At 41.3% G+C, this 57,671-nt stretch carries 49 protein-coding genes (2 of these 49 running past the window's edge); 10 read left to right on the top strand and 39 right to left on the bottom strand.

Features of this window, described 5'->3' with window-relative positions:
* The 11 genes from mtlD to ybaK all read right to left on the bottom strand — a co-directional run.
* Positions 1-1,382: the 5' portion of a bifunctional mannitol-1-phosphate dehydrogenase/phosphatase gene (gene mtlD, locus F957_RS14135; protein WP_016660238.1), read on the bottom strand. The gene continues 742 nt to the left of window position 1, outside the view; only the first 1,382 of its 2,124 coding nucleotides appear in the window; it begins with the start codon at positions 1,380-1,382; its stop codon lies beyond the left edge, outside the window.
* 313 nt (positions 1,383-1,695) lie between these two features.
* The gene (locus F957_RS14140; protein ID WP_016540226.1) at positions 1,696-3,969 is read right to left on the bottom strand and encodes a TonB-dependent receptor; all 2,274 of its coding nucleotides are present in this window, start codon (positions 3,967-3,969) and stop codon (positions 1,696-1,698) included.
* A 281-nt stretch (positions 3,970-4,250) separates the two neighbouring features.
* On the bottom strand, positions 4,251-5,414 hold the full coding sequence (locus F957_RS14145) for an MFS transporter (RefSeq protein WP_235716412.1): 1,164 nt from the start codon (positions 5,412-5,414) through the stop codon (positions 4,251-4,253).
* 112 nt (positions 5,415-5,526) lie between these two features.
* A complete protein-coding gene (locus F957_RS14150; protein ID WP_016540228.1) occupies positions 5,527-7,785 on the bottom strand; it encodes a TonB-dependent receptor in 2,259 nt (752 codons plus the stop codon).
* Positions 7,786-7,794: 9 nt separating this feature from the next.
* Complete coding sequence (locus tag F957_RS14155) at positions 7,795-9,045, bottom strand: MFS transporter (protein ID WP_016540229.1); 1,251 nt, start codon at positions 9,043-9,045, stop codon at positions 7,795-7,797.
* Positions 9,042-9,413: a hypothetical protein gene (locus tag F957_RS14160; RefSeq protein ID WP_016540230.1), complete on the bottom strand. Its 372-nt coding sequence runs from the start codon at positions 9,411-9,413 to the stop codon at positions 9,042-9,044. The genes F957_RS14155 and F957_RS14160 overlap by 4 nt, the downstream gene beginning before the upstream one ends.
* On the bottom strand, positions 9,410-10,048 hold the full coding sequence (gene acbD / locus F957_RS14165; RefSeq protein WP_016540231.1) for an acinetoferrin biosynthesis acetyltransferase AcbD: 639 nt from the start codon (positions 10,046-10,048) through the stop codon (positions 9,410-9,412). The genes F957_RS14160 and acbD overlap by 4 nt, the downstream gene beginning before the upstream one ends.
* A 30-nt stretch (positions 10,049-10,078) precedes the next feature.
* The gene (locus F957_RS14170; RefSeq protein WP_016540232.1) at positions 10,079-11,896 is read right to left on the bottom strand and encodes an IucA/IucC family protein; all 1,818 of its coding nucleotides are present in this window, start codon (positions 11,894-11,896) and stop codon (positions 10,079-10,081) included.
* Positions 11,893-13,374, bottom strand: a complete 1,482-nt coding sequence (locus F957_RS14175) for a lysine N(6)-hydroxylase/L-ornithine N(5)-oxygenase family protein (protein ID WP_016540233.1) — start codon at positions 13,372-13,374, stop codon at positions 11,893-11,895. Before F957_RS14175 ends, F957_RS14170 begins: the two co-directional genes overlap by 4 nt.
* Positions 13,367-15,151 carry an IucA/IucC family protein gene (locus F957_RS14180; protein WP_016540234.1) on the bottom strand — a complete coding sequence of 595 codons (1,785 nt, stop codon included), beginning with the start codon at positions 15,149-15,151 and terminating at the stop codon, positions 13,367-13,369. Before F957_RS14180 ends, F957_RS14175 begins: the two co-directional genes overlap by 8 nt.
* A gap of 335 nt (positions 15,152-15,486) precedes the next feature.
* Positions 15,487-15,954, bottom strand: a complete 468-nt coding sequence (gene ybaK / locus F957_RS14185) for a Cys-tRNA(Pro) deacylase (protein WP_016540235.1) — start codon at positions 15,952-15,954, stop codon at positions 15,487-15,489.
* Positions 15,955-16,119: 165 nt separating this feature from the next.
* On the opposite strand from ybaK, the gene F957_RS14190 reads away from it, so the two are divergent.
* Complete coding sequence (locus tag F957_RS14190) at positions 16,120-16,425, top strand: hypothetical protein (RefSeq protein ID WP_016540236.1); 306 nt, start codon at positions 16,120-16,122, stop codon at positions 16,423-16,425.
* A 195-nt stretch (positions 16,426-16,620) separates the two neighbouring features.
* Complete coding sequence (locus F957_RS14195) at positions 16,621-17,997, top strand: ABC1 kinase family protein (protein WP_016540237.1); 1,377 nt, start codon at positions 16,621-16,623, stop codon at positions 17,995-17,997.
* A 61-nt stretch (positions 17,998-18,058) separates the two neighbouring features.
* Here the strand turns inward: F957_RS14195 and pobA are convergent, their stop codons facing one another.
* Positions 18,059-19,282 carry a 4-hydroxybenzoate 3-monooxygenase gene (gene pobA / locus F957_RS14200; protein ID WP_016540238.1) on the bottom strand — a complete coding sequence of 408 codons (1,224 nt, stop codon included), beginning with the start codon at positions 19,280-19,282 and terminating at the stop codon, positions 18,059-18,061.
* Positions 19,283-19,421: 139 nt separating this feature from the next.
* Here pobA and pobR point away from each other — a divergent pair, with 139 nt between their 5' ends.
* Positions 19,422-20,237 carry an IclR family transcriptional regulator PobR gene (pobR, locus tag F957_RS14205; RefSeq protein WP_016540239.1) on the top strand — a complete coding sequence of 272 codons (816 nt, stop codon included), beginning with the start codon at positions 19,422-19,424 and terminating at the stop codon, positions 20,235-20,237.
* Between the two features lie 54 nt (positions 20,238-20,291).
* Here the strand turns inward: pobR and F957_RS14210 are convergent, their stop codons facing one another.
* From F957_RS14210 to paaA, 13 genes are all read right to left on the bottom strand, one after another.
* Positions 20,292-21,746: a benzaldehyde dehydrogenase gene (locus tag F957_RS14210; RefSeq protein WP_016660236.1), complete on the bottom strand. Its 1,455-nt coding sequence runs from the start codon at positions 21,744-21,746 to the stop codon at positions 20,292-20,294.
* Between the two features lie 214 nt (positions 21,747-21,960).
* Positions 21,961-22,563: a phenylacetic acid degradation protein PaaY gene (locus tag F957_RS14215; protein ID WP_016540241.1), complete on the bottom strand. Its 603-nt coding sequence runs from the start codon at positions 22,561-22,563 to the stop codon at positions 21,961-21,963.
* Positions 22,550-23,509 carry a phenylacetic acid degradation operon negative regulatory protein PaaX gene (paaX, locus tag F957_RS14220; protein ID WP_016540242.1) on the bottom strand — a complete coding sequence of 320 codons (960 nt, stop codon included), beginning with the start codon at positions 23,507-23,509 and terminating at the stop codon, positions 22,550-22,552. Before paaX ends, F957_RS14215 begins: the two co-directional genes overlap by 14 nt.
* A 62-nt stretch (positions 23,510-23,571) precedes the next feature.
* The gene (gene paaK / locus F957_RS14225) at positions 23,572-24,861 is read right to left on the bottom strand and encodes a phenylacetate--CoA ligase PaaK (RefSeq protein WP_016540243.1); all 1,290 of its coding nucleotides are present in this window, start codon (positions 24,859-24,861) and stop codon (positions 23,572-23,574) included.
* Positions 24,862-24,908: 47 nt separating this feature from the next.
* A complete protein-coding gene (pcaF, locus tag F957_RS14230) occupies positions 24,909-26,120 on the bottom strand; it encodes a 3-oxoadipyl-CoA thiolase (protein ID WP_016540244.1) in 1,212 nt (403 codons plus the stop codon).
* Positions 26,121-26,132: 12 nt separating this feature from the next.
* Entirely contained in the window at positions 26,133-27,671 is a 1,539-nt protein-coding gene (locus F957_RS14235) for a 3-hydroxyacyl-CoA dehydrogenase (protein ID WP_016540245.1), read from the bottom strand.
* A 2-nt stretch (positions 27,672-27,673) separates the two neighbouring features.
* Entirely contained in the window at positions 27,674-28,465 is a 792-nt protein-coding gene (gene paaG / locus F957_RS14240) for a 2-(1,2-epoxy-1,2-dihydrophenyl)acetyl-CoA isomerase PaaG (RefSeq protein ID WP_016540246.1), read from the bottom strand.
* Positions 28,465-29,238, bottom strand: a complete 774-nt coding sequence (locus F957_RS14245) for an enoyl-CoA hydratase-related protein (RefSeq protein WP_016540247.1) — start codon at positions 29,236-29,238, stop codon at positions 28,465-28,467. The genes paaG and F957_RS14245 overlap by 1 nt, the downstream gene beginning before the upstream one ends.
* 10 nt (positions 29,239-29,248) lie before the next feature.
* Positions 29,249-30,310, bottom strand: a complete 1,062-nt coding sequence (locus tag F957_RS14250; protein ID WP_016540248.1) for a 2Fe-2S iron-sulfur cluster-binding protein — start codon at positions 30,308-30,310, stop codon at positions 29,249-29,251.
* Positions 30,311-30,333: 23 nt separating this feature from the next.
* Positions 30,334-30,834 carry a 1,2-phenylacetyl-CoA epoxidase subunit PaaD gene (gene paaD, locus F957_RS14255; protein WP_016540249.1) on the bottom strand — a complete coding sequence of 167 codons (501 nt, stop codon included), beginning with the start codon at positions 30,832-30,834 and terminating at the stop codon, positions 30,334-30,336.
* A gap of 16 nt (positions 30,835-30,850) precedes the next feature.
* The gene (paaC, locus tag F957_RS14260; RefSeq protein ID WP_016540250.1) at positions 30,851-31,606 is read right to left on the bottom strand and encodes a 1,2-phenylacetyl-CoA epoxidase subunit PaaC; all 756 of its coding nucleotides are present in this window, start codon (positions 31,604-31,606) and stop codon (positions 30,851-30,853) included.
* A 12-nt stretch (positions 31,607-31,618) separates the two neighbouring features.
* Positions 31,619-31,909, bottom strand: coding sequence for a 1,2-phenylacetyl-CoA epoxidase subunit PaaB (gene paaB / locus F957_RS14265; protein ID WP_004807366.1), 291 nt, complete (start codon positions 31,907-31,909; stop codon positions 31,619-31,621).
* A 33-nt stretch (positions 31,910-31,942) separates the two neighbouring features.
* Positions 31,943-32,881, bottom strand: coding sequence for a 1,2-phenylacetyl-CoA epoxidase subunit PaaA (gene paaA, locus F957_RS14270; protein WP_016540251.1), 939 nt, complete (start codon positions 32,879-32,881; stop codon positions 31,943-31,945).
* Between the two features lie 266 nt (positions 32,882-33,147).
* On the opposite strand from paaA, the gene paaZ reads away from it, so the two are divergent.
* The 4 genes from paaZ to F957_RS14290 all read left to right on the top strand — a co-directional run bounded on the left by paaZ (position 33,148) and on the right by F957_RS14290 (position 38,401).
* Positions 33,148-35,250 (top strand): phenylacetic acid degradation bifunctional protein PaaZ, encoded by a 2,103-nt coding sequence (paaZ, locus tag F957_RS14275; protein ID WP_016540252.1) that lies wholly within the window; start codon positions 33,148-33,150, stop codon positions 35,248-35,250.
* An 88-nt stretch (positions 35,251-35,338) separates the two neighbouring features.
* Entirely contained in the window at positions 35,339-35,629 is a 291-nt protein-coding gene (locus F957_RS14280) for a DUF1330 domain-containing protein (protein WP_016540254.1), read from the top strand.
* A gap of 270 nt (positions 35,630-35,899) precedes the next feature.
* A complete protein-coding gene (locus tag F957_RS14285) occupies positions 35,900-37,186 on the top strand; it encodes an acyl-CoA dehydrogenase family protein (RefSeq protein ID WP_171068270.1) in 1,287 nt (428 codons plus the stop codon).
* A gap of 15 nt (positions 37,187-37,201) precedes the next feature.
* Complete coding sequence (locus F957_RS14290) at positions 37,202-38,401, top strand: acyl-CoA dehydrogenase family protein (protein ID WP_016540256.1); 1,200 nt, start codon at positions 37,202-37,204, stop codon at positions 38,399-38,401.
* Positions 38,402-38,495: 94 nt separating this feature from the next.
* Here the strand turns inward: F957_RS14290 and dsbG are convergent, their stop codons facing one another.
* Genes dsbG through dsbD form a run of 3 tightly spaced genes read right to left on the bottom strand, consistent with a single transcriptional unit; the run spans position 38,496 to position 42,033 of the window.
* Positions 38,496-39,242: a thiol:disulfide interchange protein DsbG gene (gene dsbG / locus F957_RS14295; protein WP_016540257.1), complete on the bottom strand. Its 747-nt coding sequence runs from the start codon at positions 39,240-39,242 to the stop codon at positions 38,496-38,498.
* Positions 39,239-40,087 carry a TlpA disulfide reductase family protein gene (locus F957_RS14300; protein ID WP_016540258.1) on the bottom strand — a complete coding sequence of 283 codons (849 nt, stop codon included), beginning with the start codon at positions 40,085-40,087 and terminating at the stop codon, positions 39,239-39,241. The genes dsbG and F957_RS14300 overlap by 4 nt, the downstream gene beginning before the upstream one ends.
* Positions 40,084-42,033: a protein-disulfide reductase DsbD gene (gene dsbD / locus F957_RS14305; RefSeq protein ID WP_016540259.1), complete on the bottom strand. Its 1,950-nt coding sequence runs from the start codon at positions 42,031-42,033 to the stop codon at positions 40,084-40,086. Before dsbD ends, F957_RS14300 begins: the two co-directional genes overlap by 4 nt.
* 109 nt (positions 42,034-42,142) lie before the next feature.
* Here dsbD and F957_RS14310 point away from each other — a divergent pair, with 109 nt between their 5' ends.
* Together F957_RS14310 and F957_RS14315 are read left to right on the top strand one after the other, a co-directional pair.
* Complete coding sequence (locus F957_RS14310) at positions 42,143-42,814, top strand: response regulator (RefSeq protein ID WP_016540260.1); 672 nt, start codon at positions 42,143-42,145, stop codon at positions 42,812-42,814.
* Positions 42,811-44,160, top strand: coding sequence for an ATP-binding protein (locus F957_RS14315; RefSeq protein WP_016540261.1), 1,350 nt, complete (start codon positions 42,811-42,813; stop codon positions 44,158-44,160). The genes F957_RS14310 and F957_RS14315 overlap by 4 nt, the downstream gene beginning before the upstream one ends.
* A gap of 32 nt (positions 44,161-44,192) precedes the next feature.
* Here the strand turns inward: F957_RS14315 and gorA are convergent, their stop codons facing one another.
* Entirely contained in the window at positions 44,193-45,545 is a 1,353-nt protein-coding gene (gorA, locus tag F957_RS14320) for a glutathione-disulfide reductase (RefSeq protein WP_016660234.1), read from the bottom strand.
* A gap of 159 nt (positions 45,546-45,704) precedes the next feature.
* The gene (locus F957_RS14325) at positions 45,705-46,949 is read right to left on the bottom strand and encodes an alkane 1-monooxygenase (RefSeq protein WP_016540263.1); all 1,245 of its coding nucleotides are present in this window, start codon (positions 46,947-46,949) and stop codon (positions 45,705-45,707) included.
* 189 nt (positions 46,950-47,138) lie between these two features.
* Between F957_RS14325 and F957_RS14330 the strand changes: the two genes are divergently transcribed.
* The gene (locus F957_RS14330) at positions 47,139-48,071 is read left to right on the top strand and encodes an AraC family transcriptional regulator (RefSeq protein WP_032860438.1); all 933 of its coding nucleotides are present in this window, start codon (positions 47,139-47,141) and stop codon (positions 48,069-48,071) included.
* A 49-nt stretch (positions 48,072-48,120) separates the two neighbouring features.
* Here F957_RS14330 and lpxA read toward each other — a convergent pair whose 3' ends face one another.
* The 9 genes in view from lpxA to uppS are tightly spaced (at most 42 nt apart) and all read right to left on the bottom strand, a layout consistent with a single transcriptional unit that may run on beyond the window.
* A complete protein-coding gene (gene lpxA / locus F957_RS14335) occupies positions 48,121-48,909 on the bottom strand; it encodes an acyl-ACP--UDP-N-acetylglucosamine O-acyltransferase (protein WP_016540266.1) in 789 nt (262 codons plus the stop codon).
* The gene (gene fabZ, locus F957_RS14340) at positions 48,906-49,391 is read right to left on the bottom strand and encodes a 3-hydroxyacyl-ACP dehydratase FabZ (RefSeq protein ID WP_004653316.1); all 486 of its coding nucleotides are present in this window, start codon (positions 49,389-49,391) and stop codon (positions 48,906-48,908) included. The genes lpxA and fabZ overlap by 4 nt, the downstream gene beginning before the upstream one ends.
* A 6-nt stretch (positions 49,392-49,397) precedes the next feature.
* Positions 49,398-50,468, bottom strand: a complete 1,071-nt coding sequence (lpxD, locus tag F957_RS14345) for a UDP-3-O-(3-hydroxymyristoyl)glucosamine N-acyltransferase (protein WP_016540268.1) — start codon at positions 50,466-50,468, stop codon at positions 49,398-49,400.
* Between the two features lie 3 nt (positions 50,469-50,471).
* Positions 50,472-50,972 carry an OmpH/Skp family outer membrane protein gene (locus tag F957_RS14350; protein WP_016540269.1) on the bottom strand — a complete coding sequence of 167 codons (501 nt, stop codon included), beginning with the start codon at positions 50,970-50,972 and terminating at the stop codon, positions 50,472-50,474.
* Positions 50,973-51,014: 42 nt separating this feature from the next.
* Positions 51,015-53,531 (bottom strand): outer membrane protein assembly factor BamA, encoded by a 2,517-nt coding sequence (gene bamA, locus F957_RS14355; protein ID WP_016540270.1) that lies wholly within the window; start codon positions 53,529-53,531, stop codon positions 51,015-51,017.
* Between the two features lie 36 nt (positions 53,532-53,567).
* On the bottom strand, positions 53,568-54,923 hold the full coding sequence (gene rseP, locus F957_RS14360) for an RIP metalloprotease RseP (protein ID WP_016540271.1): 1,356 nt from the start codon (positions 54,921-54,923) through the stop codon (positions 53,568-53,570).
* 5 nt (positions 54,924-54,928) lie between these two features.
* Positions 54,929-56,125 (bottom strand): 1-deoxy-D-xylulose-5-phosphate reductoisomerase, encoded by a 1,197-nt coding sequence (gene ispC, locus F957_RS14365; RefSeq protein ID WP_016540272.1) that lies wholly within the window; start codon positions 56,123-56,125, stop codon positions 54,929-54,931.
* On the bottom strand, positions 56,126-56,950 hold the full coding sequence (locus F957_RS14370; protein WP_004653309.1) for a phosphatidate cytidylyltransferase: 825 nt from the start codon (positions 56,948-56,950) through the stop codon (positions 56,126-56,128).
* A gap of 2 nt (positions 56,951-56,952) precedes the next feature.
* Positions 56,953-57,671: the 3' portion of a polyprenyl diphosphate synthase gene (gene uppS / locus F957_RS14375; RefSeq protein ID WP_016540273.1), read on the bottom strand. The gene runs 31 nt beyond the window's last position; 719 of the gene's 750 nt are visible here — the last part of the coding sequence; its start codon lies beyond the right edge, outside the window — the gene reads right to left on this strand; it ends in the stop codon at positions 56,953-56,955.

The following is a 57,671-nucleotide window of genomic DNA, read 5'->3' as shown; positions in this document are numbered from 1 at the left end:
TGTTCCTGCTGTTCAGTCAGCGCAGTTTCATCTGACAACTCAATCGTTTCTGGATTGAGATCATTTTGATATTGTTTGAACAGGTTATGCTTAATATTGAGCTGACGATATAGGGCCTGATCGGTAAGCTTGGATACCATTCGATTGACCACGGTATCGCAAAAATAATGTTCACTTAAAATATGTTCGGCAATATCCTCATCCGTCAATTCCAATAAAGCTTCACGGATATGTTTCAAGACCAAATATTTTGCGCAGACTTTATTTAAAATAATCAAAAAAGTAATCGGCTCATTGTTGTCTGCATCTGCTGACATGAAACGAGCCAATAATCCCTTCGCAATGATTTTTGCCTCAGACTCAATCGCTTGTTCTGGTAAGCACAGTGCGATCAGGCTAGATTGCATATACATTTCTAACATCTGCTGTTCATTGTCAGCATCAATCACTGTGAGATTATCAATACGCTCATCATAAGAAGACTGACCATAGCGAATGCTATAGCTGCCGAAACTATTGACTGACTCTAGATATAGACGATTTCGGGTTGAGGCCAGAATGCGTTTTGGTCGTGTATAACCATCCCAATACGACAAGATTTGTGCAATATAGCCACCACCAATGGCACCAAAACCATGAATCCCAACAGTCAACTGGTTAGAACTTTGTGGAAATAACTCTTGTAACTGTGGCATGCCCATTTCGGGAATAAACTCATCTAAAGCATTCAAACATTCGTACATATCAGAATAATAGAAGTTTGCTTTCGAGAGCATATGATCGTTGGGTTCTTTTATATCTTTAAATAAAATGGTAATTCCGCCTGCATCATAGGCTGAACAAATTCCATTTTCAGAATCTTCGAACATCAGACACTGTTGCGGTTGTAAGTTTAGTTTTTGTGCGGCTTTAAAAAAGATTTCTGGATGCGGTTTGCCTTTTTCAACTTCATCCCCACAGACCAAAAGATCAAAAAATTTATAAACATTCGCGTTAATGAGATATTCTTCTGCAATCGCTCGACGACTCGAAGTCGCGACTGCCATTTTTAAGCCTGATTTTCTTAGACGCTCTAAGACTTGTACCAAGCCTTTTTTAATCGGCACGCCATTGTTACGGACAAACTCTAATTCAACTTCATCTGCACGTTTGCGAATGGCAGTATAAGGAACATTTGCACCGTAAAACTTTTGTGCTAGCTGCTCAGATGCTTTCGCACTCAACCCTAGACACTGCATCAAATATTCATCTGAAAATTCCTGTCCAATCAGCTCTTTTGATGCCTGTTTCAATGTCTGGAAGCGTAAACGCTCGGTATCAAACATTGTTCCATCCATGTCAAAAAGCGCTCCTTGAACAGGATAATCATGAAAAATAAGCATCTTTACTCCTTTATCTATCTTGTTATGACGTTTTATAGGGTACATAAAAAAACCAGCTAAAATCTAAAACGTCAATAAATGAAATAAATTTGGTTAAAAAATAATCGATAAGGCTATTTTTCTCAGCTATATTCGATTGAAATAGTCAGAATACTTGCATTATGAGGAAAATAATGAACGTTTTTTCACCTAAAAATCATAATTTGGTTGACGAAAATCAGAAAGACATTAAAAAACAGCTATTAAAATATACAGATATAAAGTATCAAAAAAATATCCGTAGCGATGACGGATATTTTTTGATATCAATTAGTTAATAGTTAAAAGTATAGCTTAGACCATAGGTACGACCTTCAGCTGGAATCGCAAGTAATGGATTGCCATTTGATACTGCAGCTTGTTGTGCGAATACAGTATTATATTGAAGGCCCCAAACATTATATACACCAAAATCTACGCGGCCTTTCCAGACAGGAACATGTCCTAATACATCCATAGTCGCATAGCCTTTAATTTTTGCTGCACTATTCGCATCTGCTTTAACAGCAGCTTGGAATGCGGTATCTTGGCTTGCATTCGCACGAGCAACAAGTTCACGATCATCATTATAAGCCTTGTTGCTTCCTTTGATTGCTTGCATCTGAACGCGAACACCATAACCTTCATTGTTGTCCCATTCAGCAAATAACGTTCCTTTGATTGGAGAAACTGCAAATGAATTGAGTTCATGCCATTGATTTGCTGCATCTTTATATTGACCACGAGTATATCCCAAAGTACCACCAACCTTGTAGCTGTCCATAAATGGATAACTTAGGGTTGCTTCTGCTCCATATACACGTTGATCAGTGTCTACAATTTTTGCTGCTCGGTTATTAAATTGTACCGTTTTATCAGAGGTATTATAAAAACCAGTTAAAGCAAGGTTGAAACCATCATCCTGATTTAAACGCCAACCTAACTCATAACTATTTACCGTAATCGGCTGAAGGTTTGATGTTGAAACCGTGTAGGTTGATACGTCACGGAGCATACGCTGTACATCTGGAAAGCTAAAACCTTGAGAAAAGTTAGCATAAACTTGCTGAGTATCGTTGAGCTTATAAACCGCACCTAAATTAAATAGCGGTTTATCGTCATGTGTTGAATCTGCAGGGACTGTTACAGACTCACGGCTTGGAATATAAGCATCAGTATCTGCTTGAATATATTGATAGCGAATACCTGCTTGAATATTCAATTGGTCATTCACAGCAAAGTCACCTTGTACAAAGGTGCCAATATTTTGAATTTCGGTGTTAGGACCGTATCCTTTGCGTACACCAGTTGGCGTATAAACTAAATATGGGTATTTCGTCGCCAAGATATCAATATACTGCTCGTCTTTTTCCCAATCATAGTCGAGGCCATAGGTCAGTTTTAGCTCTCTATCTGCAATATTAAAGTCTGACTGCATGGTTGATCGTAAACCCGCAACTTTAACTTCTGATTGAGATTGATTCACTGAAGTTACAGCTTTGGTTGTTAAACCATAAGGGAAAAATCTTGCTTTCTCATTACGGTAGTAAGCTTCAACATTGAGTACTTGGCCTAAAAAATCTTGATTTTGGTACTGCGAATTTACTGCATAGCGTTCAGTAAATAGATGATCACTCAATTTCAAGCCTTTAATTGCTTTATAGCTTGGGGCTCCCATGTCATTACTTGTCCCCGTTGTCGGTAAGTATGAATAATCAGGGCCGTAATCTGTATCTTGTTTGTCTTTATAATATTGTGCGCCAAAGCTTAGGCTTTGTTTATCTGTTAGATTGAAATTCAAACGTCCATTTACATCGAGGGTATCCGTATCCATGGTGCTACCTTGCCAAGGACTTAAAGAAATTCGATCCCCATTCCCATCAAACTGAGAACCACGACTGGTAAAGTTTGCGCCTAAAAAACCATCCACATTGCCTTGACTAAATGAAACCGATTGCCCCACTTCATATGCTAAACCATCACCTCTAAATGTATCCGAAGAAGTAATCCCAACTTTAGATTCAAAGCTCAACGGTTTTGAGGTGTCCGCACGTTTGGTAATAATATTAATAATACCACCCGTTGCGCCAGAGCCATAAATACTGGTCGCCCCTGAGATAATCTCAATACGCTCAATCATGCTTGGACTAATACTATTTAGCTGACGCGAAACATCTCGTGAACCTGTTTGTGAAACACCATCAATCATTACCAAAACATTGCGCCCACGCATGGTTTGACCATAATTACTGGTATTACCGCTGCTTGGTGCGAGTGATGGAACAAGTTGTGCCAGTACATCTGCAACTTTTCGCCCTGCTATGGCTTGCTGTGCAATCTGTGCTTGGTCAATGGTCTGTACTGTCCCTGCAATTTCTGCAATATTCTTCGGTGTACGGGTTGCAGTCACAACAATTTTTTCTAACTGTGCGACAGGTTTCTGTGATGACTCAACTGCAGCAGCATTTTCTGCATTCGCATGTTGTACAAACATTGCCATAACAGCAAGATAACATGGTGTCATTTTAAACAGGGCTGATTTTGCCCTAAACTCATTATTGGCTGTCATTTTCTCTTTTCTCCAAGACCCGAATATCACTCAAAAAACATCCAAAAGGCAGGCTATAATACTAAATAAAAATAATAATGAGAATCATTTTAAAAAAGATGTCTTATCTATATTCATTTTGTTAAGTTGTTAATATCACCACCCTGCTAAATCTATTTAAATGGTTGCATCAATCTTATAAACAACAAACCTTTTGCATCACAATGATCAGCCAAGCATGAATAAAACGTTAAATAGCGGTATTTGCCCGACAAATACGAAAATAGACATTATTGACTCATTTACTCGACTAAAAGATACTTTTGTTGTTGGCGTATAAAAAACCAGCAAAAGTACAATCCAATGAATAACATTAAAAATAAGAGTAAATAAAATGGAAAATGAGTGTTAAAACGGTACAGGAATGTACTCAGTAAGGGACCAACAATTAAACCCAATGCCTGTGTTGCCGTACAAAAACTTGCCATTTTAACTTGTGATTGTTGTGATACGGCCTGAGCAGCGCCTGTGGTAAATGCTGGTAATAAACATGCCACAGAAACCCCATAAAAAATATAACTGGCCTGAAATACAAAAATTGTAGGTGCATAGAGTGAAAGTAATAAGCCAAAACACATGGTGACTAAACCAATAATCACTAAACTATTTAATTTAAGTTGTAAGACTTTCACAATTAAAAGCTGCGTCAGTACCAGACAGACTCCAACCACTAACATACATTGAGAGAAATAAATCGCACTTTGTTGGCTACTGAGATAAAACCGATCCTGAATATAAAAACCAGCCGTCATATTCAAGGTCACAATCGCAACATATGTCGCAAAACCAAGAACTAACCAAATAAAACTTTGTTTGAGAATCGACTCATGCTCGGTGGTACTCTTTTCTTCTTGTTCAAACTTAGAGCTATCAGTTTGGCTTTTTGGGATTTTACTAAACAGGATGCTAAGCGCAATACTCACCAAACCCAGTAAGGCCACTGCAATCCACATCGGAAAAAGTAAACCGCCAAATAATAAAACAGAGGTTGCAAATGGACCTACAATCATGCCAAAACTATTCATTGCGCCAAACATAGCCATCTGTTTGCTACGATCAGCGGCTTCACTCGCATGTGTCATTACATAGCTTTGCAGACCAATTTGTGGCAAAGCCATAAAAATGCCTGTAGAAGCACGACTCAGTACCAGCAAAATAAAAATCAATAGTGTCGGTAAAATGGCCTTTGTTCCAAAATACAGAATCAGGGTAAAAATAGCCCAAGTAAAAGTCATTCCCCAAAAACCATAATTGACGAGTTGCTTAGGAGACTGATTGCTTTTATTTTTCGCAATCCAAATCGATGCTAATGCCATACAGATTGCCCCTGCTGAGACAATCACACCACCTTGGAATTCAGATAAATGTAATTGACGAGTCAGTGGAGCCAATAAAGGGAGAATCATGGAAAAACAAGTTCCATTGATCAAAGCAGCTAAAGCTAAAAATTTTAGATTATTGTTCATCATCAAAATCATCAAAAGAAAAGGCATCTAAACAGATGCCTTTTTGATTGGATTAGTATTTGAGAGTATAGCTCAAACCATAAGTACGACCTTGTGCAGGCAGGCTAGAGATAGGACCATATACTGCTTCAGCTGCTTGACTAAATACAGTTTTATATTCCGTATTCCAAACGTTATAGACACCAAAGCCTAACGTTCCTGGACCAGCTTTCGCATTGGCAATCACATCCATAACAGCATAGCCTTTGATCTTAGTCGCTGCATTTGGGCGAACATTGGTATCATATTTCGCCTTTAGAGAATCTTCATATGCTTTATCCGTTCCCTTCACAGCTAACATCTGCACTCTTAGACCATTGCCTTTGTCATCGTTCCATTCACCAAACAATGTACCTTTGACTGGTGAAACTTGTAAGGCATTCAGTTCACGCCAAGAACCACCCGCATCCTTAAATTGTCCACGCGTATAGGCTATTGTTCCACCAACATTGAATTGATCTAGAATCGGCATACTCGCATTCGCTTCAACGCCGTAAATTCGTTGATCTGTATCTGCAACAGTGACTGAACGATCCGCTTTAAATTGAACCACTTTATCTGATGTATTATAGAACGTGGTTAAACCTAAATTTGCGCCAAGGTCGTTTTGAAATCTCCAACCAAGTTCATAGTTGTTGACCGTAATTGGATCGACATTACCTGAGCGAACGACATAACCTGCTGAGACATCGCGTAATACGCGTTGAATATCAGGTAAACTAAAACCTTGTGAGAAATTGGCAAATACTTGTTGCTGATCATTTAATTTATAAACTGCCCCTAAATTAAACAATGTCTTATCATGTTTTACAGAGCCCGCTGTGACTGTACCGACGGGTTGGCCCGTGATATCCCCTTGAATGGCTGCGACTGTGGGCTTAAATGCTGTGGTATCACTTTCAATACGTTGATAACGCAGACCTGCCTGTACATTTAATGCATCAGTTAAGTCATAATTCCCTTGAATAAATGCACCTAAATTTTTGATGGTCGCATCTGGGCCAAAATCATAGGTACGTCCTGTATTATTATATTTCAGGCCATTGTTAGTAAAACTATATAAGTCAGCTACTTGCTTATCTTTTTCATGGTCATAATCGATACCATAAGTCAACTTTAAATCACGATCTGCAAGATTAAGCTTTGATGTCATTGCGGCACGTATCCCAGCGACATCAATATCAGACTCTGATTGATAGGCTAAGTAGTACCCTGCTGGGATAAAGTTACTGAGTACCGTTGGATAAAAACGCGCTTTCTCATTACGATAATACGCTTCTACATTCAGTTCTTGACCCAATAAGTCAGTATTTTGATACTGAGCATTAACTGCGTAGCGTTTAGTAAATGGTTGATCGTCAATTTCAAAACCTTTTAAAGCTTTTAAGCTAGGAGCATTACCCCTTAAAACTGCAAAATTAGGGCCATAATCAGGACCGTAATCAGAGTCTTGTTTATCGTCATAATATTGTGCACCAACACTTAACTTCTGTTTATCTGTAAATTGCCAGCTTAAACGTCCATTGACATCAACAGTTTCTGTATCTTGGCGGTCGGTCTGTGCGATTTCTGGTCCAATTCGATTGCCATGACTGTCTTGAATTTCACCACGCTTGGTATAACCAGCTCCAAGGAAACCATTCCAATCCCCTTGGTTAAAAGCAACTGATTGATATGCTTCATAGGCTAAGGCATCATTTTTAAAATTATCACCAGAGGTTACACCGAGTTTTGACTCAAAGTTTAAGCCATCACCAGCACCCTTTTTAGTAATGATGTTAATGATCCCACCCGTTGCACCAGAACCATAAATACTGCTTGCACCAGAAACAACCTCGACACGCTCAATTGAATCAGGGCTGATACTATTTAATTGACGTGATGCGTCTCGCGATCCTGTTTGTGCTACACCATCAATTAATATCAGCACCTGACGGCCGCGCATGGTTTGACCGTAGTTGGTTGTTGTACCACTACTTGGGCTTAAAGACGGTACTAATTGCGCCAAAATATCAGCCAGTTTACGTCCCGCAGCTGATTGTTGTTCAATCTGTTTTTGCTCAATGGCCTGAACTGTTCCTGCAATTTCAGCAATACTTTGTGCTGAACGCGATGCTGTCACCACAATAGGTGCAAGTTGTGTTGGTTTCTGACTTGTTACAGCAGCAGTCGTTTGAACAGATGCATCTGTTTCAACTGTTTGAGCATATAGCTGAGTACTGATTGCTAAGCTTAACAGCGTTAATGATGTTGAAAGTGAACGTACTTTCATAAATTACCCCTAGGTGAGTTGTTCCGTTTGTTTTGCTTTATGGATTAACACTTGGCTGAGCAAAACGCTCAACACAGATGCTGCCGCTAAAATGAGATAGAAATTTCCATAACCAAAGGCTTTGGCCAAGAAACCAGACATTGCACCGCCAATGAAATAAACCAGCAGCTCAAAACAGACCAAAATGGTAAAGTCTGTTCCAGCTTGTTCCTTAGAGCTGGTATGCATGAAGTGAGCATATAAAGCGGTCATCGCGATATAGCGAATCGCCAAAATAACCACAACAAATAGCCCCAATAACATATGCCATTGGTTAAACCAACTAAGTAAAACGGCTACGCCAAGTAACAGATAGACCAAACTGCGTGCCCAACCAGCCCAAATCAGCAATTGTGTTGCTGCAATTTTTTTTAACAGGAATGCGGCTGTTACTGCGGCCAATAAACCAATGCCCGCGCCAATCACAGACATCAGTACACCAATCTCTGCCAATGACCATTTTTGATCAATCAACATCGGATTTAGCATGGCCATTGCTGGCGCTTCAACCACGCGATAACAAACTATCAACGCCAAAGCCCATAACATTTCTGGACGTTTAAATGCTCGAATCAAACTCGGCGCTTGTTTGGCAATTTTTTCTGTATTCGATTTTTCTTTGATTTGAAACACCGCCAACATGGTCAGTGCTGTCATAGCAGCTAAACAGATCAGTGCAGTTTGCCAACCATACAATTGATACAGCCACAAAGTTGCAGCACCACCAATCATACTGCCCAGTGCCACACCAATACTTTGCGCCATACTGCCTAGGCGATATTCGGATTCAGAAAAGGTTTCAACGGTATAACCATCTATCGCAATATCTTGGGTTGCGGCAAAGGTTGAAATCCATAAACCGACAATGACAAAGATACTTAGACCGTAATCGAATTGAGTCAAAGCCAAGGCAACGACACCTAATACCAAGGCAATTTGAGTAAATAAAAGCCAAGTCTTACGTTTACCGAGCGCCTTAAAATAAAAACGATCAATTAAGGGCGCCCAAAAAAACTTAAATGCCCATGGGATATACAGCAATGACAACATGCCAATCCAGCGTAGATCGACCCCTTGATGACGTAAAATCGCAGGTAAGGCAACATTGTAAAAATACAGCGGTAATGCATGTGCAAGGTACAACACCACCACTACAGATAGACTCAGTGCAGAGACTGTTTTGATTGGAAAATCTTGGTCAGGTTTTATTTGTTGATTCATAAGTACCTCTGCATCGCCCATTGCACGGCATCGGTCTTTTCTAAACTGACAAAATAAGGAACATGCCAGGCTTTTTGCAAAGCTGGCGTGTCTAATCGAATACGATCTGCTTCATCTTGGGCAATGCGAGCAAGGCCTAAACAATATTGATAAAAATCTTGTTTATATTGTTTGTACCATTTCCCCTGAATCACCCGATATTCTTCAGGAAATTCAGTGTTCGGCTCGGTTTGCATAATCAGCACAAAACTTCTTTTTTGTTCGAAATATTGTTGAATATGCGTTAACCATTGCTCAAATTCGGCCACTGAGACATGCGCGGCAAAGCGCATGTCCAAGATGTGCATCTCATTGATGGATAAGCTCATGTAACACTCAGTATTTTGGCTGGCTGATCAGCTAGCTGTTGTTGTGAGGTTTGGTAATATTCACCAAACTTGTTATAAAAAGTTTCTCTAAAGCAGTAATACAGCATTGCCGTTTTTTCTGGCATCGGAATTAAACGTTGAGTTTCGTAGCAAAGTTCTGCGACCACAGCAGCATAAGGTTTAACCGTATGGTCTGGTTCACCCACGATTTTTTTCGCTTGTGAATGTTCAAAAATATAGAAACTCAGTAAGCGAATGGTTGGACGTAAAAAGCCTTTGCCAAACACAGATTTATCGCCAAATAGCAAATGCCAACCGAGATCATTGTCATCACCTTGGTAATAACGGCCTAAACGATCACGTTTACCTTCATAGATTTCGGTATATCCCACATCTTTGCCATCCACGCCCACAATCAACAAACGTTGATGGTCATCTGCTAGCATTTTGTCGAAGTAAACTTGTAGATCTAACTCTGATTTATTCAATTGCCATTGTGGAATGACATGCGGTTCATGCATCCATTGATGCAGCAAAGGAATATCTTGTGGATATTGCACTTGACGTAAGTAATACTGTGTTCCATCTTCGTGGTATTCAAAGTAGTCAGGTAATTGCTGAGAAATTGTTTTCATATCGAACCTTTATAAAATTTAGAAGAAGACTTAACCCGCTTTCGATTCAGTTTGCTGAATCGACCATTCAGCCAATGTTTCAGGGCTGACTGGGTTCGGGATTGGATCGAGGAATACAGGCACTGGACGCTCTGCTTCATCGTTATAACTTGTGGTAAATAAGCGAACACGGTTCAAACAGATTTTGGTGTAGGTTGGGCGCAACATGGCAAACTTTTCAGCACGTTCAGCCAACTCGGGATGTCGTTGGTTAAACTCAACAATGGTGTTGGAAATGGTCTGCCAGAAATCCTGTTCTGAATATTCTGGGTAATCTTGCAAGAACACATTACAGATATAGCGGTAATGCACCATGAATAGACCAGTGAAAATAAAATGACTTAAATCGGCAGCATCATGACGCAGTAACAAATCACCTTCAGATGGCAATTGAGCCAACTCAGGGAAATCTTCATCCACCAAATTGATGTCATCAATAAAGTCTTTTAATACCAATGCTTTTGGCACACCATTTTCATGTACCAACATGGTATTTTCACCATGCGGTGAAAAAGCTAAGCCATAGCGATACAGACACAGTAATAACGGGCTTAAACACACTTGGGCAAACTGCGCCAACCATGTCAAAGGACTTAGACCTGATGCTTGAATCAGTACGCTCAGGATTGATTGACCTGAAATATCCCGATGCAATAAGGCTGCTTGAGAGAGGACTTGCTGTGATGGATCAACATAGCGATCGACACTCTCACGCCATAAACAGCCAAATAACTCTTTAAATTGGTAAGGTGCACCTTCAATTCGGTCAAAACATGGCTGGTGAATGGTTAAAGTTGCAACTTCACCCAAGAAAACCACACCAGTCTTCTGCAGGTCTTGATCTTGCTGATGGATTTGCTTTAACCATCCAGTTACAGCTGGCGCAGCAAGATTACGTTTTGATGGTAGTCCACGATAAACAGCGGTATTAAAAATACTGACTGGCAGTTTAATGTAATGACGTTGTAGGTTTGATGTATTGCACAATGTGCGAATAGACTGCATTGGCACATAGCTGTCTTGGCTAATGTTGAGCTCAATGATTTTCTGGTCGACAATTTCATTGGCATAGGTTGGAACCAGCCATTGATGCCATTGCCAAGCATGTACAGGAATCAAAAAGTAATTTTGCGGATCTAAATTCTTTTCTTTCAAAATTTGGATGAACTGTTGCAGCTCATTGGCATCAAATTCATGTTGATATAAACCACAAGCATCCCATTGTTCTGTACTGCGGAATTCTGCTAGATCACGATGTACAGCCAACCAGAGTACTTTGACTTCTGGTGAGAGTTCAGGTGCCGACGTCAGATAATCATCATAACCAAAGCCCATGCGGCCTTTACTCATAATCAACCAAGGGTGACCACGCAACATCCCTTCAACTTTATAATGTGGTTCAGTCAGTACTGCAGTGCTTGGTAGGCGTGCTTCATTAAACAGATGTGCTTCTGCCAACCAAGTATTATTCATTTCCTTAATCAAATACGCTTTGGTGAATGGCTTTACATTGGAACTGTCAGCCATCGCAACAATAAACTCATGTAAATTCCAGGCAGGTTGGTCACTCTGCTGACCCTTGCTTACATCACGTACCGAGCCGTCCTGAATATTCCAGTGCCCTAACAAATATTGATGGCCTTGAAACTCATACTGACGATTGCCCAGATCTAACTGATAACGTCCTGCTGATATGGCTTTCACTTCAATAATTTCTTCATATAGAAACTCTGCAATCGCCATTTCAATGAGACGCTGCCCAGCGGCACGCCATTGCTGCTGATTAATTTTTAAAGTTGCAAAGTTCATATCAATTTCTCATAAGTTGAATGTACAGAAGCATTTTGTGCCCGTGTATTTGCACAGCGACTATTTGAATGTGCCGTAATCGTGTTCTGTTCTGTTTTCTTTAAAATAGAGTGTTTTTTGTTCACAACTTTTCCAGAAACAGCATCTTCTGGCAGCGCTTGGTCATCTACCATTTGGATTTTAGGATTTTGAGTGATTTCAAAATGCTGGAAGGTTTGCGCCTGCTGAGCAAGTTCATAAAGTGGCTCACCAAGCAATTGATTGATAATTGTCGCTGCACGATAAGCACCCAGCCCTAAGTCTGGTGTACCGACACCATGGCTATGCATTTCTTGATTTTGAACAAAAATATGGCCATTCAGATGATGTACGACACGATAGTCTGCTGTGATTTGCCAACGTTGTTTATGATCAAATTCAATATAAGGTTTCAGCAACTGCATAAAGTCAAAGTCAGGCGTAACGTAACCTGTTGCAGCAATCAGGAAATCACAATCTAAGTGGAAAGCCTGTGCCGTGGCACGATGTTGGAAATGCAGCCGAATTTTTTGCGCATCTAATACTTCTGCATCTTTCAAATCACATTGGCTATGTAAATGTGTCTGCAAACTTTGACCCGCAATGCTACGGTGATACAATTTTTGATAGATTTCACGGATGGTCTTTGCACTAATGCCCTTGTATAACAAAGACTGCTGCTGCAATTGCTGTTCTTTCTTCTCAGTTGGTAAAGTATAAAAATGCTGTGCATAATCTGGGCTAAAATGCTCCAGTCCTAATGGCGCATATTCCATTGGGAAGAAGCCCTGAGAACGCGTAAACCAGTGTAGGTCGAACTGATGATTGGCTGTATCTTGCTGCTCATCAAACAGATCAATAAAGACTTCGGCAGCAGATTGCCCTGAACCAAGTACCACCACATCGCCGTGTAAATCTGTATCGGCATGCGTCATATATTGCGCAGAATGCAGACATTTTTGTGGTTGCTGTTGCTGTACTTTGGTCAAACATTCAGGCAAGTGAGGCACATTACCGCTTCCGATGACCAGATGACGGCATAAATAACTGTGCTGAACACCTTCCGATTCCACCACAACTTTAAAGCCAATGGTTTGAGGTTCAATCTTCAGAACACGAGATTGGTATTCAATACAATCCAATTGCTCTGCAACCCATTGGCAATAGTGGTTATATTCACAGCGTGGAATATGCGGCTGTTCTAAAAAGTAAAACTTATATAAACGCTGCTGATGACGCAGATAATTCAAAAAGCTAAAAGGGCTGGTTGGATCAACCATTGACACCAGATCGGCCATAAACGGCACTTGCAATACAGTGTTGGGTAACTGCATTCCTGCATGCCAGTCAAACTGAGCTTTCTGCTCGAAAATTGCATAGTTCAGTGTACTTTTATTATGTAGCAGGCTGGCCAGACTCAGATTAAATGGTCCTAGACCAATTCCAATAAAATCAAGCATAACTGACATCCTTCTGTGAAATACGCAGCGGATTTGGCAGTTGCACATAGACAGATTGATTTTCAACTGGTGCGATGAGCTCATCTAACTCATGCAAACGTGTGAGCAAATTACCTTTATAAGGCAGTGTTGAATTAAACAATAATCCCTGCAACAAGGTACTGTCTGGATATTGCTGCAATTGCTCCTGCAAGAAACTTGTTAGATGTTCGAGCAATTCATCTTCAGTAATATAGCCTGTTGCGCCAATGGCATTAATAATGCCAAACAAGGTATTACCAAAGAAATAATAACTAAAACGTTCATCCACGAAATCTTTAGGGCCAACGGCAAATGCTTTTTCTTTCAGTTCAGGCAGTGCTTGCAGAATTTCGGTTGCAAACTCTTCAATATAATAAAAACCTTGGTTATCACGTAACCATAAGGTTTTAGGGAAATGATTCTCTAACTCCAACAGCACATTCTGCTGATGCGACTCAAAAGCCATGCCATAACGATGGTATAGATACATCAACGGTTGCAAACTGACTTCAAGGAAGCGGTTAAACCAATCCAGAGCAATTTCTGAAAAATCGGTTTCATGATGTGCTTTTGCAATTTTTGCGAATAAGGCATTAAAACGATTTAAAGGCTTATCTGGATGATCCTGACATAAGGATGCAATACATGTCACTTGCTGATGCGGATGGAATGGCTGATCGCGGAAAATACAGATACTTTCATTCACCACTTCATCATCAATTTTTAAAGCAATCCATGCTGGATCATTCACCGCTTTTAAGCTTGGGCATTGCTTTAAAATATTCTGACCAAACTCACTGTGCCATAGACGGTGGGTTAACTCACCACGGTGGCATTCTTTGGCTAAGTTCACCCGAATCGAGTTGGTGATCATCACCGAAAGTGATGGTTTTACCATCCACGGCGCATTAAAACTCGCCAGTGTTCGGATTGAAGTGGTTGGAGAAAATTGCCAGCCTCGTAAGCCTACATCAATTAACTGCCCCGTTTGTTTTAAACGTTCAAACCAAGGCTTACTTTGCAAATAACGGGCTTGCCAAGGATGTAATGGGAGTAATTTATATTCGGTGTGGGTCTTGAGCAGATTGAGATCATTTTCAGACAAATACCACTGTAACGCTGTTTTTAATTGGACTGAAATACTTTCATCCGTAGCGCTGCCTTCTGAAATATAGTCCTGATGCACTAACCAATAATGCAATTGAGTCTTGCCTTTGTGTTCAGGTGAGAACTTTAACCAATCCTCATGCACAAAACCGGTTCTACTTTTCGGCGCTGGATGCATACTATGCCCTAGAATAAGCGCCTGCTCGGTTTCAATAAAACTCTGGCCTGCTTTGACTAAGTCATCAAAATCAGCTTCACGCTGTGCTAAAAACTGTTGCAATGCATCACGGCTCTGAATCCACTTCTCCAGCAAAGAAGCTGCATCTAATGGAATAGAGGACTCAAAAACCAATTCCTCAAGCAATAACCCGACGATTGCAACTGTACTAAATGGTTTGACTTGTCCATGGATAATAATTTGTGGAAGATCTGCTAAACGATGTCGCCCGACTCGACTGACATAAGATAAAGGGAAATTACATTGCGCTTGAATAGAATGGATAGGGATTGATAACAGCGTCAAACCTTGGCTTAACGCTTGTTGTTGTGGACTTTGCTGACTGTTATCTAGCAAGTGACCTTTGCCAGTTTCTTGCGTATATGCATTGACGAAATGTTGCATCGCCAACCGATTGGCAAGTGATTGCATCTGACGGTATCCTCTTTCAAGAGAGTTAATTTGTTTTTCGAAATGTTTTAGGCCTGAAACATATCTTAAGCACAAGGGAGTTTGCGATTAAGATGGAACTAATGATAATTATTATCATTTACTATTTCAATTCCATAAAAGAACCTGAAATAAATGATATAAGCTATTGAATTAAATTGTTTTAAATATTGATTTAGCTTAATAAAGATACAAAAAGATAATAATAATTCTCATTAAATAAAATGATAATTTTTGTATTGGCAATAGCTTTTATAGATTTATAAAAACATAGAAATAACAGTATCTTAATAATTACATTGTCTACAGCTTTTATTTTATTTGTCTAAAAGATCAAAGAATCCTGCGCCAAGCAATGTTGCTAAATCCTGCGGGTCAACACCAATGTCCAGCCCTCTTCTCCCACCACTGACATAAATTTTATCAAACGCTTTCGCCGTCGCATCAATAACGGTCTTAAGACGTTTCTTTTGTCCTAATGGGCTAATCCCCCCTACCAGATAACCTGTTAGGCGCTCAGCATCTTTAGGATTGGCCATTTGTAGTTTCTTACAGCCTACTGCTGTCGCCACTTTTTTTAGATTGAGTTGGTGATTCACTGGTAGAACTGCAATGAAATAATTCTTTTCGTCGGTCACCATTAAGGTTTTAAAAACTTCTTCCACCTTTAAATTGAGTTTTTCTGCTGCTTCCAGTCCGAAACTTTTTGCATTTACATCATGTTCATACTCATGAATAGAAAATGATATTTTATTTTTTTCCAATAGTTTACAAGCAGGTGTCATAACAATTCGGTATTTTTGTCTAAGTTTAGCAGTTAGATAAGTGTATCATTTTTAAATAAAGGTTTAAATTTGCTTAGGCTATTTTTGATATAAATCTATTCTTGATAAATACCCTAGCAACCTCATATATTGGCTAACGGTGAAATAAACAGGCTCAATGGTTCTATGAGTTATAAGCATAATAATTTGATGGCAATGCGTCAGAATTATTGGGATGATGAATCATCCAGCACAGTACAAGCTGAAAAACAATTTCTCAGAGAGATGCTTATTGAAGAAGGCATTTTCAGAGATGCGACTTTAGACGACACCAAGTATTTTTTCTTTACGCTCCCCAGTATTATTATTGTCAAAGCTTATGCGGTTGGCTTTCATCATAGTCAGGTTAAGCGAATGTTAGTGAAACATATCCATAGCAACAGAGCGGCTTTAATGCGAAAGTCTTCACTCAAAATTCAGTTTAAAATTTAGGACATATGTATAGTAAAGATCACGTAAATACGAAATTTTTACTTAGGCTATTTAAGAGTAGTTGCTCTTATTGCACAAATTTAGACTGATAATTCAAGAGATTGAACTATTTTAATACGTTCAAAAGCTGTAATATCCGCTACAATTCAAGTCTCGGCTTTCAACCCTCCGATTTCAGCATAGGACTTTTCTTTCATGTCAGATCAGAACGATAAGCTTAAGAATCTAAAAACCTCATCGGTGGATCGTCGCTTATCTATTGCAAAAGCTTCTTTACTTGCTGGAACACGTTGGGCAACTGCAAGTGCTACTTCCCTATTTTCTAGTGAAGAAGAAAAAGAGAAGAAACGTAAAAAAGCCATGGCTGAACAGGCGCACTATTTAGTTTCTGAAATTGGGAAATTAAAAGGTTCAATCGTCAAGATTGGGCAAATGATGGCGCTTTACGGCGAACATTTTTTACCTGAAGAAATCACACAAGCCTTAAATACACTCAACAACCAAACTGTTGCCTTGGCTTGGCCTGCAATTAAAACGCACTTACAAGATCAACTGGGCTCGAAACTCGATGAGCTGACGATTGATCATGAACCGATTGGAACAGCCTCACTTGCCCAAGTCCATCGTGCTACCCGTAAGTCAGATGGTTTAGAGTTAGTGCTGAAAATCCAGTATCCAGGTGTTGCTGAAGCCATTGATTCCGACATGAATCTGTTTAAGAACATGCTGAAGCTCACTCGCATGGTACCTCAAACCCGCGAGTTTGATCAGTGGTTTGATGAAGTTCGTGAAATGATGCATCGTGAAGTCGATTATGGCATTGAAGCGGCAACGACACGTCGCTTTGCTGAGCGATTGAAAGATGATCCTCGTTATGTAGTGCCTGAAATCATTGAGGAATTTTGCGCTGAGAAAGTGTTGTGCATGACTTTTGAGCGTGGCGTACCAGTCAATAGCCCAGTAATGCTTTCCCTCCCTCAAGAGCGTCGCAACCGATTAGGCGAAGCCTCTTTAGAAATCGCAGTGCGTGAACTATTTGAATGGGGTGAAATGCAGACTGACCCGAACTTTGGTAACTACTTGGTTCGTTTAGGCAACGGTGAGGATGTTAAAGATAAAATTGTGCTACTCGACTTTGGTGCAATTCGCCAATTTGATAACAATTTACTGACCGTAGCCCGCAATCTGATTCATGCAGGTTATGAGCATGATAAAAATGCCATGGTTAAAGCTATGACAGGCTATGAATTTTTTGATGCCATGCCTGAAAGTGTTAAACCTGGTATGGCGGATGTGTTCCTGATTGCAACAGAGGCATTTAGCTGCCCGAGCAACAATCCAGATATGCCTACAGGGATTATGGATGATCAAGATCGCTATGACTGGAAAAAGAGCCAACTGCATAATCGTGTAATGCAACAGGCGGGGCAATCGATGGCGTCACGCTATTTCTCGATTCCTCCAAAAGAATTTATGTTTATTAGTCGCAAATTCATTGGTGCTTATACCTTTATGACCGTGATTGAAGCAAAGACCAATGTACGTAAAATGATTCCGCAATTTGCTGAATAAGTTACTTATTCAATATTTAAAAGGCCTGCCCAACGCATTGGACAGGCCTTTTTTATTTGCTCTATTGAGCAATTGAAACATGGACTTGCTCAGTCATGTTTTTACTCTCATAGGGTAAACCCACATAATTTTCTGCTAAGGTCGTCTTACCCGCTGTAGAGCCAAGGATATAACTGAGTTCGGCTTGTTTAATCTTATGTTCAAACTCAGTTTCTGTTTCAAAGCGATGCAATAAGTGGGTCATCCACCAAGAAAAACGCTCAGCCTTCCAAACTCGTTGTAAACATTTTTCTGAATATTCTTGGATACCCTGATCTGAACCTTCGACATAATACTCAATCAATGCACTTGACAGATAAGCAATATCTGAAGCGGCAAGATTCAGCCCTTTTGCGCCCGTTGGTGGAACAATATGTGCCGCATCACCGGCTAAAAACAGCTTGCCGAAGCGCATGGGTTCAGTCACAAAACTGCGTAGTGGCGCGATACTTTTTTCGATTGATGGTCCTGTTAGCAACTTTTCTCGGCTTTCAGCATCTAAACGCAATTTGAGCTCTTCCCAAAACCTCTCATCTGACCAATCTTCAACTCGATCATTGATCGGCACTTGCAAGTAGTAACGGCTCCGCGTTGCTGAACGCATACTGCATAAAGCAAACCCACGTTCTGATTGGACATAAATCAATTCATCGGCAACAGGAGGCACATCGGCTAACACGCCTAACCAGCCAAATGGATATACTTTCTCATAAGTCTTGATTTTATCCTGAGGCACACTGGCTCGGCATATTCCATGATAGCCATCACAACCTGCAATAAAGTCTGATTCGATCTGGATGGTTTGACCATGATATTCAAATTGCACCTTAGGCTTTTGATAAAAATCGCTAATCTGTACATTTTGAGCTTCATAAAAGGATCTTAGGTGTGCAGCTTCTCGGGCAGCCATCAAATCTTTAGTCACTTCGGTTTGACCATACACGGTGACCTGCTTTCCGCCCGTCAGTGCAGATAAATCGACTCGATGCTTATGGCCATTGGTCAATATCTCAATGCCTGAATGCGGTAATCCTTTCTCTTTTAAATGCTGATCGATACCTGCCTGCTTAAGTAAATCGACAGAAACTTGTTCCAAGATACCTGCGCGTATCCGTGAAGCGACATAATCAGCACTGCGCTGCTCCACGATAATATGCTCAATACCAGCTTGGTATAGGAGCTGCCCAAGTAACAATCCGGCTGGACCAGCACCAATAATTGCGACCTGTGTTGTTAAAATTTCCATGACATCTTCCTTGTGATCTCCTGTCTTTTAACTTACTGCTTTTAAGTTGTGTGCACGAGATAGCCAAGTTGAAAAGAACCGTTTATCATTTCATTTGTCCGAATATCGGACAAAACATCACAATAACAGGAATGGAAGCATGGTTAAGGTTGATGCTGTATTAGAGCACCCTAGTTCATATGAACAGATTCGTCAGGAAGACTACATTGCAGGTTTAGCAAAGGGCCTAGCTTTACTGGAGGCTTTTGGGGTTGATCGACAACGTTTAAATGTCACTCAAGTGGCTGAACGGACTGGAATCAGTCGGACAGCAGCACGGCGTTATCTTAAGACTTTGAAATATCTAGGCTATTTAGAGACAGATGAGCATTATTTCTGGCTCACCCATCGTGTATTACGTTTCTCAAGTTCTTATTTAAGTTCAGCCCATCTGCCTAAAATTGCCCAATCTTTCCTGAATCTTTTATCTGCACAAACCACATTAACCTTTTCATTGGTGGTTCTAGATGATAACGAGGTAGTCCCGATTGCTCGTAGCTATCTGCCTCAACAGGATAATCTTCGTGTCAGCCCTTATGGTATGCATTTGGGCAATCGCTTACCTGCACATGCAACCTCAACAGGCAAAGTATTATTAGCAGCGTTATCTGAACAAGCTCAACGGGACTGGGTGAAAAGGTTCGGTTTAAGACGTTTAACCCCTTTTACAATAACCGACGAAATCAAGTTTTTTGAGGTACTGAAAACAATATCAGAAGCAGATCACTGCCTATCCAAAGAAGAACACGAACTCGGTGTGATTGCGATTGCTGTACCTGTGATCAATGCCCAAGGAAAAGCGATTGCAGCGCTAAACTGCATGTCACAGACCAACCGAGTACAAGAAGATTATTTAGTCCAGCAGATTTTGCCGCTACTGCGCAACACCGCCAATGAACTACGTAATGTAATTTAAAGGGATTTGTCCCTAATGCTTTAGAGACAAATCAGAAGGAATTTCCAAGATAGCTTAGAATGGATAATGAGGCGCTTGTGCCTGAATCGTCATCCATTGCCATTGAGTAAACTCATCCTCATTCGCAGGTCCACCAATCCGTGTGCCATTGCCTGAAGCACCAAAGCCACCAAAGGGATTCACCGTTTCATCATTGACGGTTTGATCATTGATATGCAATAAGCCTACATTCAATTGTTGGCCAAGCTGCATGCCACGCCCAACATTGGCAGTAATAATCCCCGCCGAAAGCCCGTAATCTCCATCATTTGCAAGTTCAATGGCCTGTTCATCGCTGTTAAAAGGAATCAGCACGGCAACAGGACCGAAAATTTCCTCAGCAAAAATTGGATTGTCCTGTTTGACATCTGCTAAGACCGTTGGTTCAAAAAACACACCATTGGCCTGTCCACCAACCTCCAGTTTAGCCCCATGCGCTATTGCTTCATTGACCAACTGCTCAACCCGTTGTGATTGTTTGGCATTAATCAAAGGGCCAATCGTGACATCGTTATGCAAAGGATTGCCCACCACAAAATTTTTGACCTTTTCAATCACACGTTGTTTGACTTGCGGATAGATCTTTTCCTGAACCAGGATTTTTCCAGAAGTCATACAGATTTGACCTGAATGCAAAAAAGCACCCCACGCGATATTCTCTGCCGCAAGCTCAATATCGGCATCGTCCAGAATAATTAGCGAGTTTTTACCGCCTAACTCAAGCGATACTTTTTTCAGTGTTTTAGCCGCATTTGCACCCACAATCCGCCCTACATGCGTTGAACCGGTAAATTGAATACTGGCAATATTTTTATCCAAGGTCAGTGCTTCGCCCACTTCAGCCCCACCAGGCAGTACATGTAGCAGTCCTTGTGGTAAACCAGCCAATTCAAAAATACGGGCAATCGCGTAACCGCTACAGACCGCGGTACGTTCATCAGGTTTTAAGACCACCGCATTTCCAAGCGCCAAGGCTGGTGCAACCGCACGTAGCGCAAGATACAATGGAAAATTAAACGGCGAAATCACACCGACCACACCTAAAGGCACTCGCTTAGCCAAACTCAATTTACCTGCTGCTGTTGGCAATAATGTGCCCTGATCAGCTGCGGGTAATGCAGTACAATGTTTGAGTACTTGAATAGCAATGTTCACTTCAAAACCAGCTTTTAACGGTAGTGAACCACTTTCTTTCACCAGCCATTGGATAATTTCAGCCTGATGTTCAGTTAAAATCTGCACAGCACGCTCAAATACTGACTGACGTTCTTGATAACTGAACGCCCACCATTGCTTTTGTGCAATCTTGGCTTGCTGAGCCGCCTCGACCACATCGGATGCATCGGCATAACCAATCTGTCCTAAGGACTCACCTGTCGCAACTTCAACCACTTGATAACCGTTTTTGGCGGATTGCCATGTACCACGAAATAATTTTTGATCCCAAATTTCTTTTGTTAAAATAGACATCATTAACCTCGTTTTATTTCCTTAAATAAAGTATTCACTTTTAGGCTGATTTATATCCAAAAATGTAGTGAAAATGCTTTCCTGCATTTTTCTGACTTAAAAAGTAGAAAAATTTACACTCCATCATCAACTAATATTTAAAAACAAACTGTTGCTTTTTGATGTCTTGTTATCGCGGAAGTTCAAAAGAAATTGATCAGCTCAAATGTTCTATTTATGCTGTTGTTGGCTTGATTTGATGATCGGACTGAAAATCTTGATAGGTCTTACGTTCAGGTGAATTTTCCACTAAAGGCAGGACTTCTGTCATGCTGTTTAAACAACGCTGCGCCAAGTGAACATATTCTTGCGTTCCTTTGATTTTCCATGCACGTTCTTGTTCGGATAACTCTCGCACAACTTTTGCTGGGCTTCCCATTGCCAGTACATTAGCAGGAATTTGATCTTTGGTTTTGACCAAACTGTTTGCACCAATAATGGTATTTTCACCAATCTCGGCATAATCCAGAATCACACTATTCATACCAATCAACACATTTTTACCAATACGGCATCCATGCAAAGTGGCAGCATGACCAATATGCCCCATTTCTTCAATCAGGGTGATACTTTGTGGAAAACCGTGAATGATACAATTGTCCTGTACATTGGCATTCTGCTTGATATGGATACGACCAAAATCCGCACGCAATGAGGCAAATGGCCCAATATAAGCTCCAGCTTCAATGATCACATCACCAATTAATACCGCAGTAGGGTGAATAAATGCACTGGGGTGAACCACAGGAATCACCCCATCAATGCTATAACAAGGCATGACTTAACCTCTCGTTACTCTGGGTTAAGCCACCAAAACGACGCCAAAAATGTGCAGTTGCATTTGGCATTGGCCCTTCTGAGGTTGCAGCGACTGACAGGAAATAGTCATCTGCCGCTTCAAAAACTTTCTTATAAATATTCATGGATAAAGTACGAGCATTGATTGCAGGCCAGTCCGCAGATAACAGCTCTAGGGGTAATGCAGGGTCTTTGAGTAAAATCCGACGATAATAATGAATCAGTAAGGTACGAATCTGAAAAGCTTGTATCGGTTCAATCGTTTCATCTTCCTGCATCAAGATCGTACCAATCTCTCTAAACATATCCAGAAATTGGAGATAGCGTTGACGCAGTTCATCAATTGGCCAATTGGTTTCTAACATACGGCTAATGGTGTCAGTTGAGTTATTAAACAACTGTAAGGTCTCGGCCTTAAACACGACCACTTGTTCACTCATATTGAGGTCAACCAACAGCTTTTGCAATTGCAGACGATTCGAGCCTGGATAAGCCATCAGATTGGTGGAAATATTGGCAAAGCCCAACCACTCCAACTCTTTCTTTAAAAAAGCCTTATTGTCAGTGTCCAGACTCGACATCAAAATCAAATCCCAAGAATGATCCCATTCTTTCATTTGATCATTATAAATCCGCTGCTCAGCCTGTAAGTATTTTGAACGACTGGCATCGGTAATACGATAAAAACTAGTTCTGCCGATCTTGTCTGAACCAAGCCAATCACTTTTAACCAAGCGAAAAACTGAAGTTCGTACAGCACGATCATTAAAATTAAATAGCTCCAGTAACTGAATCAAGCTGGCAAGGCTAATGTTACCGCCACGATGCAACACCGAATCCCCAAAAATAGTGGAAATGAGCGAAGTTCCGCTTAAGGTTTCATTCTGAATAATCGAATCAATAATTTGCTGTAACTTTGCACTCATACTTTTATCTTGGCGTTTAGATTCAGGATATAGAGGATACTATACCCTGAATGGTCATAATGTTAAGCAATCTGACGCATATCAATGACGCGTTTTGCTTTCCCTTCAGAACGTGGCAAGGTCAGTTCGTTGACCACCTCCACAGTGACTGAGATCCCAATCATGGTTTTAATCCGCTGCATCAACTGCTGAGCCAACTGCTGCGCCTGCTTGTCACAGTTATGGCACATTTCGGTACGGATATGCAAAGTATCCATATGACCTTTCTTTGCTACCAAAATTTCATAATTCGGCACCAGACTTGGCACTTGTAAAATCTGTTCTTCAATTTGAGTCGGAAAAACATTAACACCACGAATGATCAGCATGTCATCACTACGGCCTACGATTTTATCCATACGGCGCATGGCAAGGTTCTGTCCAGCCAATAAACGAGTTAAATCGCGGGTACGATAGCGGATAATCGGCAAACCTTCTTTGGTGATGGTGGTAAAGACCAATTCACCGAGTTCGCCATCCTGACACACTTCACCTGTTTCTGGGTTAATAATTTCAGGATAGAAATGATCTTCCCAAATCGTCAGTCCTTCACCTTCGCCCAAACACTGCATCGCAACGCCTGGCCCCATAATCTCGGACAAACCATAAATATCCAAGGCTTTGATATTCAAACGCTCTTCGATCTCACGGCGTAACTCTTTTGACCATGGCTCAGCACCAAAAATACCAACCTTTAACGAAGTATTACGGGCACTGCCGAATTGCTGCTCCAGTTTTTCAATAATGCTGACGCAATACGATGGCGTGACCATAATTGCTGTCGGTTTAAAGTCCTGAATCAGTTGCACCTGTTTCTCTGTCTGACCACCTGACATCGGAATCACGGTTGCACCCAAACGTTCAGCACCATAATGAGCACCTAAACCACCAGTAAACAGACCATAACCATAAGCCACCTGAATCATATCTTTGGCACTTAGACCTGCCATACGCAGACAACGCGCCACGATGTCCGACCAAGTATGAATATCTTTTTGGGTATAACCGACTACAGTGGGTTTGCCTGTGGTGCCTGAAGAGGCATGTAAACGTACAATCTGCTCCTGTGGTACTGCGAACATACCAAAGGGATAGTTCTCTCTTAAATCCTGTTTAGTGGTAAAAGGAAATTTAGCCAGATCATCCAAGTTGATAAAATCATCTGGATGCACACCTGCTGCATCAAACTTTTTCTTATACACTGGGCTATGCGCATAAACATAGGTCAAGGTGTCTTTTAATCGTTTGGTTTGCAACGCTCGTAACTCCGCAAGCGTCATTTTTTCTACATCTTCTGTGATGAGGCTATCCACTGCCGTCTCTCCTATGTCGTTATATTATTCGAACCGTTTCAATTGCTTTAAGCTAAATTTTCTAAGATTAGGGCGACACCTTGCCCGACACCGACACACATGGTGCATAGTGCATATTTTCCTTGGCGTCTTTTCAACTCTCGGGTTGCCGTCATGACTAAACGCGTCCCACTCATCCCCAGTGGATGGCCCAACGCAATTGCACCACCATTCGGGTTGACTCGTGCATCATCATCCTTAAGGCCTAACTCACGCATACATGCCAGAGATTGAGCTGCAAAAGCTTCGTTTAGCTCAATCACATCCATTTGCTCTAAACTGAGACCTGTTTGTTTCAACAATTTTTGCACCGCAGGCACTGGGCCAATACCCATATATTTCGGTTCAACCCCAGCACTGGCAAGTCCCACCACACGTGCCAAAGGTGTTAAACCATGTCTATCGGCAAATTGACGATTGGTCAGTAACACACAAGCCGAGCCATCATTGACACCCGATGCATTACCCGCAGTCACTGAACCGCCTTCTTTACGGAATGGCGCTTTTAATTTCGCCAAGCTTTCCAAACTGGTCTCTGCTCTTGGATGCTCATCTTGGCTAAAAATGGTAATGTTCTTTTTACGATCAACCAGTTCAACGGGCAAGATTTCATCCCTAAAAAAACCATTTTGTTGTGCCACAGCCACTTTTTGTTGACTACGAATCGCAAACGTATCTTGATCTTGTCGGCTAATCTGGTATTTCTCAGCCACATTCTCAGCCGTTTCAGGCATGCTGTCAGTGCCATAGTCGGCTTTCATCTTTTTATTAACAAAACGCCAGCCAATGGTGGTATCAAATATTTCAGGGCTACGACCAAATGCTTCGGTTGGCTTGGCCTGTACAAAAGGTGCCCGACTCATGGATTCGACCCCACCCGCCAATACAAATTGAGACTCGCCCGATTTAATCGAACGTGCAGCCAAACCGACCGCATCTAGCCCCGAAGCACAAAGACGGTTGACCGTCATTGCAGGAACCGACTCAGGTAAACCTGCTAACAACGTCGCCATACGTGCTACATTACGGTTATCCTCGCCCGCCTGATTGGCACAGCCTAAAAACACTTCATCTAAATCCTGCCACGGTAAATGTGTATGCTTTTCTTTTAGATGTTTGATTGGCAATGCCGCAAGATCATCAGTACGCACCGAACTCAATGACCCTGCATAACGTCCAATGGGGGTACGAATAAAATCACAAATTAAAACGTCTTCCATGATCGCTCCTGCTTATGCACATTCTGTTAAATTTTTTGAAGAGTCCGCAGTCACGCTTTGCTGCTGAGCCACATATTGCTTGAGATATAAACTTGCACGATATTTTTCTTCGCCGTAGATGGCATATAAATTAGTTAAAGTCTGCAGCACATATTGCGCACCCAATTGCATCATCCATTGATACGGCCCTTTAGGATAATTGACGCCATAGCGCATGGCATTATCAATATCTTCCATACTGGCAATCCCATGCAGACTGGCTTCACAGGCTTCATTGATCAATAAAACAATGGTACGTAAAGTTAACAGTGCAGGATGATCGCTGATCCAAACGACATTAATCTGGTATTGACTAAAAAACGCTTCGATTTTTGCCAGATCTTCAGCTTGGCAAAGATGATTATGGCTCAGTACTACGGCTTGCGCTTGCGCGAAATCATGGTGCCAATCCATCAAGATGGTTTTTCGACTTAAATACTGTAAATTGGCAGATTCACCCTGACTTAAACGTAGATCAATATCATCAATTTGAATGATATTTTCATTGCTTGTTAAAGCACGACTTAAGCCTAGACGTTCTAATAAATGCGGACACTGAGCCCATGTACCTTTAACTTGAACATCAGCATGAAAGGATTGCGTGACAATGGTTTGAGGCTGAAAAGTCGCATACTGATTTTTTTCATCGTAGTGATAGAAGCCTTGTTTTGACTTACGCCCCCATGTACCAGCATCAACTAATTCTTTCTGAATCAAACTTGGGCGATAACGCGGCTCATAAAAGAAGGCTTCATACACAGTTTGAGTCACGGAAAAATTGACATCTTGTCCAATTAAATCCGTTAATTCACACGGCCCCATCGCAAAACCACCACACTGCTTTAAGGCATAATCCAGCTGGTCATAAGTTGAAACCTGTTCTTGTAAGGCACGAAATGCTTCTGCATAAAATGGACGGGCAATCCGATTGACAATAAATCCTGGCGTTGGCTTGGTCAGTACCGGGATCTTTTTCCAAGCCAGCATCAAACTTTTTAAAGCCTGACATAATCCTGCTGGTGTTTTTAAACCTTGCACAATTTCCACCAGTTTCATCACCGGTGCAGGATTAAAGAAATGTAAGCCCACCACGCGTTCAGGATGTGGAATCCCTGCAGCAATCGCAGTGACCGAAATTGAAGAGGTATTGCTGGCAAAAATAGTATGTTCACTACAGATAGCCGCAAGCTGTTGAAACAAAGACTGCTTCACTTGCAGTTTTTCCACTACAGCCTCAATTACTAATTCAGCATTGGCTAAATCGTCTATACCATTGGCAATGTTTAAACGTGAACATGCCTGCTGGGCTTGTTCTGCCGTGATCTTGCCTTTTTCAACCAATTTAGCAAAAGTCTGATGCAATCCATCCACCGCCTGCTTGGTCTTTTCATGATCAAGATCATAGAGAATGGTAGAATGACCGTGTATGACTGCCAACTGAGCAATACCGATTCCCATGGTTCCAGAACCGATGACAGCAATACGGGCATGAGACAAATCCAGATTATTCATGCTTAACGCCCCTGAAAGTTTGGCTCACGCTTATTCATAAAGGCTTGAACCCCTTCACGATAATCCTCCGAACGCCCAGCGATACGCTGTAGGTCTCGTTCCAAGTGCATCTGTTCATCAAAACTATGATTACTAGATTGATGGATGGCCTTTTTAATCAATGACAAGCCAAAGGTCGGCTGCTTGGCTAAACGTTCTGCCAGTTCAGTGACCTTGCTTTTCAATTCACCATCTTCAGCCACATCCCAGATCATGCCCCATTCTTTGGCAGTTTCCGCTGGTAATTTGTCACCCAGCAATGCGAGCCCCATAGCACGTGCATGACCGACTGCACGTGGCAAGAACCAAGTTCCACCTGAGTCAGGAACCAGACCTAAACGGCAAAATGCTTGTACAAAGTTGGCAGATTTGGCGGCAATCACCAGATCACAGGCCAAGGCAATATTGGCACCTGCCCCTGCAGCTACACCATTCACCGCACAAATCACGGGCTTCGGCATATTTACAAGGGTTCTAATCAACGGGTTATAGTAGGTTTCAATTGAATAACCCAAATCAGGTGCGGCAGCATTTGGATCAACCACACGGTCACCCAAGTCTTGCCCTGCGCAGAAACCACGGCCTTCACCACTAATCACGATGCAGCGAACCTCTGGTTTTTTAGCCCATAGATTCAGAATCTCGGCGACCTCGCGGTGCATCTCGACGTTAAAGCTATTTAATGCTTGGGGACGATTAAAGGTTAAATAACCCACCGCATTTTTTTCTTCCACGATAATATTTTTATAGTCCATCACTCACCTCTAAACACTGGTTTTCTTTTTTCAAAAAATGCATTAATGCCTTCATTTCGATCTTTGGTTGCTGCCAACCAAACAAAATTTTGCCGTTCGGATTTCAGTCCCTGACTTAAGGTGGTCTCATGAATACTTTTAATCGATTGTTTGATCACGCGAATCGCTAAGGGCGCTTGTTTGGCAATCTTGCTTGCCAGTTGAATGGCATATTCCACCGTGAGTACAGTCGGCACCACTTCACTACAAATCCCATACTGCTGCGCTTGTTTAGCTAAGATCATTTCACCTGTCATTGCCCAGCGCATGGTCAATTGCTGCCCCACTAAACGCGCAAGACGTTGGGTACCACCTGCACCAGGTAACATACCCAAACCAATCTCAGGCAAAGCAAATTTGGCATTTTCACCACAAATCACCATGTCAGAATGCAACACCAGTTCAAAGCCTGCACCCAAGGCATAACCATTTACTGCGGCAATGATAGGTTTGGTAAAACTGTCGATCTTCTGCCATAACTTTGGGCGAATATCGAGCTGTAAAGCCACTGCATCCATTTCTGCCAATTCACTCAGATCGGCACCTGCAGCAAAACAATTACGATTGCCCGTTAACACAACCACTTTGACTTGAGGATCGTGTTCAGCGTGTTCTAGCAAATCACATAAACACTGTAAGGTGGCGTTGTTCAAAGCATTGCGTTTTTCTGGACGGTTTAAGCTAAGCAGCATGACACCCTCAAGCGGTGTTTCAACCTGAATCAATGTTTGCATCGCTTTCTCTCTACTCATCAAAGCTCAAACGCACATTCGCGCCTTTCGGCAAAGTCTGGCAGCTCAGTACATAGCCTTTTTCCACTTCATCGTCTTCAAGGCTATAATTCAGGAACATATCCACTTCACCTGAAAGTACCTTACAGCGACAGGTAGCACAGACCCCACCTTTACAGGCATAAGGCAAATCTGCACCTGCACGTAATGCTGCATCCAGAATGCTTTCGTCCTCTTGCCCCACAGCAACGATCAACTCTCGTCCATCGAGTACGATGTTGACTTTTTCTTCTTTACGGTTGGCATCGGTTTCAGTTGGACGTTTGCGCACATGCCCCGTATTAAAGCGTTCCGTGTGAATCTTCTCTTTGGTCACACCATACATAGGAAAGAGGCTTTCAACGGTGTCCATCATTTCATCTGGACCACAGGCAAAGACATGGTCAAAGTTGGGCTCTAACACTTCATGTTCAAATAACTGTTTGAGCTTGTTCTCATCAATACGACCATTCAATAACTCACTGTCATTGAACTCGCGTGAGAAAATATTGATCAGTTGAAAACGCTCTTTAAACTGGTCTTTTAAATCCATAATCTGCTCGGAAAACATGGTCTGTTTCCACGAACGATTGCCATACAACAAGGTGAAATTTGCCGATGCTTGCTCAAACAGCACCTGTTTGATGATGGAAAGAATTGGGGTAATACCACTACCTGCAGCAATACCCAAATAGGACTGACCACCTGTGCGTGCTGCCTTCTGAAAAAACACCCCTTGTGGCGGCATCACTTCCAGTACATCACCGACTTTTAAATGCTCATTGGCCCAATGGGAAAACTGGCCCTGCTCAATCTTTTTGACTGCAATGCTAATATCTTCTTTAGGCGCATAACTACAGATGGAATAGCAACGGCGAATTTCTCCAGCTTCGGTTAAATGACGAATGGTCAGATGCTGGCCCGGCTGAAATTGGAACTGTTGCTGTTGTTCAGGGACCAAATCAAAAGCAATACAGATCGCCTGATCGGTCTGAGGTGTAATTGTTTTTACTTTTAATGGAATAAATTGGCTCATGGCTGATTTCCTTATCCAAGGCTTTAAATACATTTAAAATAATCAAAGGGTTCAAGGCAGTCCCGACATTTGTACAGTGCTTTGCAGGCAGTCGAACTAAACTCGGTCAGCAATCGAGTGTCGCGGCTTTTACAGTGAGGACAGACCACACCATCACTCAGATGCACATGCGTTCCGCATAGCTGTGCAGTCCCTTCTGGTGGCGCAATCCCATAGGCTTGCAGCTTCTGCTTACCTGCGTTCGACATCCAGTCCGTGGTCCACGCTTCTGATAAATCAATCATGACTTTTGCAGGGGTCAAATCTTCTGCCGCCAAGGCTTCGACTATTTGTGCTTTTAATAAGTCAGTGGCTGGGCAACCACTATAGGTCGGGGTCAATCGAACAATAATTTCTTGCTGCTCATTGATTTCCACGCCACGAATCATGCCCAAATCTACCACCGACAGCACTGGAATCTCTGGATCGCTGACCTTTTGTAAAACATCCCAACATTGGTCAATACAATGACGAATCATCTGCATGCTGACGCTCCTTGTGCTACCAAGTCATCTCAGGATAACTGCGTTGAATAGATTGCATTTCAGCCAACAGATAACCCAAATGCTCGGTATGCAAACCTTGTTTGGCCCCACGGCGATAGGCACCATTTTCAGGAATCGTTAATTCAAAACGCTTCAATTCCGCTATAACGGTTTGCTCCCACTGCACTTTTTCAGTGGAAAAATCAGCAATGATGCCTTGCTCAACCAACGTCTTTTCTTCGGTCGTCAACTCGAACAGTTCAGCACTAAAACGCCACAAATTGTCTAATGCCTGTTGTACACGTTGATGTGCTTCTTCTGTGCTGAGGCTTAAACGCTCCATCCAGCTGGTTGAGAAACGAATGTGATACTTGGCTTCTTTTAAAGATTTCACCGCCAATGCCGCGACTTCTGCTGTTGCTGATTGAGTTAAAGCCGTTAACAACAACACATGGTAATGATCGATCAGCCATTGACGAACGATGGTCTGTGCAAAATCGCCATTCGGTTGTTCACATAGCAATAAATTAAAAAACTCACGTTCATTACGGAAATAAGCCAATTGGTCTTCATCACGTTTTTCAGCTTCGTATTGGCCTGCCAAGGTCAAAAAATTTCGAGATTGCCCCAGTAAATCCAGACCGATATTGGCCAAAGCAATATCAATTTCCAACTCTGGCGCATGACCGCACCATTCAGCCAAACGTTGCGCCAATACCAGTTGGCTATCACCGATATGTAATAAGAACTTAGATAAAATAGGATTATTCATTTGCATCCTCCCTTACATGTGCTCAATGCCATCAGGGATATGATAGAAAGTCGGATGACGATAGACTTTGTCCAATGCAGGTTCAAAAAACTCTGCTTTTTCATCTGGCTGTGAGGATTTAATCAGTTCTGAACGAACCACCCAGATGCTAATGCCTTCATTGCGGCGGGTATAGACATCACGCGCATGTTGCAGTGCAATTTCATCATCTGGGGCTCTTAAACTACCCACATGACGGTGGCTTAAACCTTGTTTACTGCGTACAAACACTTCATAGAGCGACCAATTGTTGTTATTTTCCATTTCGATATCCTCAAATTTTTCCCTAAATCTTGTTTAAGCAACTTTGCCCACTTGGTTTTGCTGCTTTTTGGCATAAATCACGGCCGCATCTCGCACCCACTTGCCATTTTCCCAAGCCTTACGGCGTGCTTCGATCCGTTCATGATTACAAGGGCCACGACCTGCAATCACTTCATTGAACTCTTGCCAATCAATCTCGCCATAGCTGTAATGACCTGTTGCTTCATTCCACTGCAAATCAGCATCCGGTACCGTTAGACCGAGCTGCAACACTTGTGGCACAGTGTTATCGACAAATTTTTGACGTAACTCATCATTACTAAAACGCTTGATTCCCCATGCCATGCTTTGCGCACTATTAGGAGAGTGATCATCACTTGGGCCAAACATCATCAATGCAGGCCACCAAAAACGATTCACCGCATCTTGTGCCATTTGTTTTTGTTCGGGTGAACCCGCCGCCAATGCCATCATGGCTTCAAAACCTTGGCGTTGATGGAAACTTTCTTCTTTGCAAATCCGTACCATGGCACGTGCATAAGGACCATAAGAGGTACGGCATAAGGCCACCTGATTCACAATTGCAGCACCATCAACCAACCAACCAATTGCCGCTACATCGGCCCAGCTGATGGTTGGATAATTAAAGATTGAGGAATATTTCATTTTTCCATCAATCAATTTTTCCATCATCTCATCGCGATCCGCACCTAAGGTTTCTGCAGCACTGTAAAGATAAAGACCGTGCCCTGCCTCATCCTGAACTTTTGCCAATAATACGGCTTTACGTTTCAAGGTCGGTGCACGGGTAATCCAGTTGCCTTCTGGGAGCATACCGACAATTTCTGAATGACCATGCTGCCCAATCTGACGAATCAAGGTTTTGCGATACGCCTCAGGCATTTCATCTTTGGCTTCTATCGTGATGTCATTGGCAATATTGTGCTCAAATTTCTGATACTTATTTTCCATTTGTAGATTCTCTTGAGAACTCCATCCATGAATCTATTTTTCGATACATAAAAAACAAAGTCAATTAATATTTTTGTATCAAATTAAAATCAATCAAAAAATCACAGACAAATTATTGTTTTATTTAAAACTATTAAAATAAATTAAAATTTAACCCCCCAATAAAAACAAAATAATGTTGACTTTTTGCTGAATCAAGATGAAATTATGAATCATATTTTAAGTATTTTTATAATTGATGTATCACATAAAAATGGAGTTTGATTATGCTTGAACAAGCACAACGTGAAGAAATAGCACAGGACACCGAATACCAAAACTCAACTCAACAGCTGCCACAACTGGCTTCTTATGTTTATGGAACATGGCATTCAAGCCATGAAGAAAGACGTACTGTTGTACATGCCATTACTGGCGAACCGATCTATAGCGTCAGCAGTCATGGCATCGACATGCATCAAGCCGTGCAATATGCCAAACAGCATGGTACTGAGCTGGCAAACTGGACCTTTCATCAACGTGCCAATGCCTTAAAACAAATTGCCCAACAGCTACTCGAGCAAAAGGAACAGTTCTATACGCTTGCCTACGCCACTGGTGCGACACGTAAAGATGCTTGGATTGATATCGAGGGTGGCATCCAAACCTTATTTGCCTATTCAAGTCTGGTACGCCGCGAACTCAATGACGAAAAAATTATTACTGAGGATAGCTGGATTCAGCTCTCTAAAAACGGCACTTTTGGTGCCAAGCATATTCTGAGTCCTAAAGCAGGTGTCGCAGTACATATCAATGCCTTTAACTTCCCGATTTGGGGCATGCTAGAAAAAATTGCGCCTACGCTATTGGCGGGTGTGCCTTGTATCGTCAAACCCGCCACTGATGGTGCTCAACTCACCCAAGCAGTTGTTAAAGCGATTGAAGATACGCAAATTCTACCGAAAGGATCACTACAACTGATTTGCGGACAAATTGATGATCTTTTTGATCACTTAGGCCCACAGGACTGTGTTACCTTTACGGGTTCAGCCTATACTGGCCAAAAACTCCGCAACCACTCCCATCTGAACAAATATTCAATTCCATTTAGTATGGAAGCTGATTCGGTAAACAGTGCGATTCTCAGTCCATCGGCAAATGAGGCAACTATAGATTTATTTGTACGCGAAGTATTTCGTGAAATGACCACCAAAGCAGGACAAAAATGTACCGCGATTCGTCGTGCCTTTGTACCTCAAGCACTTCTTGAACAAGTACAGCAAAAACTCAGTGCTAAACTAGCAAAAGTCGTCGTAGGTGATCCACAAAAACAAGACACCACCATGGGCGCATTGGCCAGCCCTAAACAAAAACTGGATGTAGCTGCGAAAGTTGCAGAACTGGCGAAAGAAGCCAAAATTGTATTTGGTGACGAGACAACTTTCAAAATCAATGCTGACCATCCTGAGAAAGGTGCATTCTTCCCACCGACCTTGTTATTGTGTGAGCAACCACTACAGGCAAGCTTGGTACATACCACTGAAGCTTTTGGCCCTGTATGTACCTTGATGCCTTATCAATCAATTGACGAACTTTCCGATCTTGTGGCGCGTGGTGAAGGTAGTCTGGTCGCCTCTGTGGTAAAGAATAGTGATGAGAATGTCGAATTGATCATTCAAAAAATTGCGCCATGGCATGGTCGTGTACACATTCTGGATGAAGAATCAGCCAAAGAAAGTACAGGACATGGTTCACCACTGCCTCATTTGATTCATGGCGGACCTGGTCGTGCTGGTGGCGGTGAAGAACTAGGAGGCATTCGCGCAGTCAAACACTATATGCAACGGACCGCGATTCAAGGTTCACCGAACAGCCTTACTCAAGTGACGCATTCATGGACCGCGGGTTCAAACATCAAGCAAGACCGCGTCCATCCTTTTAAAAAGGATTTTGATGAACTGGTCATTGGTGAGCGTTTATTGACTGCACGTCGTACCGTGACTGAAGCCGATATTGTTAATTTTGCCTGCCTCAGTGGCGACTATTTCTATGCGCATACCGATAAAATCGCGGCAGCAGACTCTTTCTTCGGTGAGCGTGTGGCACATGGCTATTTCATTGTTTCTGCCGCAGCAGGTTTATTTGTCAATGCCGCACAAGGCCCTGTGATTGCTAACTATGGTATGGATAATTTACGTTTTGTTGAGCCTGTCAAAATCGGTGATTCTATTCGGGTTGAATTGACCTGCAAACAGAAAACTCCTAAACCACAAAAAGATCCATCTCAACCCGAACACGGTGTTGTGGTTTGGGATATCAAAGTCAAAAATCAACGTGATGAACTGGTTGCAACCTATGATATTTTAACTTTGGTTGCCCGCGCAGCTTAAACTAAGTGCGTTGATGGATCCCATTGCGTATCCATCAACAATATTCGAGATATGCTGTGTTAAAAATAAACTCAATTCAGGAAAATCCATGAGTGCCTATATCATTCTTATTCGTACGCAATTAAAAAACCAAGATGAAATGAAGACCTACACCACTTTGGCACGTCAAGCGAGCCAAGGTTTTGCAGCTGAACCCATTGTTTTTTATGGTCAGTCTATTGCATTAGAGAATATCGAAAGCGACGGCGTTGCCATCATTAAATTTCGTAGTATGCAGGAAGCACAAAATTGGTATCACAGTGATGCCTATCAACAGGCCAAAAAGCATCGTGATTTAGCAGGTGAATATATGGTGATTCTGACCGAAGGATTAGGCTAATCGTGGAGACCCCAAAATGGCAGAATCACCTTACTAAACAATAAACAGATTAAGCTGGGCACTGGCCTCTGTCATTTTGGTCAATTTTTAAAAAAACAATTTCGCCCATATTTTTTTTAATATTTAAAAAACAATATGATAAAAAACAATAAACGGCTATTTCACCCTTTATCTTTCTCCAATCGGCATGTCAAACAAGACATAGTTTTTTGAGCAGGAGCATGTCAGCATAAATTTACAACCATCCTCTAGGATAAAATCATGTCGAATATGATGAATAAGGCTCAAGGTCTTGGGCTATCTTTGATCACCAAACTCGCAGGAAGCGAAATGCTGGATCAACTCAAATTAAGAAAATTTGTAGAGAAATCATTATATCAAGGTTCAAAAACTGGCTTTAAAGTACTCAATAAAACACAAAAAGCATTTAAGCCACAACCAATCGATAAACAGCGTCTTCCAAATCAGAGCAACAAAAATTTGTTTGATCTCAGTCTGACTGAAGAACAGCAAATGACGGTTGATGCCATGTCACAATTTGCTGAAGAAGTGCTCTACACATTGGCACATGATGCAGATCATCATGCTCAATTCCCAGAAGAACTGTGGCAACATTTGGTTGATTTGGGGCTCAACTATTATGCGTTGCCAGAAGCATTGGGTGGTGTGGCAGCAGAACAAAATATTGTGAGTAATATTCTAATTGCAGAAAGCTTGGCGAAGGGTGATTTCAGTCTGACCGCAGGTTTGCTGAGTACCTTTAGTGTCATCAATGCAATAACCCGTTGGGGTTCAACTCAAGTTCAATCCATGTACTTACCGGTGTTTGCAGAAGATACTGATGTTACGGCGACGTTTGCCTTTCAGGAGGCAACCCCTGCTTTTAACCCATACCAGTTAAAAACCACGGCATCTGAAGCCAATGGACAATTCTATATTACGGGTGAAAAGAGCTTAGTGCTTTTAGGTGATATTGCCGATGTGTTCTTGGTCAGTGCGGAGTTTAACGGTCAAGCTGATATTTTCGTGGTGCAATCCAATGAAACGATTGCCATCAAAGCCAACCCTGCAATGGGTCTAAAAGCTGCTGAAACGGCGACTCTTCAATTTAATCAAACGCCAGCCTTACGCTTAGGCGATGCTGATTTTGATTACACCGCCTTTGTCGATCTAGGTAACTTGATGTGGTGTGCGATGGCGATTGGGACTTGTGAAGCAATCAAAACCTACTGTATTAAATATGCCAATGAACGTACTGCCTTCGGAGAACCCATTTCTCACCGTCAAAGTGTTGCATTCATGATTGCAGATATGGCGATTGAAATTGATGCGATGCGTATGCTGGTTTTAAATGCTGCGAGTTTGGCAGAAGCTGGCAAACCGTTCCATCGTGAAGCCTATCTTGCTCGCCTGCTCTGCGCTGAAAAATCAATGAAAATGGGCACAGATGGCGTTCAGATTCTTGGCGGTCATGGCTTTACCAAAGAACATCCTGTTGAGCGCTGGTATCGTGATCTTCGTGCGACTGCAATCTTGCATTCTGGCTTACATGCTTAATTTTGGAGAACAATAATGAATTTACAAAATCCGAAAAAATTCAAAATGCTGGTTGATCAGGCACACGAAACTGCTCTCAATGTACTCCGTCCGATTTCACGTAAATACGATAAAGCTGAACATGCCTATCCCAAAGAGCTGGATATGCTTGCGGCTTTACTGGATGGCATGAATGAAAGTGGCGAAGGTGTTGGTGCTGCTAATGCCAGTAAACGTGGAACAGCTAATCTGGACGCTGTTGTAAACGGCGGCAATATGTCTGCGGCACTCGGCATCATTGAAATGTGTTATGGCGATACGGGTCTATTATTGAGTATGCCCCGCCAAGGTCTGGGCAACTCTGCAATTGCAGCAGTCGCCAATGATGAACAGCTGGAACGCTTCAAAGGCACTTGGGCAGCCATGGCAATTACCGAGCCGGGTTGTGGTTCAGATTCAGCTGCGATTCGCACCACAGCAACCAAAGATGGCGATGATTATATCCTGAATGGCGAAAAAATCTTTGTTACTTCGGGTGACCGTGCTGATTCGGTTGTGGTCTGGGCAACCTTGGATAAAAAATTAGGTCGTGCTGCGATCAAGTCTTTTGTGGTACCAAAAGGCACAGCAGGCATGAAAGTTGAACGTCTTGAACACAAACTGGGCATTAAAGCCTCAGATACCGCGGTAATCAGCTTTATCGACTGTCGTGTGCCCGCTGCTAATTTATTGGGAAACCCTGAAATTGATGTGGCTAAAGGCTTCGCAGGTGTAATGGAAACCTTTGATAATACTCGCCCGCTTGTCGCAGCCATGGCCGTTGGTTGTGCCAAAGCATCCTTAGAACGCATCAAAGAGATTTTCAAAGATCAGCTTGATCCAGACTACACCACTCCCTACTTACAGACCTCAAATCTAGCAGCACAAATCTATCGTATGGAAGCTGAGTGGGAAGCTGCACGTCTATTAATGATTAAAGCAACCTGGATGGCAGACAATAAAAAGCCAAATTCGAAAGAGGCTTCGATTGCAAAAGCCAAAGCGGGTCGTGTGGGTAACGAAATCACGCTCAAATGTGTCGAGTTAGCAGCAAGTGTTGGCTATGCTGAAGATGAATTATTGGAAAAATGGGCGCGTGACTCAAAAATTCTGGATATTTTTGAAGGTACGCAACAGATTCAGCAATTGATCATTGCCCGCCGTGAATTGGGTAAATCATCAAGTGAACTAAAATAATTTTGAATCGGCAATAACCTAAAAAGGACGTTTTCATAACGTCCTTTTTATTTGATGTATCGCCATATAAATCGGCATTTCTATTCATCGATTTTTATTCAAAAACATGTTTTAAATCCTTAGGTAAGCCCTGCGCTGTTTCCATTTGACCTTGACTATTTTTCCAGACTAAAGCTGGTGTGGCATAAAAACCATATTTATTCATCATTTCTTCATTCGATTCCAATTTTTCTGCAAGATGCGCTGGAATCGGTTTTAATTCTTTCAATTTTTGTTTCCCTTTCGCCGCATTAAATGCTTCAAAAACCTGCTGCGGATTGGATGCAGCCAAAAGTGTGGCAGCCTGTCCTCGACTTTCAGCACGGATCACACCAACTTGGATATGGCGCAGTTGCACCTTGCCTGCTTTGACATAAGGACGGGCTTTTTCCCAAAACGCATGACAATACGGACAGTTTGGATCAGAGAAGACATAAATAATCCGTGGTGCTTTGACATTGCCATCCTGAATCCAAGTCGATTTTTCCAGACTTTTCCAAACATCATCCAAAACCGATTGTTTGACATGCGTATTCAGCGCATCAACGGTTAAATTATCCCCCTTGGCATTGTGCAAATCCCCAACGATATAATATTTATTGTCATTCGAAATAAAAACCGTCATTGGATTTTGTTGCATATGTCCAGCCCAGCCTGTCATTTGGGCAGGTGCTTCAATTTGTTTAACAAAGCTAAATCCGTCTTTTTCCAGTTTCTGTTTGATGGTCGGGACTGCGGCAAATCCTTGAGCTGTAGAGCATGCGAGAGCAACAGCAGCTAAACGTTTAAGATTCAGGTTCATTGAGAAGACACCTCACGTAGTTGAGTAATTTTTTGCAGATATTGTTTCAGCATTGCAGGACTAAGTTCCCCCATATGCCGCTCTACGAGTTGCCCCTGAGCATTGAAAAATAAAGTACTGGGCATACCATACATCTTCATTTGTTGTGCCATTTCGCCATTTGGATCGGCTAAAACGTTTTTAAAATTGAACTGGTGCTGGCTGAGATAATTTTTAATGACATCCGTGGTTTCACCTTGATTGAGCATGACAAAATGGATATTTGGATAATCTTGTTGTGCTTGGTACAACACAGGCATTTCTCGATGACACGGCGGACACCAGCTTGCCCACAAATTAATCACAGTAGGTTGCCCAATAAATTGGGTTAAAGCCTGTGGTTGCTGTTGCAAGTTATTAAAGCTAAGTGCTGGATATTCAGCTTGGACTTGAAAAGGCTTAAGTAAGGCTAGATTTGCAAGTTGTACCGCAATAAAGACCAGTAAACTACTGCCTAGCATCTTGTACTTTAAAGCGCGATTTTTCCAAATAAACCACGCAGCGGCAGCCATCATGCCTGCAAAGGGGCTAAAGCCTTTATCCTGAATCTTGATGATATCAATCGGATGTGAAAAGTAGGCATCCGCATGTATCAGTACGAAAACGGCTCTTGCCGCAATCAACCCAATCAATACAGCTGACCAAAGCGAATCTTTATAGTGCTGCCAAGCATTTTCAGACCATTGATTCTTTCGACTGAGGTACATTCCCCATAAAAATACAGCGAGCCATCCCAGTAAAATACTCAGTAATGACCATGGCACTATAAACCCACCGATATGTAGTGCCTCTGAAGACATCATCATGGTTGCACTCCAGACAGTTGCTTAACATTCTGAACCAACTGATGGGCAGTAAATGTGCCGGTTAAACGTAAATTTCGCTGTTCCTCATGCTGTTCATTTAGGAATAAAACTGTTGGTGGCCCTAAAATTTGACGTTGCTTTAAAATTAGGTCTTGAGACGCTTCATAATGGGTTAAATCCAATTTAATTCTGACAACATTGGCAATGGCGGCTTGTACCTCTACCGATGGAATCACTTGACGTTCAATCGGCTGACAAGCAACACACCAATCTGCATAAACATCGATTAGAACTGGCTGATCAGGATGAGCTGACAAGGCTTGCTGTAACTCTTGTTGATTTCTCACCACAATCCATTGATGTAAGCTGGACACCTGTTGTTGACTCAAAGATGATAGTGCAAGATGTGCGTGCCATGTGCCTGTTGCAGCCACAACACCAATCACAGCAAGTATCAGCAATCGATGCGTTAATTTCATGATGTGTCGTAGAATTGTGATTAAGTATCCTGCAGCGACAAACAGTACAATGGCAAAAGCAGAATGATAGATTGCATTTCCCAGTAATGGACGAGCAAAATAAATCGCCATTGCCAGCATTACAAAACCAAAGCTAAATTTTAATCGCTCCATCCATAATCCAGGTTTAGGTAAATACTTTGCCCCAAAAACACTGGCAATAAACAAAGGAATTCCGATTCCCAGACCCATCAAGAATAAGTAAAGCCCACCTAACCAGCCATGTTCAAGTTGTGAAACATAAAGTAAAGCGCCTGCAAGTGGCGCACTCATACATGGGCCCACGATTAAAGCCGATACTGCCCCCATCACACCCGCACCAATAAAGGTTCCACCCTTCTGTGATTGTTGCAGCCGATCTAGACGTTGTAATAAGGCCTGAGGTAAAGATAATTGATAAAGACCAAACAGGTTCAATGCAAACACAATAAACATCAGTACAAATAGGCTGATGAAAACTGGGTTTTGAAACCAGCGCTGAATATTAAAGCCAAGCTGAGCCACCACCAATCCCATCAACGCATAGACCAATGCCATACTGACTACGAAAGTGATCGCAATTAATGCAGCGCGGTGTCCTTTCTTCTGCTGAACTAAAATTCCTGAAAGAATTGGAATTAAAGGCAAGGAACACGGTAAAAATGCCAATAAGATGCCAAACCCCAAGAAAACAATGATATTGATCCAAACGGTTTGGCTAGACAATAAATGCAGAAAAAACTGATCATTATTCCAGTCCTGTTTGAAACTTTGCTCAGATATCGATTGAGCAAGAGAACTCGATTGCGCTGCTGAAACAACGCTGCTATTGCTGTCATTCTCTATGACATTTTCAATCTGGTCTGCATCCGACAGCTCAGCCTTTTGCTGAACATTTTCAGCATCAGTAAGGGCTGGTACTGCTTTCGGCGCGATTGGTGCTGTTTTTGCAGGCTCATCGCGCAGAACTGAATCTGGTGTGGTCTTTTGCGGTGTTTGCGCTAAAAGTGCCAAATTGGTTTGAGAAGATACGGGCTTAGTCTGTGGTAACAAACCAGTGTCGTCCGTCTGAATCGTCATTCGTTGTACAGGATAACAAAGCCCGTCATCGGCACAGCCTTGCCATTGAATCTGGTATTTTTGATTCGGCTGTACCTTAAATTCCGCAGTCACGTTATTGTAGTGGACATCGGTTAGGCCAAAGGTAGGGTCATCTTTTTGCTGCCCTTTTGGCAAATTTAAGTGAATATTTTTCCCATTCGAAATGACTTTGAATTGATCATGATAGAGATAATATTTGGGCACAATGTCCCATTTTAATTCTGCAGTATCTTTAGAAATAGAACTGGCTTCAAATTTAAATGCTTGATCTGGCGGCAGAAAGTCTGAAGCAGCCCATGTGCCACTACTTAGCCCAAGAAATAGAGCGGTTAAAAAATGAAATCGCATAACAATAGGTCTAAAATTCAATATGCAGGCATTATCAAATAGACAAAATTAAGAGAACATTAACAGCTGTATTTGTTTGTAAAATGAGTACACTGATTGAGGAAAAGCCATGTTTGTCGTACTTGTTGAAGATGACCCCTATATCGCACAAGGGATTGTCGCCGCACTGGATTATCTAAATATTTCGGTTGAACATGTCAATACTGCCAAAGCTGCGGATTATTTTATTCGAAACAGCGCGGTGGATTTATGTTTATTGGATTTGGGCTTACCCGACCAAGATGGATTGGAGCTCTTACAGACATGGCGAAAAGACGGTTTGCACGTACCTGTTCTGGTTCTTACAGCACGTAATCAAACGCAGCAATGTGTTGAAGCCCTCAATACAGGTGCGGATGACTATCTGACCAAACCTTTTGATTTGCCTATTCTGATTGCCAGAGTCCATGCTTTAGCGAGACGAAACCGCGGCTATTCCTCAAACATCTTACAGATAGGTGATTTAAAGCTGCATCAAGATACGCAACAAGCTTATTACCAAGATCAATTGCTCAACCTCTCTCGCCGCGAATATAGTTTGCTTGAAACGTTTATGCTCTACCCAAACCAGATCCTTAAAAATGAACATCTCATCGATAAGGTCTATGGTTTTCAGGACAGTATCGAAAGTAATGCCATTAATGTCCATATTTATCATTTAAGGCAAAAAATTCACCCAGACATCATTCAAACCATTCGGGGTGTAGGTTATCTGTTCAAAGTGCCTGAGCAAAGCATATGAAAAATTACAGTTTAAAATGGCGATTAGTCACCACGATTTGCTTTGTATTTATTCTGCTGTGGTCTTTGGTATTTTATTGGCTTTATGTCGATCTGGAAAAACGCCTACAACAGACCTTAGATGAGCGGCTTTCAGCTTCAGCATTAATGGTTGCCCATTTAATTCAACAACTCCCTGTAGATCAAATCATGAATAGCTTGGATTCAGTACAACAAAAACATAATCCGCAAAATTTAATCGTCTGTGAGGTTTCACTTTCGAGTTATGACCCTGCAGAAGACCAACAAGTTTTAGTAAGAACCCAAGGTTCACCCAGTTTAAGCAGTAGAAAAGCAGGCTTTAGTACTTGGCAAGAAAATGGCATTGATTGGCGTAGTTATGTCCTGCAAAAGGGCCAAATACGGGTCGTCACTGCGGAAAAATTACAACTACGCTACTCCTTGCTCAAACAAATTTTACAATCTGTGCTGATGCCTTTAATCATTACTTTAATTCTATGCATTCTTCTGATCTTATGGATTATTCGTGTCGAGTTTCTGCCACTGGATCACATTGCACAACGCCTGAGAAAACAACAAGACCAACATTCCTCAGCGGCAACCGATCTACTCGATTTAAACACTGAAAATATTCCAAAAGAAATTCAACCCTTTGTAGACAGCATATTCGCGCTTGTACACAACTTGCATCAGAGCCTGGAAAATGAAAAAAGCTTTAGTGCATTTGCTGCACATGAACTACGTAGTCCACTCACTGCCATTAAAACCCATGTGCAGTTAAGTAAACTTATGCTGATGCAATCTCGGCAAGATCAGCAAAAGCTGCTGAATAATTTAGAACAAGCAGAATTCAGCATCCAGCGATATGAACAACTTTTGGAACAATTACTCTTGTTAAGTAAAACAGAGACACTTGTTCAACCAGAGCTGAATAGAGTCGATGTTACTGTTAGCCTCAAACAGGTGATCAATGAACTCGAGCAAAAATATCACGACCTACCACAGCAATTAGAAGTTGATTGGAATAGTTTATCTCTACTCAACCTCCCTGATGAAGCTCTAAAGATTGTGCTTAAAAATTTAATTGAAAATGCGTATTTACACGCGCAAGCCCCAATTCAAATCTATATGCAAACACATGATTTAGTGATTAGTGATACAGGTCATGGTTTAAATGACCATGATCTTAGTTTACTTACACAGCGATTTTGGCGTAAATCTGCACACAACAACGGTCATGGACTCGGGTTAGCACTGGTGAAATTGCTATTGGAAAAACATGGCTTCACAATCAGGTTCAGCCAAAACGCCCCCAATGGCCTTAAAGTGGTCATTTCTCCATCATAAGAAAGCGAAATGACCACACAGATAAGCGCATACTAGCGCATGGTAACAAACTCTTCTGCCGAGGTTGGATGAATTGCAACTGTATTATCAAAGTCTTTCTTGGTTGCCCCCATTTTTAAGGCAACAGCAAAACCTTGTAAAATTTCATCCATCCCAAAACCTATGCCATGGATACCCACAATTTTTTCATTATCCCCCACACAAACCAATTTCATTTTGGTCGGTTGGCGATGTTGGGTAATGGCACTATACATGGCAGTGAATGAGGAGTTATAGACTTTGACCGCCTGCTGACCATATTGTTCAATTGCCTCTTTCTCAGTGATCCCCACCGTTCCAATCGGTGGATGGCTAAACACCACGGTTGGAATATTGTCGTAGTCTAAATGCTCATCTGGTTTCTGATTGAAGAGTCGTTCAGACAGTCTACGTCCAGCGGCAACCGCGACCGGTGTCAGTTCCATTTTTCCCGTAATATCTCCGACAGCATAGACACCTTTTTGTGAGGTATTCTGGAATTTATCGACTTGAATATAACCCCGTTCATCAAGCTGAACATTCGCTTTGTCCAAGTTTAAACGTGCAGTATTGGGTTCTCGACCCGTTGCCCAGATCAGACAATCTACGCTATGGCTTTCACCATTTTCTAAATGCAGTACCACGGAACCATCCACATTTTTTGTGACTTTTTCAGGTACGGCTTGGGTATGTACAGTGATGCCATCGGCTTGCATGACCTCAACCAAAGTTTCACTCAAAAACGAATCAAAACGTCTTACAGGTAAATCTTTACGAATAAACAATCCAACCTGAGAACCTAAAGCGTTCAGCACACCCGCCAATTCAACCGCAATATAACCTGAACCAATCACGGCTGTGGTTTTTGGTAAAGCAGTCAGTTCAAAGAAACCATTTGAGTCAATCCCATATTTAACACCTTCTATATCAGGTAATGAAGGCTGTGTCCCTGTTGCAATTAAGATATGATCCGCTGTGAATCGCTCACCGTTGACTTCAATGGTATTTTTATCAATAAAATAAGCAGATCCCTGAATAAGATCAACATTATTCTTGCTTAGGCTATTTTGATAAGATTGATGAATTCGATCAATATAGGCCTGCCGATTCTTGATCAAAACCTGCCAATCAAATGACTCAACTTTACTGTTAAAGCCATAATCAGGCCCATACTTTTGAATTGACTCAGCTACATGAGCTGCATACCACATGACTTTTTTAGGAACACAGCCTACATTGACACATGTTCCACCAATCTCTGCTTTTTCGATCAATGCGCATTTTTTGCCATACATTGCCGCACGATTAACCGATGCAATTCCGCCGCTACCACCACCTATTGCAATATAATCATAATGTTTTGTCATCATCGCCTCATAAAATTGATTACAAGATTATTTTTAAGTTATACATAGGTATACAGCAAGAAAATTTAAAATCCTTACTTGGTTAAAGTTTTAATACAAGAAAATAAAAAGGCACTGATGATGACTCATCAGTGCCTTACTTTTGGGAGGCTTCTTGAATTATTCGGCAGTCACGGCTTCAATCTGAGTCTGCTGCAAAGATTGATCGACTACACCAAATTTCTTAAACAGTTTTGCACGACGTTTTGGGAAAATATTGGCTTTATTCAAATCACCTTTGTAGTGATCAAAGACACGCTTATCCATCATTTTTGACCATAGTGGTGGAATCAAAGCAGGTAGTAACATACTGGCATAACCACTTGGCAATTCAGGCGCTTCATCAAAATGACGTAATGCTTGGAACGGACGCGTCGGATAAGCGTGATGATCAGAGTGACGCTGTAATTGATACAAGAATAAGTTAGTCACAATATTATTATTGTTCCAGCTATGTTCTGGCATGGTCCGCTCATACTTACCATTCTTATCTTTCTGACGTTTTAAACCATAGTGCTCGATATAGTTAATAATCTCAAACAGGCTAATGCCATAGAATGCTTGAGTCGCTAAATAAGGAATAACACCTTTACCAAATAAACCGACCATCGATGCATGAAAAGCTGCACTCATGCCCCAACCTTGCAAGAGTTCATTTTCAGTTGACCAAAATTCTTTACCTTTACGTTTTAAACGATTGGTTTCAATCTCAATGGCTGATTTAAAAGAACCAATCACGGTACGTGGCCAGAACTCGTAGAATGTTTCACCCATTTGTGAAGATGCTGGATCTTCAGGTGTCGCAGCACGTTTATGGTGGCCATAAGGATGTTCAATTCGGAAATGATTATAACCTGTTGGCACGAGGGCTAAATGCGACAAAATATGGTCAATACGATCATGTTTATGACTCAACTCATGTGCAGTGTTGATCGCAATTCCGTTGATGGCACCCATTGAGATACCAAGAAAAATCTTATCAAGAAACGATGTCTCTTTACGACTGGTTAAATAACATGCATACACATTAGCCGCATATTGCAATGGAATAAAGCTTTTCACCAAACGCGAATAGTACGGATCTTTCTCAAGAAGTCGAATATCTTCATCAGTTGGGTTATTGGCATCTTTACCAATAATGGTATCAATCGTCGGAATGACGATGTGTAAAACGATTGGGCCACCTAAAGCGAAGATTTTTTTCAATGGGCGCGGCGCAAATTGATAACCTGCTAAAATCCCAATTCCGATTACAGGCAAAGCTGGGCTAATGGCCCATAAATAACGTTTACGATCCAACTCCGTTTTTGACTTTGGAATGCTTACTGGCGTAAGTTCTTGTTCAACATTTACTGGCGCATTCATCATCATATCCATGTCTTTGTATATATATACATATTTTCAAGAATTATGGCTTTCATGACAGTTGCAAGCGTCCAAAAAAGCTATGTCAAAGTCTTTGGCATCATCCACCCTGTTTTTGTCCTAAAAACACATATTGAGTTATTAGCACAGCTCTCTATAATTTAAATGAATACATCGTTAAAAAATCATATGGATGCTTTAAGTAAAATATTTGCTGATATTCATTTAAATCACACTGAATATCTCTACTTGAAAACTCAAGGAGAATGGAGTTTTATCTGCCAAGATCAAACCGCCTTAATTGTTCATATTGTTTTAGTTGGTTCTGTTTTTATTCAAATTGACGCACACAATAGTTTAACTGCACATGCTGGTGAAATTGTGGTTATTCCATCTGGCAAAGCACATACAGGTGCAGATAATGCGATTACCAAACTGGTTGATGCTGTTGATATTTCAAAGTTTTTCAATGGTCATAAAGAAGATGCTATTGAGTTCGGTACACACTCATCCGAAAAAAATCTGATTCTAACAATACGTTGCCAAATTGACACCATTATGGCCAAGCCTTTTATTCAGGCTTTACCATCAATTATCCATCTTCAACATGGCGATACTAATGCACCAGAATGGTTACAAATCGGCTTACACTTTTTGGCCTTAGAAACACAGAATATTCAGGCAGGTCGCGATATTATTATTGATCATCTGGTGAATATCTTATTGATCAAATGTATTCGAGATCATATCCAACAGATCTCGACTCAACATGGTTGGCTCAGTGCACTCAACCATCCTGAACTGAGTAATAGCCTTGCTGCAATCCATAATCATCCTGAAGATGCTTGGACAGTTGAATCATTGGCAGAACAATGCTGTATGTCACGCTCAAAGTTTGCCAGCCTCTTCCATGAAGTAATTGGTGAGTCTCCTCTCGCCTACTTACAACAGCATCGTATGCGTTTAGCCAGCCAGTATCTACGTAAAAGTAATTATTCTGTACAGCAAATTGCCAATAAAGTTGGCTATTCTTCAGAAACAGCGTTTAGTCAGGCATTCAAGCGAACCTTTGAACACTCTCCGAAGCAATATCGTCAGCAGTTTATTGAACAAGAAAGTTAAAGTTATAAAAAAAGACACCGCGGTGTCTTTTTTCTTTTCTGTTCAGTTATTAACGCACAATACCGCGTGTTGATTGTTCTAACGAATCAATAAACAGTTGCGCTTCAGGTGTTTTTACTAGAATTTCATTACGAATTTGTTCAATTGCCTGTTCTGTCGTTAGACCAGATTTATAGATCAGCTTATACGCTTCTCTTAAACCTTGAATGGTATCTCTAGACCAGCCCTTACGACGCATTCCTTCGATATTCATACCAAAGGCACGTGCAGGATTACCAGAAGCCATAATATAAGCAGGTACATCTTTAAGAATTAAAGCAGCTCCGCCGATCATGCTATAAGAGTCAATCTTACAGAATTGATGAATACCAGCATTTCCACCAACAATCACGTGGTCGCCAACATGAACATGCCCTGCCACACCGACATTATTTGCAAAAATATTATGGTTCCCAATAACACAGTCATGTGCAATATGCGTATTCACCATTAATAAGTTGTGGCTACCAATCTTGGTCAAACTATGATCCTGAACGGTACCGCGGTGCAAGGTACAATGCTCACGAATCGAATTATGATCGCCAATTTCTAGCCAAGTTTCTTCGCCTTGATATTTTAAATCTTGGCAAATTTCACCAATACTCGAGAATTGGAAAATATCATTATTTTTACCAATTCGCGTAAAACCACCAATAACAACATGTGAATGTAATTTTGTACCAGAGTCAATACTTACATTTGGACCTACAATACAATAAGGACCAATTTGTACATCAGAAGCGATTTCTGCAGACGGGTCAATAATTGCTGTAGGATGTATTAAATTTTGACTACTCATGTCTGCTCTATTTTCTGGTGGGAAATAATAATCTCTGCTGTCGCGGCAACCTTGCCATCAACACTAGCGGTACAATTGTACTTGTAAATGCCACGTTTTTGCATCACAAGTTCAGATTTTAAGATAAGCTGGTCACCCGCAACAACTTGTTTTTTAAATCTGATTTTCTCAGCACCCGCAAAAAGGAACAAAGAACCTGCTTTTGGCTTTTGATTGGTAAGTACAAAACCCAATATACCAGAAACTTGTGCTAGGGCTTCAATGATCAGCACACCCGGCATAATTGGATAAGTTGGAAAATGCCCTTGTAAAAACTCTTCATTAATCGAGACGTTTTTATAACCGACAATACTATTCTCAGTTACTTCTGTAACACGATCGACTAATAAAAAAGGATAACGATGCGGTAAATATTCACGAATCGTAAGAATATCCATGGGTAATTCAGGCATTGTAAATGCTGGAGATGTAGACTCAGTCATAATAAATTATTTACGTAACTTAAAGGTTGATTCAAGGGACTCTAATTGAGCTTGCATATGATCAAGCCTTTTAGTGATTTGGGTCAATGGCACATCTGCTAATTGTCTCAGACGGACAATTGTCTTTTTCCAATGACTATTTTCAAACAAACCCATCCCAGAAGAATACGTTCCTGGCTCAGAAATATTTTTTGTGACCATTGACATTGCTGTAAGTGTGACATTATCAGTAATTTCAAGGTGTCCAACCACGCCTGATGCGCCACCCATGATACAGTTTTTGCCAATTTTCGCACTTCCTGCAATTCCGCAATTTGCAGCAATCGCAGTGTTCTCTCCAATTTGGACGTTGTGAGCAATTTGCACAAGGTTATCAATAATGACACCATCAGCCAAAATCGTATCGTCCAATGCGCCACGATCAATACTACAATTTGAACCAATTCGAACATCATTTCCAATACGAACTGAACCCAATTGAGCAATACGATGCCACTTGCCCTGATAAGGCGCAAAACCAAAACCTTCTGACCCAATCACAGTATTCGCATGAATACGAACACGATCTTTTAGTTTAGCCGACCCTGTAATGGTGACATGTGCATCAATAAAGCAATCTTTACCAATCTCAACATGATCATCGAGAAATGCATGCGCTTGAATAATGGTATTGTTCCCCACCACACAATTTTCACCGATCACCACATAGTGCCCAACATAAGCATCATCAGCAATGATTGCTGAAGGATGAATCTGGGCTGTACGTTCAATACCGCGTTGAGTTATCTTTTTTTCAAATACATGGGTTAAGGTGGCAAAAGCCAGATAAGGATTATCAACAACAATAAAATTTTGTTTACTTGTAAGTTGTTGTTTGAGGGCCGCGGTGACAATGTACACACCAGCATGACTTGCTTCGGCTTGCGCCAAGTATTTCTCACCATTCACAAAACAGATATGCTGTTTTTGCGCATGTTCCAAACTTGCCAAATTAGAAATTTGAAAGTCTTTTTCACCGAAATGCTCACCTTCGACAAGGTGAGCAATTTCTTCTAAACGATAAGTACGTCTATTCATTGATTATTTAATAGCATTAACCTTTTGAATCATTTTATCAGTTAAATCATACTGAGCGTCAGAGGCAATCGTAGAATTTTTATTCAAAATAAAGTCTAAGTTGTTCTCTTTACGCAATTGTTCAGCAGCTTGCTTCACACGAGACTCAAAAGTCGTATTCATTGCCTGTAAACTTGACTGAACTTTAGTCTGTAAACCTTGTTGAGTCGAATTAAATTCACTAAGCTTTGATTGATACTGAGCAGTCAGCTTCTGAATATCCGCTTGATTCATTTTTTGGCCTTCAGTCTGTGCTTTTTGCTGTAAAGACTCGATTTCTTTACCCAATTGCTCAAGACGAGTTGAAGTTGGTTTGACTGACTGAGTGAGGCTAGCATTTTGTTGTTTCAGATAAGTACTGCTCTCAACAACTTTAGCCAAATCGACCACAGCAAGGCCAGCTGCATTTACTGAAGCAGAAACCGTGAAGCCTAAACCTAACATCAACATTGCTAATTTTTTCATTATTACATCCTTTATATTTTACAGCGCTAAACGAGGTCGCCCTTAGAAGGTACGACCGATTTCGAATTGGATAGATTTAGTATCATCGCCTTTTTTATCATTCAGCGGGAATGCATAACTCAGTGATAATGGGCCAATCATGGTAATCCATGTGAAGCCAACACCAACACTATAACGCATATTGCCAAAATCTAACTTGTTGTTATCTTTACAATATTGCTTAATATCAACTTCTTTACCATCAATTGTGACATTACCTTTTGGCACATCACACTGAGTATCAAACACTTGAGCACCTTCAGCAAAGAGTACTGGGCGTACCTGACGAGTCCAATCCCCTTTAAATGGTAAAGGAAGTGCTAATTCTGTACCAAATTGAACTAAAGCATTACCGCCCACTTCTTCTGGATCGAGGTCATTTTGCTTAGTTTCTTGGAAAATCACACTTGGATATCTTGGACCTAAAGAGCTGTTATCGTAACCACGTACTGAACCATAACCACCCGCGTAGAAGTTCTTATAGAATGGTAAATCATTACCATAACCTAACTTACCGTAGCCACGAAGTACAAAGCCGCCCCAAAGTGATTTAAAGGCTTGCGCGTCATAGGTCATTTTTTGATAGTCGACATCACTACCTGGTAAACCAATTTCCAAACCAACTCGGTGTGACATACCTGAAGTTGGGAAAATTGGACGGTTTAATGTGTTATATGACCAACCCAAGTTTAAATTATAGGTCAAGAATGTACCTTCGAAAGCATTATCATAATTGATCAGCTTTCCTTCTTGGCACTTACCTGTTAATTGACCTGTAGTTTGATCAGTTTCTAAGAACTCAGTTGGACAATAGCTACTGCTTCCAGTCGCTTTACCGCCATTTGCTAACAAATAATCACGAATATAAGTTGAAACACTTGGTCCCGTTCTGACTTTAGTTTGGTCAATCCCTAAAGATGCACTCAAGCTTTGATTTTCATCAATTGGATAACCAAAACTCAAGCTACCACCAATACTATCCGTTACATAGTTGTTAACGTTATAGTTTTCATTTAACTTAGTTTTACGGTAATAAACGTTATAACCACGGCTTACACCATCAATGGTAAAGTATGGATCAGTAACACTTAAGTTATAGTAATCTTGTGTTTCAGAACGCGACAAGTCGATCGCAACACGGTTACCCGTACCCATAAAGTTAGTCTGGCTTAAACCTGCTTGGAAGGTTACACCACCATTTTGCGAGTAACCTACTGCTAGCGTGGTCGTACCAGAATGTTGTTCTTCAACATTGACATTTAAATCTACTTCATCAGGCGAGTTCGGCACACGAACTGGCTTAACGTCAACTGTCTTGAAGAAACCTGTACGCTCTAAACGAACTTTAGAAAGGTCAATCTTCTCATTGCTTGCCAGCGCACCTTCCATTTGACGCATTTCACGACGTAACACTTCATCTGCAGTTTTGCTATTACCCGTGAAATTAATACGACGTACGGTGACTTGTTGGCCTGGATTAATATAATAGTTTAGGTTAACGATACCCGTTTGGTTATTAATTTCAGGTACCACATTTACTTCAGCATAGTAATAACCAGCATTACCATATTTGCGAAGCAAAAGCTGTTTAACTGCGTTGACTCTTTCTTGAGAATAGGTTTCGCCATCTTTATAGAGCTTAAGCATTTGTAATTCTTCAGGCTTATATAGTGCATCACCTAAGAATTTTGTTTCGCCAAACTTAAATTGACTACCTTCATCAACTGAAACCTCAATAAAGATATGCTTTTTATCTTCACTGATGTTCAATTGAGAGTTAATGATATTAAAGTTGATATAACCTTTGTTTAAATAGAGGGCACGTAAAGCTTCTAAACTTGCAGCCATCTTTTCACGGGCATAGCGGTCATTACGGGTCACAATAGAAGCCCAACCACTTTCCTTCACTGCGAAGGCTTGTTTGATATCGCTATCACTGAAAACAGTGTTACCAATAATATTGATATCAAATACTTTAGCCGCTGTACCTTCATTAAAGTTCAGCTTTAACTCAACACGGTTATTTGGACGAGCAACCGTTTCAACCGTCACATCCGCATCATAACGGCCTTGCTGGGTATATTGTTGTTCTAGCTCAGTTTCAATGGTCTGTAATGCAGACTTCTTAAATACCTCACCTTCAGCAATGCCCATCTTCTTCAAACCTTGTTCCAAGGCTTCTTTCGGAATGAGTTTATTACCTTTGAATTCCAACTTTGAAATCACTGGACGTTCTACAACTCGGAACACTAAAACATCATTTTCTTTATATGTTTTAATGTCATCGAATAAACCAGAAGCATATAGCGTACGGATTGCCTCAGCAATCATTGGATCACTGACTCTATCGCCACTATTTATTGGTAACATAGAATAGATACTTGCAGGTGTTAAACGCACTAAGCCATCAATTCGTATATCTCGTGCAAGAAACTCATCTGCTGCGTATGCTTGTTGTACCACTGCCATCGCACTAACCAGTGCCAAAGGCATTAATAAATGTGTGTGACGCATGCCCATATATTTTCCAGTAAGTTAAATTCCATTTGCGTTTTTTTATAAACGCATGAAGTCGTTAAATAAAGCCAAAAGCATCATGCTACCGAGCAGTACCATACCAACTTTTAGACCAAACATCTGTATTTGTTCAGAAACAGGTTTACCACGAATTGCTTCGATAAAGTAATAAACTAAATGTCCACCATCCAGCATTGGAATCGGTAACAAATTTAGAACCCCCAAACTTACACTCATCAAAGCCATGAATGAGATAAATGTTTGCCATCCCATTTCTGCGCTTTGACCAGCCATTTTTGCGATCGTAACCGGGCCAGATAGATTATCCAATCCAATTAAACCACGCACCATTTTGATGATGGAGTTAAAAATCATGCCAGAAAGCTGTGTGGTTTTTTCAAATGCAGCACCCAGCGCTTCAATAGGTGAATATTGAATGGTTTGTTTATAATCATTCGGGATCGTGATTTTACCAGTATCACTTTTGACGCCGAGCATCCCAGTCGTATTACCCATATTATCGCGTTGCCCTTGAGGCATCACTTGTAGATGGACCAATTGACCTTGACGCATCACATCAATATTTAAAAGCTTCTCTGGTGATTTTTGCACCACACCCACCACATCAAACCAATCTTTCATTGCAACATTATCAATTGCAACAATTTGGTCTCCCACCTTCATGCCTTGGCGGATTGCAGCACCATCTGCACTCAGCTCTTTCACTGTTGCAGGAATGACAGGACGATAAGGTAAAAAGCCCAATACATCTAAAGGTGATTGACTTTGATCTTTTAAAAACTCTTTGATCGGTAAACTAAATTGCTTCTCAGTCCCTGCACGATCAACAATAATGGAGACCTGTCCAGTTTCGCCCACACGATTGACTAAAGCATAATTTAGCTTTTCCCATGTTGATGTTGTTTGTCCATCCACCATCAACACCTTATCGCCAACATGTAAATCAACTTGTGCAGCAGGTGTATTTGGCATGATTTTGCCAATACGCGTATTCAACTGCTCTTGTGCAGGCAAAAATAAAATCCAATACAGGAACACCGCAAAAATCAGGTTAATCAATGGGCCCGCAGCAACAATCGCGATACGTTTCCACGGAGATTGGCGGTTAAACGCATAAGGTAAATCTTGCTCAGCAACATTGCCCTCACGTTCATCCAACATCTTGACATAACCACCTAACGGCAATGCAGAAAGCTGATATTGAATACCTGATTTTTTAGATTGCCATTTCAACAAAGTTGGGCCAAAGCCAATGGAATAAACCAGCACTTTAACACCAAGTTTACGTGCAACCCAATAATGACCAAATTCGTGAATTGCGATCAGAGGACCAAGCAACAAAATCGCTGCAACAATCATAAATAGTGCATTCATACGATTTAGCCTCCTATATCCACAATATACTTTTCTGCAATTCGTCTTGCGATCATATCAGTCTGTAAAATGATGTCTATGTTTTCTGCTTTAGCATTTTGTACAGTTTGCAAGGTATTTTCGACCACTTGAGTGATCTGAGTAAATCGAATTCTTTGCTGCAAAAAAGCGGCAACTGCAATTTCATTTGCCGCGTTTAAAATCGTTGGTGCTAAACCACCTGCACGCATAGCCTGACGCGCTAAATCCAAAGCTGGAAACTTAACAAGATCAGGTGATTGGAAATTCAATTGAGCTGTCTCAAACAAATTCAATGCAGGAACGTGCGTCGCTAAACGTTTTGGCCATGCCAATGCATGTGCAATCGGCGTACACATATCAGGGTTACCCATTTGTGCCAAAGTTGATCCATCCACATATTGCACCATGGAGTGAATAATACTTTGTGGGTGAACAACAACTGTAACAAAATGTTCTGATATTGAAAACAAATGACAAGCTTCGATCAATTCTAAGCCTTTATTCATTAAAGTTGCAGAGTCGACTGAGATCTTTTGCCCCATTGACCAGTTTGGATGTTTACATGCCTGTTGAGGCGTTACATCATGCAACTGTTCCAAGGAATGATTTAGAAAAGGACCGCCAGATGCAGTCAGTAGAATCTGTGACACGCCCAATTGAGGCTGTCCGGTTCTTTCTGCATTTAAATAATCATGCGGTAAAGACTGAAAAATAGCATTATGTTCAGAGTCTACAGGTAACAACAATGCCTGATGCTCTTTAGCTGCCTGCATCATGATGTCACCCGACATCACCAGTGCTTCTTTATTGGCAAGCAAAACCCGCTTACCCGCCTTTACTGCTGCCAATGTAGGAAGTAAACCAGCCGCCCCAACAATTGCCGCCATAACGATATCAACATCAGCATGTGCAGCGATTGAGATTAAGCCGGTTTCATCGGTTAAGATTTCAATCTGTTTTAAATTTTCTTGATCGAAGCGTTGTTGCAACTCAAGTGCTTTATCATTTGGCACAACAACAATTTTTGGATGATATTTTTTACAAATTTCTAAAAGTTCATCTAAACGACTATATGCAGAGACTGCAAATACAGTGTATTGGTCTGGGTGTTGTTCCAATACTTTTAAAGTACTTTGTCCAATTGAACCCGTAACACCCAATATACAAACAGCTTGAGTCATTTAAAGATCTACACCAATAAGTTTTAATATATACATACCTGTTGCAAAAATCGGTGCAGCGGCAAGTAAGGAGTCAATACGATCTAACACACCACCATGTCCAGGCAGAACACGGCCAGAATCCTTGATTCCTGCTCGGCGTTTAATCATTGACTCAAACAAGTCACCCAATACCGAAGCAAACACAGTAATAATTGAAAGAATTAAGAACAGAATAAGCTGTATTGCAGTTAAATTTAAATAGGTATACTGCACAACCAACATGATAATCACAGTTGTCGCGATACCACCATATAAACCTTCAACAGATTTATTGGGGCTCACAAAAGGTGCAAGTTTCTTCTTACCGAATTTACGCCCTACAAAATATGCACCACTATCCGCGCCCCAAACCAGGAGGAACAAATACATCAGCCACCATGGTGAGCTATGCCAAACAGCATAAAGCGCGGTGACTGCGGCAGAAATCAGAATAAACCCAACGATATGTAAGGATGCATTATACCAACTATCAGATTCGGGAAAATTCTTTACCCAATAGATACTGCCCAACCAAGTGAGAATAGAGGCAGCCCAGAGTAAAAGTGCTACATCATCAAAAAATAATGCCAGTGTCGCTACTGCTGCAACCGCGCCACCATAAATCCAAGCTTTAGGTTTTGATACCGGTGATGTTGCACGAGGCATAAGCTTAAACCACTCATAACCTGCAACCCCCGCGGCTAAAATCATAAGCATAAACATTGGATAATGTGATTGCGTTGCAAACATGCAACTTAAAACAACAGCAACTAACACCAATGCGGTAATAATCCGCTCTAACATTATTAATTCTCTATTTTCGCTTGTTGAATCTGTTCCGATGTTTTACCAAAGCGTCTTTCACGTCCTGAAAAAACACGAAATGCGTAATCCAACTCTTTTACAGTAAATTCTGGCCACAAAGTATCGGTAAAATACAATTCGGCATACGCAGCTTGCCATAACAGGAAGTTAGACAAACGGTAATCTCCACCTGTACGAATTAACAAATCAACAGCTGGAAGATCATTTAGACTGACATATTTATCAAATAAATCAACATTTATCTGATCTGCTTGAAGTTTTCCTGCAAGTACATCTTGAGCAATGTTTTTTGCAGCCTGCGCCATATCCCACATACCACCGTAACTTATCGCAATTGTTAGGGTCATGGAATCAAAAGCGGCCGTTTTTTGCTCAGCGAGTTGCATTAAATCACGCAATTCATTTGACAACCGAGAACGATCACCAATAAAGCGCAGCGCGATATTAAATTGCTCCATACGAGGCAATTGCTCATGAATTGTTTCTTCCAACAATTTCATTAGCAAATCAACTTCGTATTGTGGACGATTCCAATTTTCACTTGAAAATGCGAAAACGGTTAACGCACGAACACCTTCTTTTTTGCAATGTTCAACAATCGGATCCAAGACATTTTTGCCTTCCCGATGTCCATCGCCTTTTTGCATTTGCTTTTTTTTGGCAAAACGATTGTTGCCATCCATAATGATGGCAACATGTT

Source organism: Acinetobacter gyllenbergii CIP 110306 = MTCC 11365 (genome assembly GCF_000413855.1).
Lineage (GTDB): Bacteria > Pseudomonadota > Gammaproteobacteria > Pseudomonadales > Moraxellaceae > Acinetobacter > Acinetobacter gyllenbergii.
Note: the sequence above shows the minus strand (reverse complement) of the source record. Positions and strands in the feature narration are given on the sequence as shown.

Coding starts and splice junctions, on each gene's coding strand:
- F957_RS14140 (WP_016540226.1), bottom strand. CDS start 3,969: ATGACAGCCAATAATGAGTTTAGGGCAAAATCAGCCCTGTTTAAAATG.
- F957_RS14145 (WP_235716412.1), bottom strand. CDS start 5,414: ATGATTCTCCCTTTATTGGCTCCACTGACTCGTCAATTACATTTATCT.
- F957_RS14150 (WP_016540228.1), bottom strand. CDS start 7,785: ATGAAAGTACGTTCACTTTCAACATCATTAACGCTGTTAAGCTTAGCA.
- F957_RS14155 (WP_016540229.1), bottom strand. CDS start 9,045: ATGAATCAACAAATAAAACCTGACCAAGATTTTCCAATCAAAACAGTC.
- F957_RS14160 (WP_016540230.1), bottom strand. CDS start 9,413: ATGAGCTTATCCATCAATGAGATGCACATCTTGGACATGCGCTTTGCC.
- acbD (WP_016540231.1), bottom strand. CDS start 10,048: ATGAAAACAATTTCTCAGCAATTACCTGACTACTTTGAATACCACGAA.
- F957_RS14170 (WP_016540232.1), bottom strand. CDS start 11,896: ATGAACTTTGCAACTTTAAAAATTAATCAGCAGCAATGGCGTGCCGCT.
- F957_RS14175 (WP_016540233.1), bottom strand. CDS start 13,374: ATGCTTGATTTTATTGGAATTGGTCTAGGACCATTTAATCTGAGTCTG.
- F957_RS14180 (WP_016540234.1), bottom strand. CDS start 15,151: ATGCAATCACTTGCCAATCGGTTGGCGATGCAACATTTCGTCAATGCA.
- ybaK (WP_016540235.1), bottom strand. CDS start 15,954: ATGACACCTGCTTGTAAACTATTGGAAAAAAATAAAATATCATTTTCT.
- F957_RS14190 (WP_016540236.1), top strand. CDS start 16,120: ATGAGTTATAAGCATAATAATTTGATGGCAATGCGTCAGAATTATTGG.
- F957_RS14195 (WP_016540237.1), top strand. CDS start 16,621: ATGTCAGATCAGAACGATAAGCTTAAGAATCTAAAAACCTCATCGGTG.
- pobA (WP_016540238.1), bottom strand. CDS start 19,282: ATGGAAATTTTAACAACACAGGTCGCAATTATTGGTGCTGGTCCAGCC.
- pobR (WP_016540239.1), top strand. CDS start 19,422: ATGGTTAAGGTTGATGCTGTATTAGAGCACCCTAGTTCATATGAACAG.
- F957_RS14210 (WP_016660236.1), bottom strand. CDS start 21,746: ATGTCTATTTTAACAAAAGAAATTTGGGATCAAAAATTATTTCGTGGT.
- F957_RS14215 (WP_016540241.1), bottom strand. CDS start 22,563: ATGCCTTGTTATAGCATTGATGGGGTGATTCCTGTGGTTCACCCCAGT.
- paaX (WP_016540242.1), bottom strand. CDS start 23,509: ATGAGTGCAAAGTTACAGCAAATTATTGATTCGATTATTCAGAATGAA.
- pcaF (WP_016540244.1), bottom strand. CDS start 26,120: ATGGAAGACGTTTTAATTTGTGATTTTATTCGTACCCCCATTGGACGT.
- F957_RS14235 (WP_016540245.1), bottom strand. CDS start 27,671: ATGAATAATCTGGATTTGTCTCATGCCCGTATTGCTGTCATCGGTTCT.
- paaG (WP_016540246.1), bottom strand. CDS start 28,465: ATGGACTATAAAAATATTATCGTGGAAGAAAAAAATGCGGTGGGTTAT.
- F957_RS14245 (WP_016540247.1), bottom strand. CDS start 29,238: ATGCAAACATTGATTCAGGTTGAAACACCGCTTGAGGGTGTCATGCTG.
- F957_RS14250 (WP_016540248.1), bottom strand. CDS start 30,310: ATGAGCCAATTTATTCCATTAAAAGTAAAAACAATTACACCTCAGACC.
- paaD (WP_016540249.1), bottom strand. CDS start 30,834: ATGCAGATGATTCGTCATTGTATTGACCAATGTTGGGATGTTTTACAA.
- paaC (WP_016540250.1), bottom strand. CDS start 31,606: ATGAATAATCCTATTTTATCTAAGTTCTTATTACATATCGGTGATAGC.
- paaB (WP_004807366.1), bottom strand. CDS start 31,909: ATGGAAAATAACAACAATTGGTCGCTCTATGAAGTGTTTGTACGCAGT.
- paaA (WP_016540251.1), bottom strand. CDS start 32,881: ATGGAAAATAAGTATCAGAAATTTGAGCACAATATTGCCAATGACATC.
- paaZ (WP_016540252.1), top strand. CDS start 33,148: ATGCTTGAACAAGCACAACGTGAAGAAATAGCACAGGACACCGAATAC.
- F957_RS14280 (WP_016540254.1), top strand. CDS start 35,339: ATGAGTGCCTATATCATTCTTATTCGTACGCAATTAAAAAACCAAGAT.
- F957_RS14285 (WP_171068270.1), top strand. CDS start 35,900: ATGATGAATAAGGCTCAAGGTCTTGGGCTATCTTTGATCACCAAACTC.
- F957_RS14290 (WP_016540256.1), top strand. CDS start 37,202: ATGAATTTACAAAATCCGAAAAAATTCAAAATGCTGGTTGATCAGGCA.
- dsbG (WP_016540257.1), bottom strand. CDS start 39,242: ATGAACCTGAATCTTAAACGTTTAGCTGCTGTTGCTCTCGCATGCTCT.
- F957_RS14300 (WP_016540258.1), bottom strand. CDS start 40,087: ATGATGATGTCTTCAGAGGCACTACATATCGGTGGGTTTATAGTGCCA.
- dsbD (WP_016540259.1), bottom strand. CDS start 42,033: ATGCGATTTCATTTTTTAACCGCTCTATTTCTTGGGCTAAGTAGTGGC.
- F957_RS14310 (WP_016540260.1), top strand. CDS start 42,143: ATGTTTGTCGTACTTGTTGAAGATGACCCCTATATCGCACAAGGGATT.
- F957_RS14315 (WP_016540261.1), top strand. CDS start 42,811: ATGAAAAATTACAGTTTAAAATGGCGATTAGTCACCACGATTTGCTTT.
- gorA (WP_016660234.1), bottom strand. CDS start 45,545: ATGACAAAACATTATGATTATATTGCAATAGGTGGTGGTAGCGGCGGA.
- F957_RS14325 (WP_016540263.1), bottom strand. CDS start 46,949: ATGAATGCGCCAGTAAATGTTGAACAAGAACTTACGCCAGTAAGCATT.
- F957_RS14330 (WP_032860438.1), top strand. CDS start 47,139: ATGGATGCTTTAAGTAAAATATTTGCTGATATTCATTTAAATCACACT.
- lpxA (WP_016540266.1), bottom strand. CDS start 48,909: ATGAGTAGTCAAAATTTAATACATCCTACAGCAATTATTGACCCGTCT.
- fabZ (WP_004653316.1), bottom strand. CDS start 49,391: ATGACTGAGTCTACATCTCCAGCATTTACAATGCCTGAATTACCCATG.
- lpxD (WP_016540268.1), bottom strand. CDS start 50,468: ATGAATAGACGTACTTATCGTTTAGAAGAAATTGCTCACCTTGTCGAA.
- F957_RS14350 (WP_016540269.1), bottom strand. CDS start 50,972: ATGAAAAAATTAGCAATGTTGATGTTAGGTTTAGGCTTCACGGTTTCT.
- bamA (WP_016540270.1), bottom strand. CDS start 53,531: ATGGGCATGCGTCACACACATTTATTAATGCCTTTGGCACTGGTTAGT.
- rseP (WP_016540271.1), bottom strand. CDS start 54,923: ATGAATGCACTATTTATGATTGTTGCAGCGATTTTGTTGCTTGGTCCT.
- ispC (WP_016540272.1), bottom strand. CDS start 56,125: ATGACTCAAGCTGTTTGTATATTGGGTGTTACGGGTTCAATTGGACAA.
- F957_RS14370 (WP_004653309.1), bottom strand. CDS start 56,950: ATGTTAGAGCGGATTATTACCGCATTGGTGTTAGTTGCTGTTGTTTTA.